Here is a 57,671-nt window from a genome sequence, read left to right as displayed (position 1 = left end):
ATCAGGTCATAAACAGGGTGGTCACGATATCCGCAATAGTGTTCTTCACATTATTGGATACAATCTTGAATTTAGCGATCTTACTGCCGTCGAATCTCTCACTGTCAAGCTTGGACTCAAGTATGATGTAGCCTGTACCCTTCAAGGTATTATTGACAACATCAATATTGAAGTGATCGCTTACATCGCCCTTATAATACTTTGTAGGCCACCAGGCAGGCTTAGGATCTGCTTCGCCAAGACCTGACCAGATATAAACCTCGCGCTTCTTGCCGCTGCCTACGGTTACCATGATCCAAAGATCATTATCTTCATCTGTAGGATCAAATTCAATCTCCTGGCCTGTATACTGAGCACTGGCAACCTTACCGGTATTCTTGTTGATCAGCTGTACCTTGACGTCCTTTCTGCCGGCTGTAACCTTCCTGCTGTTATTACGCTGGATGTCATAGTGAATAGTATCTATTACGGCATTCTTGTAGTTCTTGTTCTTGCTGTTATTCTTAAGTCTTACATATACAGTCTGAACACCTTCCTCGTTAAACTTGTTGCTGATCTTGGTGCTGTTCTTAAGCTTAGCAGTACGCTCAGGGTTGGAATAGTATTCAATTGTATAATCCTTGGTGTTAATAGCTATGTTGTTGTAGGTTACTACAAAGTTCTTGCCTGTTGTCAGCTTATAGGAACCAAAGGTCTTCTTATTTGCACTGAAGATAAAAGGTGTTGATACACTCCATGCCAGTCCGCCATCATCCAGTTCTGCCTGTTTGATCTTGAAGTACTGATATGCCTTGCCGCCCTTCTCAGGACCTGCGCCCTTGAAGTTACCCATGAAGGTGATAGTAGCCTTGCCGTATCCTACCTTCTTATTCTGACTGTAAGTAACCTTGTAATCTCTACCTGCTACAAGGGATACTCCTCTGTGATTGCTGTCGATATCCGCTGTTACATATACAGGAGGTGTTACGCCTGCCTTTGAATATGTAAAGCCAACATCTTCAAGTTTTGCCTTATTGGTAACTGTAAACTGTGCATCCTTGGCAGGTTTGATCTTATAGCTCTTGGTTACCTTGCCCTTATAGAGACCGGAGCCTGTGATAGTAACCTTAACTGTTCCTGCATTTACTGCATTTGAATAGCTGAGCTTGTAATCAGTGCCGACGTGCAATACTTCCTTGGAACCTGCATCTCTTACTATCAGCTGGTCCTCTGTCAGGTAATGCTCTTCAGCATTGTAGGTAAAGTCAATACCGCTTGCCAGTGAAGCTGTAAACTTCTTGTAAGTAGCAGCTACTTCGATATCTACCTCTTTAGTACCTGCAAAGTTACCTTTACCGGTAATGATGATAGGATCGTGAGCTCCGCCAACATAGTATACCTTGTTCAGATTAGCTGTGTAATGAGTGCCCTTCTTAAGTACACTACCCTTATAAGTCAGTATAGGAGCTGCCTTCTTACCATTGGTAACTACGGTGTTGCCTGCCTGTGCATTAGCAATATCCGCTTTGGCAATGATGAAATACAGCACCTTGGTTCCGGTATAGTTGCCCTTGCCCTTGATGATAACAGATGCCAGAGTTACATTCTTGCCCTTCTTCTTGAGGATTGCATTATAGTCTTCATCCTTGTAATCTACAATGTTATCATCGTCATCGTAGACTGCTTCTTCTACGATAGTATAAGGTGCATTGTTTTCAGGATCACGAACCTCATAGATAAGAGCGTTGGCTTTCTTATTATTCTTATAAGAGATAGTGTAATCCACATTCTTGGTCAGTGTCTTTGTTCCGTTTCTAACAATGACTTCAGGTGTAAGGGCTGTTCCGTCATATACCAGACACTTGTATCCATAAGGATTACCATCAGCATCTTCTCCAATGATAGCCGTAGGGATATCATCTATGAATTCAGCATCCATCTCGCCGGACTCTATAGGATCATTTTCTTCCTGACCCTTGATAGAGAAGGTGATATTAACATTTGCAACTTCAAAGTCTTCGTAGAGAACAGGTGTAGCATCTCCATCATCTACAGGTCTAAATTCTGTACCAGATGCAGTAGTTACATTAACTGTGATATTACCTGTTGTACCTCTGGCAGAAAGGGTAACCTTTTCTGCAACAACTTTGCCGGGTGCATTATCAGGATCAGCGCCCATACGGATCTTAGCTGCCAGCGTACTGAGCCTTGCTTCAAGCGATGACCTGCCATCAGCTGAAATCACACTACCCTGAGTAATCTCATAGTTTACTCCCAGTCCTGAATAGTACGTAGGGAAGGTTACCAAATCACCATCATCTACGGCTACACTTCCTTCAGGAGTGAATCTTCCTGAGAACTCATGAGAGTCAACTGCTCTTACCAGATCTACATGATAATCATCGATAATAGGTGCAGGAGCCTTGGCAATATCCACTTCAAGAGGATTCTCATAATCCAGGCCTCTTATAAAAGTAACTGTCAGATCATCATAGTTAACATTGTCACTATTATCAACGTAGTAGTATACATAGTAGTGTCCGGCATGCATTGCCATAGGCGGAGCAGGTGCATCCGTCCAGCCCTCAACAGGGATGTCTATAGGATTGATCTCGGTTTCAGATACATAATACCTGATCTTGCCTTCTACATCATCAGCTTCGTATGTAGGCTTAACAGCGAGGAGATCTTGGTCTTCTCCGTCGTATACCAGATCATGTCTAACATATGTCTGCCAATTATCCTCAACAGGTGCTGTCAGATAATCCTGATTAATATCTCTGGACTTGATCTCACAATTGCCGGCCTCATAGATGATGTAGTAGTCACCCTGCTGGTCATAGTCTACATATTCACTGTGATCTGCGTTGTAGACTCTGTAGGTACTAAACACACGGCTAGGATCATTAGGATCGTAAGATACTGCAGTAATTGCATAATTGCCGTAATCCTCGCCTTCTGCTCTGTCTACCTTTACTTTAAGAGTGTAAGGCTCAACCGCTGTTGCAGCGGTCAGCGTTTCCTTACTCTCTTGATACTTAAAGCCTGTAGCTGTCCAGTATGTGTAGTTAGGGAATTCCACACCTGCAACATCAACGTCCTCGATGCCATGCATCTTTGAAAAGCTTCCGGCAGTAACTGTCAACGGAGCAGGTACAATAGTAATAGTACCCTGATTATAGGTCTGCTTCTGATAGTTCAGGTTATAAAGGAATCTCTCAGAGTCAGGCAATGCAGGAGTATAAGTATATGTTCCTACATGAGTGTTATTCTGCTTACCATAGTCGAGCTTAAGCAGCTCATAGTCATTAGGATTCCAATAATCGTCAGCAAGAGTATACTTGGTAACTGTGGAGTTCAGATAGTTCTCCCAGTTCTCACCATACTCTATGGTAACGTTATTAGCTGTGATAACAATACGTGACTTAGGTATCTCAACTACATAATTGCTAACAGCTGTATCAGAATGGTTAGGATCGCCATCTACGTAATACCATACAATGTAGATCCTTGCCTCAGTTGCTTTAGGTAAATTAGAAGCATAGTAACTAGTGCCATGTGCCAGTGAAATCCAGTCATCTGTATCTTTGGCAGGAGCTGTTCCTGTATAACGGTATCCTCCTGAACCATTGGATACTATTTTTTGATAAGAATCCGGTCTATCATAATAGAGTTCGCCTACTTCAGGTGTAAATACTTCTACCTTGTACTTGAGGGTACCACCGATAGTATAATAACCGTCATAAGGATCCAATGAAATATTACGAGGGCTTACTCCTATCAGCGTCTTCTCGCTTTCATCATATCTGGTATCAAACCCCTTATAAAAGCTTCCTATAAATGAAGATCCAGCAAGAGAAATCGTAACAGGGCCGTAATCCGCGCGGTTTACAACTGTACTATAATTGCCACTAGTCGGAACATATTTGCACCATACATACCATGTACCTGCATCTGCCTTATAATAATTACCTGTTCCAAATGCTGAATCAGCAGGACGTTCACTAGCTGATGGAGATACTGCATAATACCATGTACCGGAATCTAAATCAGATCCCAAAGAACTCATCAGATTATAATTGGTTCCGTCATAAGTCAAGCTAGATGTTGACTGATCAGGCCAATGATCATAACTTGGCGAAGCCTGAGCAATTGTAACCTGAACAGGCCCCAGAGGTCCAAGATCATTATGATTAGAATCGCCTGTTACCTTATACCATACATAATATGTTCCGGCTTCTGTCTGCGAAGCATCAGGATACCAGTTATTATTGCATACCGTAGCTGTACCCAAGCTATACTTTACAGTACCGTCAGAACTTGTAGCATAATTTACCAAAACCTGACTTGAACCATTGTATACTAAACCTGTTTTAGCTGTAGGTGTTGTTACGCTGGGATCTACTCTTGATATAGTTACATTTATAGGTCCTAATGGAGAGGTCGTGGAACCATTATCTGTATAGTTTGATAGACCACTTGTATTAACATAGTAATACACATCATATGTTCCGGCACCAGTTGCTGACGGTAAAGATGTGGACCAAACTCCGCCAGCCCCCAGTCTGTAATAAAGTGTTCCGGCTTCTGCTACTCCGGCTGTTATAAGCGTCTGGGATGCACCTGTATATGACAGCGTATTTGCTGCAGGAGTAGTTGTAACAGCGGCCATCTTTGGCGAAATAGTAACCGTAACTGCCGAAGCAGAAATCGAGCTATCGAGATGATTGCTATCACCTTTTATGTAATACCATACATAATAGGTACCTGCATTAGTCCTTGTCGGGATAGATGTACTAAAACCTGTTGTAGTAGCAGGCTGATCATTTGTATCAGTAGCCTGATAGTACATTGTTCCCTGAGAATTAGATCCGGGATTTACCAGTTCCTTAGCAGAACCATTATAAGTTGTATTAATGGCTGTAGGCGCAGTTGTAGCTGCATCGATAGCAACCTTGCTAATAGTAACAGGAATACAGATAGGCTCAGAATTACTATGGTTCTCATCACCTCTTACATAATACCAAACGTAATATGTGCCCGCATTTGTAGCCTTAGGTCTATTAGAGCCCCATCCTGTAGTATCAGGTGCTGTTGAAGTTCCAAGAGTATACCTTATATTACCATCAGCAGTAAGTCCTAACGTTACAAGGAAGTCTTCATTCCCATTGTAATCCCTGTTATTTGCTACTGGCGGAGTCTGTGCTACTGCCACCTGACCACCTATTTTCAGTATCGTTGAACCAGTAATATCATTATAATAATCTGATACAACTTTATAGAATATAGGGTATTCGCCTACTTCAGCATATGTCAGCGAGCTCTGATCACAATTTTCAGCTGTTGTGCCAAAGTATACAGTATACTTAGCAGGAGCCACCACATTTTGACCACCATCTTTAACTGTCAGTGATATGCCGTGCAAGTCTCCGTCATAAGGTACTGTTACTACTCCTTCAGCTTCGCCATCAGCTGCAGCTGTTGCTGTAGCCTTTGCAATATTTACGTTTGCAGATCCCTCTAAAGGTGTATATCCACTCTTAGTAACCTGCCAATAAACTGTATGATTGCCAATATAGAATCCAGGCTTTTCTGTAAGGTCGTATTCACCTGATTCGCTTGTTCTATACTTAACAGTAGCTCCGTCAGGAACTCCTGTTAAATAAAAGCTTTTTGAATTGCCATCATAGGTCCCTGAAAAATCACTAGAAGTTATACCTTCAAACTGAGCAAGTGTTACAGACAGAGTACCAAATACATACTCTATATTATAGTTAGCAGTTAAATCATGATGTTCGCCATCCTCAATCATAGCAGTGAAAGTATTATCACTGTCTCCAACTGCTGTTTGAGTTCCGGTAATTGTAGGAACAACAGTATGTCCGTCTACCAGAGCAAGATAAGTGTCATCCACAACAAGGGAAACATCAGTAGCTGCATTTTTAGTAAGCGCTGTACCATCATATACCTTGCTATCGCCTGCTGACTGAAGCTTAATGGGTCTCTGTGTTACAGTCAATGTACCATTAACATATGTAGGATCATAATAATCCAAAAATACCTTATCGCCTGTCAAGGTTACGCTACCTATAACATTGTCACAGCTGCCAACATTTGTAATTGTGGAAGCCGCAGTCATAGTTACTTCATTGATAGCATCACCGGATGCAAGGCCTAAACCATCAACAAGGTTTGTTCCATTAGAAGGGTATACTGTATAATCATCTTCTGTAAGCGCGATTCCGTCATAAACCTTGCTAAGGCTTCCAGCCTCAATCTTAATAGGCCTCTTTTCAACAGTAAAGGCATGAGAGGCTGATCCCAACGTATTGCCATATTTAGACTTAAGAGTGGCTGTGATATTGCAGCTACCCGGCTTAACAGTTGTAATAGTACTGCCGTCTGCGGATACTGTAGCCACAGTTTCATCAGAACTCGAGAAATCTATCTCTGCGCCTTCGGGAAAAGAAGCTGCATTAGTAAATAGAGTATTTAACGAATCATCAAAATTATAGGGTACCCCATAATAAATTGTAGAAGCCGAAAGATAAGTTTCATTAAATACAGGGTCAACCAGTTGCGTATAATATGCATAATAATTCCTGGCTTCTGTTATGATGGTATTCTCATCCAGGGGATCAGTTTGAGGCATGCTCCCTGAATTTCCATCTGTAAACCAGCCTTCAAATGCATAGCCCAGTCTGCCTTGTGGTGATACGTTGTCCAGATTATCACCAAAGGCTGTATCCTTCTGTACATAAACAGTAGACCAAAACTCCCAAGACGAAGAACCAGAATAATAGTCATAGAAAGTAACGGCCCACTCGTTTTCATGCTCCTGAGCAGAGAACAGATCATTACCATATCTTACCTCAGACTGTTCAATATCTGACTCGTCCTCACCTGTAAATGCAGGAGCTGCCTGTACCGGCATTCCTGTCCAAACAAGTGATATCACGAGCAAATAAGAACATATCTTTGATAACAGTTTGCTCACTTTCATTTGCTTTCCTCCTGTTCACTAAATAGATGCCATCCTTGATAGTTACTAAATACTTATTCCATTTGTATTCACCAGATCTTTTCTTGCAGAAACACCATTAACTCATCGCGCTCCCTCCTATTTACTTATAAGAACCAAAAGAATCTTGGCTACTTCAACAAGAATATCGGCAATTAATAGAATTTTCATAATATCTTCTATTAAGTTAATTATGCATTTAATATATGATTATATTTCTATTTTTTTAACTATCTAGTCTCTTGTTACAATCTATACAAGCCACATTATCCGCGTTTTTATATTATAATGATATTATTTTAACGCAATATAGTTAGATTATTTTAAACTTTTATTTACTATATACTTCAACTTTTTTATGTTATATTATTTTACTATTTTAATTAAACATTTTTATCTATAATCACAGCAAACATACATATTTACAGCAAAAGAAAAAGACCATAAAAGAGCCATAGCCCTTTTACAGTCTCGTATTCTTGATTATTCAGTTATTATTCATCCCATACAAGCCCATGTGTCCGGGATCTGATATATCTCTTGTTCAGACAAATGCGCCATGTATCACTATCAGTCAAACAAAGGCGTGGAAAAATATCTCTCTGCCGTGTCAGGAAGAACAGCAACAACAATCTTTCCCTTGCCCAGCTTACGTGCCAGTCTTACGGCTGCAGCTACATTGGTACCGCTTGATATGCCGCACATGATGCCTTCCTCTGCAGACAGACGCCTGGACATCTCTAAAGCCTCTTCATCAGAGATCACACATATATCGTCATATATGGACTGATCCAGGATATCCGGTATTATGCCGTCACCTATGCCCATCTGAAGGTGCGTACCTATATTTCCTCCTGCAAGTATAGCCGCATTCTCAGGCTCTGCTGCCCATATCTCTATGGAAGGATAATGCTCCTTTAATGCCTGTCCTATACCTGTGATAGTGCCGCCGGTACCAATACCGGAGCAAAAGCCGTCTATGGGGCCTTCAACATCCTCTAATATCTCCTGGGCTGTATGATCCTTGTGAGCCATGGTATTGGCAGGATTCTCAAACTGCTGAGGTACGAATACTCCCTGATCTTCATCCCTCATCCTCAGAGCTGTTGCCAAACATTCCCGGATGCATGCTCCTATGTCCCCGTCATCATGGATCAACACCACCTCTGCTCCGTAGTGCTCTATGAGCTTCCTTCGCTCTTCGCTGACTGAATCAGGCATGATGATCCTGATCTTATAACCTTTAACAGCCCCTACCAAAGCCAGTCCTATACCTTGATTACCACTGGTAGGCTCTACGATGATAGTATCCTCTTTTATAAGCCCTGCTTTCTCAGCTTCCTGTATCATATTCAGGGCAGTCCTGGTCTTGATAGAACCTCCTATATTCAGTCCCTCGAACTTAACAAGGATCTCGGCTCCATCTGGGTCCGGGATCCTGTTTAACCTGATCATTGGTGTGTGCCCCACCGCTTCCAGCACATTGTTGTAAATCACCCGCTATTGTCCTCCTCTAAATAGCATACATTCTTGGATAAAATATCCAAGAATGTATGCAAATAGGCCATTTGAGAGCGGCTAGGGCCGCCGGGCCTATTTGCCAGATTCATGTTCTCACGAAACACGCAGTAAATGCGTGCTTCTGAAGGTACGTCTAATAACATATACATTCTTGGATAAAATATCCAAGAATGTATGCAAATAGGCCATTTGAGAGCGGCTAGGGCCGCCGGGCCTATTTGCCAGCAACATGTTCTCACGAAACACGCAGTAAATGCGTGTTTCTGAAGGTACGTCTAATAACATATACATTTTCAGAAATTGCTGCCGTTCCAGCCCCAGTCGTCAGAACCAAAATAGCGTATGTACATATTATTAGGTGCAATACCCAGTATATCACCATATATACTTGTAAGCTCTGCAGTCATCTTCTCGTATACTTCACTTGAAGCTCCGCCGTATATCTTCACTTCGATAAAGGCTACAGGCTGAGAATTATCCCCCTTGAAATACATGGGGATATCACCTTCTATAGCCAACATCAGCCAGTTCTCGCTCTTGCCGGGAATGATAGAGATAGCCTGTCCCAGACGCTCCTTAAGCTGAAGCTCCTGCTCCTTTGTTATTATTGCACTAGTCTTAGTTGATATAAATGGCATTTATCTTTCCTCCACTTTTATTATGTTGATCCAGGTGTAAATTTATCTTTTAATAGCATGTGAGTCACTTCTTACATAGGTCATATAAACGGGCGATTCCAAACAAGCTTTGCTCATATACACATTAACGTTAAACTCGCAAACGCTTCGCTTTTTGCTCGTTATAAAATCACTGCTGACGCAGTTCTACGGGTACGGGGCTCCATCATGCCTAAATGCATGCGCGAGGGGCTGCACGAGGAATTGCAAAAGGCGGGTGTCTGCGAGCGTCGTTACTTTATTTGCGGGTCACCGAAGGTGGGCCGCAAATATTAGTAACGTGACGACGAGCAGCCAAGGCGAGAGCCGTCCCGCTGTTGCAATCCTCGTTCAGCCCCCGCCCACCACTTAGATCAAATGGAAGCCCCTGGCGATCAATACTATGAAGGATGCTCCGGGGATGCTCTCCACTTCGTATTCGTCTATGCCTCTCATGATCAGCATAAAGAGGATGTAGAGAAAGCCTCCTATCACCGCACACACCAGTATGGTCAGCACTTCGCCTATGAGCTCCGGCAAAAAGAGATCCAGCCCAAATACGGCAAGACCTGCCACCAGCGAGCACACAAGCGGCACCAGTATCACCCTGACAATGCTGGGCCTTGCACGCAGCATACCCGATATCTCGATGTAGGCCATAAGAGCGATAAGTGCAAAGCAAATCGACTGGCTAAGAGGCGCAAAGGCTATCTCTGCCTTAAGAGGTCCGGATAATACAAAGGCAAATATATAGTGCACCAAGGCCCCTGTAAGGAGATTGATCAGCACTGCCCTGAAGGCACGTAGCCTTAGTAAAATTGAATTAGAAAGGAAAGCCGCCGGTATGGTCACTATAAGAGGCGCGCAATACTTTACTATAGCTACCACATCATCTGAAGGGGTACGGAATATCCCTTTCAGTATGGATGCTGCCAGGATCATGGTGAATATGCTGCAGGGAATAAGGCCTGTCATAAGGAGCCTGGAGCCTCTGAGTATACCGCTTGCCGCCTCCTGCTTGTCCTTGTGTGCTATGCTGGCGCATAGGCTGTAGACACCGGGAAGGCAGATGATGATAGCTATGCCCATGATCATCCATTCAAAGGGCATGACCATTCCGCTGTACATACCCCAATTACTGATGATATCCCCTTTGACATGATTACGAGCAGCCATGGACCTGTAGATGATCTCGTCGCTAAGCTGGAGTATAAAGGGCAGGCCAAAGACAAATCCAAAGTATATTGCCATCCTGGATACGCCCAGCATCTCTCCCCTGGCATCCTGCTCACCGGTACGGGTAAATTCCCTGATCTTGGCAGCCCTTAGACTCTGCAGCACTATAAGACATATGAGCATGCAGGCAGCTCCTGCAAGAAAGCCAAGGCTTCCTCCAAAAGCTCCGTATCCTGCCGCCGGATCATCCCTGAGAAGGAGTCTTCCCACCTTCTCCCCATAAGCGCTCAGAGAGCCGGAAGCTATGAGTGCTACCAATAGGGATACCAGGTCGAATATGATATAAGATAATAGTCCCACAGCCTTAAAGCCCAGCCCCTGCAGATATCCGCTGATGCCGCCTGTGACAGACATAAGCACAATGGCTATGCCTATGGTGCAATAGGACAAAAAGCTAATGGAATAAGTAAACAGAGCATCTCTTAGAAAGAATGATCCCAATATCACAAGGCAGCCGGCGGCAGCCCCGATGATCATCCCCTTCAGGATAAGTCCCTTTGCTGTAGTGACAGCGTCCTTGTACCTGCGCTGGCCTGCCAGTGCTCTGGTTGCACCCGACAGAGCATGCTCAAGTCCAAAGCAGAGAAAAGAAAAAGCTATAAGAAGCAGATCCAAGGGACCTGATATTATACCGCCCCCAAGGGAAGTGGTATTTCTGGTCAATATGATCCTGATAAGCATCAGCACAATCACAGATGCGATCGCTGCCTGAGTAGCAACATGGGCCTTTTGGACCCTTTCACCCGTAAGCTTCATGTCATAGTCCTCCCGCACAAGACATTAGGGGCCGGATACAGCTTAGTCTCTCACGATACCCAGTCCCTCCAGTACAGCCGCCTGCTTTGCTTCCATCACAGCAGCTTCATCCTCTTCCATGTGGTCATAACCGCACAGATGCAGCATGGAATGAGCTGTGAGAAAAGCAAATTCCCTCTTTTGGCTGTGTCCATATTCCTCAGCCTGGGATCTGACCCTGTTCTCATTGATCACAATGTCACCCAGATATATAGCCCGGGCATCGGGGTCATAGATATCTTCCCTCTGATCCCCCGAAAATACACCAAAGTCACCGGGATCTTCATAACTGACATTGGGGAAAGAGAGTACATCCGTCTCTCTATCTATATCCCTGAACTGCCTGTTCATCTCATGGATACCTTCGTCGTCTGTTATGAGCATATTTATCTCTACTTCTTCAGGGCAGCCCTCGCTGTCCAGGACTGCCTTGCATACCGTCCTGGCAACTTCCTCTATGTCAAAATCAAAAGCTGCACCCGTTTCATTATCAACGGAGAAGATCATAGTATTGTTTCTCCTTCTTTAATAGAGTCTTGATAATACCTATCTCTGCCATGGATATTCTGGAATCCTTAAGATTACCATATATCTCTTTCTTTTCTACAAGATCATCGATCAGCCTGTCAGTATCAGGCTTTGCTTTGCTGTTAAGAGAGTATATCTCGGTGATACGTCTTACCAGATCCTCACAGAGGCTGACAAGAGTAGCCTCCTTGGATACGGGACTGTTCTTGCCCCCGTTTCGGTACTCATTTATGAGCTGCCTTGCTTCACGGGGCATCTTTAGAGCCAGGGCTCTGATCTCTTCATCGGCATCTTCTCCTGCAGCGGAATATGCTTTTTTGGCTGTCTCTGCTAATCCTTTTGACGATGCTATTGCAGGTGCTTTGGCAGATGCAGCTGCTGCAATCTCCGGATCAAGCTGCTCATGATAGTATGCACAGCACTTCACGGCTCCTATGTCCAGCTCCAGTCCTTCTGCACATTTCTCAGCCAGATATGCAGTATGCACCGCTCTGTAATAGGAAGCAGGATCTTCCTTCCTAAGTTTTACAAGAATGCCGTACTCAGGATCATTGATCTCCATATAGGCATCGCTCTTACCCCTTACCACATATACCCCGTAGAAATTGAGCATGATAAGTAGGAGCACCAGGCTGATACCCGCATTGATCAGGGGCGCTGCCAGCATATTCATGCCAAAGGTCTGATTCAGAAAGAGAAGATGATAAGCACTGAGCATGACCAGGAGTATCATCAGCGAAGCCATAAGAGGCCATCCAAAGGACAGGCTCTCACTGGCGCCGCATATGAGAAGAGCAGATACCAGTCCTGCCATCAGATACATAAAGAAGACTCCGGAGGATGCATCTGCTGTAAGATGCACACCTGTCATCAACAGCACTGTAGAGCCTATGATACCGGGCAGCCTCTCAGAGCACAGCGATAATATGACAAATACACAGATAAATGGCCATATCATGCTGTTGACCATGGGAAGAAAGAGTCCTGCCAGGGCAAATATTGCAAATAGACCATAGAATCTCAGGGGATGATCCTCATTATCAAAAAAGAGCCTGCCCCTGATCCTGGCATCGTTATATACATAAACAGTGATGACAGTGCCAAATACTGTTACAAGAAGATTCCTCACAGCTACGGCCATGTCCAGGTGATAGTAGATAGCCGCTCCGTATACCAATAGTCCATATATAAGAGCACATAGAAGGGGAGACAACGCTCTTATGAGCCAAGGCCTCTTCCCCCCGGAAACTGCTATATCTTCTTTCATATCCTCAGCCTTCCCTTTTTTCTGTCATTATTTTTATGTCTCTGGCTTCTGGCAGCTTCCTTCTTTTCGTAATCCTCATAGGCCTTTACTATCTTCTGTACAAGAGGATGCCTTACCACGTCTTTGCTGGTCAGGTTGCATACAGCAATATCATCTATACCCCTAAGTACTGCCTGTGCCACATCCAGGCCCGACTGGCTTCCCGGAGCCAGATCCTTTTGGCTGGCATCACCTGTCACGATGACCTTGGAGCCAAAGCCTATACGGGTCAGGAACATCTTCATCTGGGCCGGTGTAGTATTCTGAGCTTCATCCAATATGATATAAGCACTATCCAGAGTACGGCCTCTCATATAGGCAAGAGGAGCCACTTCTATAAGACCCTTCTCCATATTGGCATTGAAGCGCTCAGCGCCCATGATCTGATAGAGGGCGTCATAAAGGGGCCTGAGATATGGATCTACCTTGCTCTGCAAGTCACCGGGCAAAAAGCCAAGCTTCTCTCCTGCTTCAATGGCAGGCCTTGTTAATATGATCCTGGATACTTCCTCTCTCTGGAATGCTGTGATAGCCATAGCCATGGCCAGATAGGTCTTGCCCGTACCTGCAGGTCCCAGGCCAAAGGTGATCATGTGGTCCCTTATGGCATCCACATACTTCTTTTGTCCCAGTGTCTTGGGTGCTATGGGCTTACCTGTGATGGTATGGCATATAAGGTCGCTCTTCATATCTGCCAGGAGGTTACTGTCCGCCGGCTCCTTTGAGCCCTTCTCCTCTTCGCCGATACTGATAGCGTAATCTACTGCCTGTTCTTCCACGTCTTCTCCCTTTTCGGACAGCGCACAGAGCCTTTTTATGATGATACCGGCGCTCTCTGCAGCTTCCTCTTCTCCTCTTATTACTATCTCCCCGTCTCTGACTGTAACTGTCACTCCCAGCTTGTCTTCGATCTTTCTGATATGCTTGTCATTCATGCCGAACACATTTCTCATCTGCTCCGCAGTCAGCACAAGTCTCTTTCTGCCTTCATTTGTCATTTATGATATGGTTCCCCGCTAGTGATCTTATAAGCTCTGTAAATCTGTTCCAATAGTATTACTCTCATCATCTGATGGGGAAAAGTCATATCCGAAAAACTGAGCCTTTTGTCAGAAGCGCGCAGCACCTCTTCCGAAAGCCCCAGTGACCCCCCGATTATAAACTGTATATGACTGATGCCTGACAGACCAGCCTTCTCTATCCCGGCTGCAAGTCCCGGAGAATCCAGCTTCTTGCCGTCTATGGCCAGCGCCACCTTCAGGGCAGCGGGGTCCATCTTGGCCATCAGCCTTGCTCCCTCTTTGGCCTTTATCTGGTTCTCTAGAGCCTCCGGTGCCTTGTCAGGAGTCTTCTCATCTGCGACCTGGCATATCTCCAGCTTGCAATATCTGGAAAGGCGCTTGGAATACTCATCTATGGCATCATTCCAATATTTCTCTTTGATCCTGCCGACACATAATATACTGATCTTAATAGCTCTCAGCTCCCTATCCTGTCGTATATTTCACTGTAATAGCTATCCAGGAAACGGTCCAGGAGATTCTCATCCAGGTTCATGAATTTCTTCATGACTGCTTCCTTCATATAGCTGATACGTACAAAGTAATTTTCCGCGTTGTCTCCCACGGCTCCCGTGGCATTGTTGATCTCGTCAGGTGTAAGATTCTCCAGGCACCAATCATGGAGCTGACTCCTGAGATTATTCTCCAGAGCAGCCTCAGAGCTGAATCTCTTATAATTCCTGAGAGATACCAGGCCTGATACGATAAAGAGTACAAAAAGAGCTCCCATGACCCCGGCGGACATATACCTGTTGAAAAGCTGCATATGCAGTGGATTCTTGGTCAGAATGAATATGACACCGGCAAGTCCCACTATACCGCAGGATAACAGTACTATTGCAGAGGAATGATTATCTTCTGCCTTCTCTTCTTTGCTCATATAACCCATGCAGGCGAATCCTTTCCCAAAAGCGAGCCTTATTCTTTAAACAACAAGAACATTATAGCACAATAAAGCGCCTGCAGACACATGATTAGGCCTGCAGGCGCGCGCAATAATGTTAACTTTTTGTAACTGAATTGTTATCAGTCAAGGCTCTTTAAATATTCATCTATGCCCTGAGCAGCTGCTCTTCCTGCACCCATAGCCAGTATAACTGTAGCTGCACCTGTAACAGCATCTCCGCCTGCGAATACGCCCTTCTTGGAAGTCTGGCCGTTTCCTTCTTCTGCCACGATACACTTCCTTCTGTTGATCTCCAGTCCCTCTGTTGTGGAACTGATAAGAGGATTGGGGCTGGTACCCAGTGACATGATCACGCAGTCACACTCGATATCAAATTCAGATCCGGCCACTTCAACAGGGCTTCTTCTGCCGGATTCATCAGGCTCGCCCAGCTCCATACGGATGCATCTGCAACCCTTTACCCAGCCGTTCTCATCTGCCAGGATCTCTACAGGATTGGTGAGAAGGTCAAAGATGATGCCTTCCTGCTTAGCATGCTCTACTTCCTCTTTACGCGCAGGAAGCTCCTCTTCGGAACGACGGTAAACAACATGTACCTCTGCTCCCAGACGAAGTGCTGTCCTTGCTGCATCCATTGCGACGTTACCGCCGCCTACGATAACAGCCTTCTTGGGATGCATGATAGGTGTAGTGGAATCCTCACGGAAAGCCTTCATAAGGTTGGAACGGGTCAGGAACTCATTTGCTGAGAATACGCCCATTGCCTGCTCACCGGGGATATGCATGAATCTGGGAAGACCTGCGCCTGATCCGATAAATACCGCATCAAAGCCCTCGTCCTTCATCAGTGAATCTATAGTAACGCTTCTGCCTATTACCACGTCTGTCTCAATCTTGACGCCCAGGCTCTTAACGTTTTCGATCTCTTTCTTAACTACAGCATCCTTGGGAAGACGGAATTCAGGAATACCGTATACCAGTACACCGCCTGCCTCATGGAGAGCTTCAAAGATAGTAACATCATAGCCCATCTTTGCCAGGTCTCCTGCAGCTGTGAGGCCTGAAGGGCCGGAACCTATCACTGCGACCTTGTGGTTTCTCTTCTCTGTAGCGCCGTTGGGCTTGATGCCCATCTGTCTTGCAGTATCAGCAACATATCTCTCCAGCTTACCGATAGATACCGGATCTCCCTTGAAGCCTCTGATACACTTGCCTTCACACTGTGATTCCTGAGGACATACACGTCCGCATACTGCAGGAAGTGCTGAAGACTTGGAGATGATCTGATAAGCACCTTCGATATTGCCTACCTTGACCTCCTGTATAAATGCGGGAATATCAATAGCAACAGGGCATCCCTTCTGACACTGGGGATTATTACAATTAAGACATCTGGTAGCCTCTGCTTCGGCTTCTTCCTTATTATAGCCCAGACATACTTCTTCAAAATTGGTAGCTCTTACCTTGGGCTCCTGCTCACGAACAGGAACTCTCTTTAATACATCAACTTCTATAGCCATAAGTCTCCTCGTTTCTATAATGAAATCTGTCCACTACTAGTATTATGAGCAAACGCCGCAGCCGCCGTGGTGAGTCTTGCCCTCTTCCTGAGCGAGCCTGAGTCTGCCCTCTTCTGTAGCATAGAGCTTCATACGATTCATAGCCTGGTCAAAATCTACCAGGTGACCATCGAACTCAGGTCCGTCAACACATGCAAACTTCACCTCATCGCCTACTGTCAGACGGCAGGCACCGCACATACCTGTTCCGTCTACCATGATGGTGTTCATGGATACAACTGTTGGGATACCCAGTTCCTTGGTCAGCTTGCATACGAATTTCATCATGATCATGGGACCTATAGCAATACACAGGTCATACTGATGACCCTCATCTACCAGATCCTGCAGACACTTGGTAACCATACCACTGCGTCCGTAAGAACCATCGTCGGTGGTGATATAGAGATTGCTAACACTCTTAAATCTCTCTTCCAGGATCACCAGGTCCTTATTCTTGGCACCTATGATAACATCAGCTGTTACGCCATGCTCCTTAAGCCATTTAGCCTGGGGATAAACAGGAGCAGTACCTACACCGCCTGCTATGAATACGATCTTCTTTTTCTTTAACTCCTCAAGGTCTTCCTTTACCAGATCGGAAGGATTACCAAGAGGTCCTACTATATCAGCAAAGCAGTCACCGGTCTGCATCTTGGCAATCTGATTGGTCTCTGCACCGATGGACTGAACTACTATCTCTACGGTTCCCTTCTCCCTGTCGTAGTCACAGATAGTAAGAGGGATCCTCTCACCTTCATTATCCACACGTACTATCAGAAACTGTCCCGGAAGACATCCTGCAGCAACGCGGGGAGCTTCAACAACCATCTGATAGATGTTTGCTGCCAGCACGTTTCTCTCCAAAATCTTGAACATAATCCTCTCTCCTTGCCTGATATATTTGGCATTGCCAAGTTAAAGCTCACGTTTTCGCTTTAACGTATTAAAACTATAAAAGACTATAAATCAACTTCATTATTATTGCAAGCCCAAACTGTCAGGTAAGAGGCTTTAAGAAATAATTGCCCTGCTCATCACTGCCCAGTCTGTATACCAGTCCGCTGGTAACATTTACTCCAAAGAGGAGACCTGACTGAGTCTGGGATCCGTCGGGATAGACATGGTTCTCAGTGATCACATAGTAATCAGCACCGTCTATCACCTCGGTCTTTTGTATGATATAGAGATTGTAACCTTCCATTCCCGCTACGGTGCCCATGCCATCCAGGAGGTAGCCCTTGGCTATAAGCTCATTTAAGAGAGCAGATACAGCCTGCTCGTGGCTGAACTGAACAGGATAATGAAAGGAGTACTCCCTCTCCACTATATCTGACATAGCGCCTGTCACGTCATCCACAGCCACAAACTTAAATACGCTCTCTCCATAAGGCATAGCGATAGGTTCAGTGTATCTCACTGCTGTAGCTCCTGGCTCTGTGCCATCAGTGGTATAGAATACCGATGAACCAGCCTGGGCTACAGCCACTATCTGGGTCACCTCAGAATACTCGCCGCTGTCTTCAAGCACGGTAGGCTCAGGAGGTGCTATGAGTTCTTCTTCAGATGATTCCTCAGAGCTATCATCAGACGTTTCCTCATTAGAGGCAGCATCTTCACCAGCCCCATTTTCCTGATCGCCAGTGTCATCAGCTGTAGCTTCATCCAGGGCATCTATATTATCTGTGAGAGACACTTCTTCCTTCATGTCCTTTTCAAAGGACAGAACACCGCTTTTGGTGACGAATTCAAAAGCTCCAAAGCCCAGAGCTATAAGGAGGAGACACATGAAGCATATGGTTAGCACAGGGCTGCCCAGGATATGACCCTCTTCGTTGGCATCAAACTCCCTCTCCGCCTCAATATCGTCTTCATCCATGTCATCAGCAGCTGCGGAAGTCTTACTGTCTACTGTAAGCTTGCCAAAATCCCCTGCCAGTTCTGACAGGGATTCGCTCATGCTGTTCTCAAATTCAGGATCATATTCAGGTACAAATTTAATATCTTCACCACATTCCGGACAAAGAAGAGCTTCTTCCGGAATATCTGCACCACAGCGTGGACATTTCATGGCAGCTACCTCTGTATCAATAATCTAATGACTCAGTTCACTTTCGTTTCATAAGTCATCCATAAAAGCCATCAGAAGAGTCCGATGATATTGCCGTCATCATCTACATCGATGTCAAAGGCTGCAGGACGCTTGGGAAGTCCGGGCATAGTCATGATAGAGCCTGTAAGGGCCACTACAAAGCCTGCACCTGCTGATACATAAGCTTCTCTGACAGTAATATCAAAATCCTCAGGTCTGCCAAGGAGGGCAGGATCATCAGATAAGGAATACTGAGTCTTGGCCATACATACAGGAAGATCTCCAAAGCCCATCTCAGTGATCTTGGATAGCTGTCTTTTGGCAGCTGCAGAATATACGACTCCTTTTGCACCATAGATCTTCTCAGCCACCGCACTGATCTTGTCTTCCAGAGACATCTTGTCAGGATAGATAGGAGCGTAATGACTCTCCTTATTATTCAGAGTATTCATTACCATCCTGGCCAGCTCTTCGCCGCCTTCTCCGCCTCTGGCCCATACTTCACTCAGAGCAAAGTCGCAGTCTCTCTCCTTGCAGAACTCTCTTACATAGCTAATCTCAGCTTCAGTGTCGGTAACAAAGGAATTAAGGGTAACAACAACAGGAACGCCGTACTGCTGCAGATTCTCGATATGCTTCTCAAGGTTGACGATACCCTTCTTCAGCGCATCCAGGTTCTCTGCGGAGAGCTCAGTCTTGGGCACACCGCCATTGTACTTGAGCGCTCTGATAGTAGCTACAAGGACTACTGCATCAGGACGAAGACCTGCCTGTCTGCACTTGATATCCAGGAACTTCTCAGCGCCAAGGTCAGCACCAAAGCCTGCCTCTGTGATAGCTACATCACCAAGAGCCATCGCAGCCTTGGTAGCTCTTACAGAATTGCAGCCGTGAGCAATATTGGCAAAAGGTCCGCCATGTACAATAACAGGTGTATGTTCAATGGTCTGTACCAGATTGGGCTTGATGGCATCCTTTAACAGAGCTGCCATTGAGCCTACCGCATGAAGATCTCCTGCTGTAACAGGCTCGCCCTTAAAGTTGTAAGCTACGATTATGCGGGAGAGTCTCTCTTTGAGATCCTTCATATCCAGAGCCAGACAAAAAGCTGCCATGATCTCTGAAGCAACTGTGATAACAAAATGGTCTTCTCTTACAAAGCCGTCAGCCTTGGCTCCAAGACCTACTACTACATTACGGAGGGTCCTGTCATTAAGATCCACAGCCCTCTTCCATACTATCTGTCTGCTATCTATACCCAGCTCATTGCCCTGCTGGATATGATTATCCAGAAGTGCTGCAAGCAGGTTATTGGCGGAAGTGATCGCATGAAAATCACCTGTAAAATGGAGATTGAGATCTTCCATAGGAACTACCTGGGCATATCCGCCTCCTGCGGCACCACCCTTTATACCAAAGCAAGGTCCCAGTGAAGGCTCACGAAGAGCTGCCACGGTCTTTACACCTATCCTGTTAAGCGCATCTGCAAGGCCTATACTGGTAGTAGTCTTGCCTTCACCTGCCGGTGTGGGATTGATAGCGGTCACCAGTACCAGCTTGCCTTGGGGCTTGCCCTCCAGACCTTTTAAGAAATCCTCGCTGATCTTGGCCTTATACTTGCCATAAGGCTCAATATCATCCCCGGTCATCCCCAGCTTTGAAGCTATCTCTGTGATGGGTAGCTTCACGGCTTCTCTTGCGATCTCAATATCAGTTTTCACACTTCACCTCCTGCCATAAGGCGCACACATATATCAGTCTTACAAAAGGGATTTTAACCCTCTTTGAGCATTTGTTCAAATTCAGACATAGACATCAGTATTTTCCTGGCTTTGGTACCATCCTCCTGACTGACTACGCCGCAGTCTGCCAGCTGATCCATGATCCTGGCAGCCCTGTTAAAGCCTATCTTGAATACTCTCTGGAGCATTCCTATGGAAGCTTTCTCCTTATCTATGATAAATCTTCCTGCATCTTCAAAATATTCATCCTTGTCAGAGCCGGAACCCTTGCCGGATGCATCGCTTGCAGCCGATACAGCTTCCATGCTCTCTACCTGGCGGCTGACCTCCTCATCATACTTGTCATCTCCCGCCCTGGACTTGAGAAAATCAGTAACCTGCTGGATCTCTCCGTCTGATACAAAAGCTCCCTGGAGTCTCACGGGCTTACTCATGCTCTGAGGATAGAACAGCATATCGCCCTTGCCCAGGAGCTTCTCAGCACCTACCATATCCAGTATGGTACGGCTGTCAGTACTACTGGATACCGCAAAAGCTATCCTGCTGGGCATATTGGCCTTGATAAGACCGGTGATGACATCAACAGAGGGACGCTGGGTGGCAATGACCAGATGTATGCCGCAGGCTCTGGCCAGCTGCGCCAGTCTGCAGATAGCTTCTTCTACTTCATTACCTGCTACCATCATAAGATCTGCAAGCTCGTCTACTATGATCACAATCTTGGGTAGTCTAGCCAGATTCTCGTTTTCTGACTTATGAGCTTCTACATATTCATTGTAGCCCACAAGGTCCCTTACTTCCGCATCTGCAAAGAGCTTGTATCTGCGTGACATCTCTGCAACAGCCCAATTAAGTGCTGCAGAAGCCTTCTTGGGATCTGTCACTACAGGGATCAGCAGGTGAGGGATGCCGTTATATACAGACAGCTCTACTACCTTGGGATCTATCATGATCAGCTTTACATCTTCAGGCGAAGACTTATATATCAGGGACAATACAAGAGTATTGATACATACTGATTTACCGGAGCCTGTAGCCCCTGCTATGAGTACGTGAGGCATCTTGGCTATATCTGTGATCACGGTCTTACCCGCGATATCCTTGCCCACTGCAAATGTCAGGTTGGCTGTTGACTGCTTGAATTCCTGGGATTCCAGCAGTTCCCTTAGGGAGACTGTCACATTTTCCTTGTTAGGAACCTCTATGCCTATGGCTGCCTTGCCCGGTATAGGCGCTTCTATACGGATATCTGTAGCAGCCAGATTGAGCTTGATATCATCCTGGAGATTGACAATCTTGGATACCTTTACACCCACCTCAGGCTGTATCTCGTACCTGGTGACTGTAGGTCCCTGGCTGATATCGGTGACAGTCACGTTTACGCCAAAGGTCTTAAGAGTCTTCTCCAGCTTGATAGCCGTCTCTCTCAGCACAGCTGCGGAATCGGCATTCTTGTTTCTCTTGTTCTCCTTAAGGAGCTTGGTAGACGGAAATACATAGGGCTTTGGCTTAGCGGGCTTCTTCACCGGCTGCGAAGCCAAAGCCATAGAGAGATCATTAGCGCCGCCGGTCTGACTCTGAGTAGGCATAGCTCCCCCTTCGCTCCTTCGTCCATCTATAGCCACCTTAGAGTTTGATGCAGATACGTGATCCTGAGCATGAATGGAATAGCCTTCATCAGAGATGCCATTGCCATAATCCTTGCCCCCTGCATGGACAGGGATCTGAGGCAGCTCATCAGAAAGTTCTTCTTCAGACCTGGCCATTCTTGCCACAAGCCTGCCATCTGCTGCATGCTCCTCATCTTCAATGGATGAACCCTTGAATCTTCTCTGACCTCCGGGGCCATCCTCTGTTATCTCATCAAAATCCACGCTGTCTGCATAGGGTTCATCCTCTTCATCTCCGGGATCCCCCATGCCATCACTGTATCCTTCCGGAATCTTTTCAAATCCGCGAGGGGATATCTCATGTATATCGTCATGAATATCATCACGAATATCATTGATGCTATTGATATTAATAGGAGGATGCTCGTTTTCCTCTTCCTTTACTGCGATAGTGCTTTCTAAGGCAGATGCGAGAGCCTCCTCCACATCACCCATTTCATTTCCCTTTTCATTATCTTCATCATAGCGAAGATCGGTATTGAAATTCACACCTCTTACATGGATATCTCTTCTGAGGATCTTGTCATCTTCTGCCTGCTGCCTGGCAATGCGCCTCTCTTCCTCAATCCTGCGCATCCTCTCTTCATGAAGGGCGCGCCTTCTCACAGCAGCTTCCTCATAGCGAAGTCTCTCATCTCTGGCCTTCATCCTGATGCTGCTGCCGCTTTTCTTCATGCCCCTGATAAATGACTTCTGGCTCAGGATCACAAAGCATACAATGGCCAGGACCAGCATGATTATCACCGTGCCCACCATAGATACTGAATGAGTCAGAGCATAAGCAAGGCTCCCTGCTATAACGCCGCCCCTTCCCCTAAGGTCTACAGCTGAATTGTAAATAGCCGGCAGGTAATAGCTGCTCTCAGCAGTGCCGCCTCCTATGATCTCAAATAGCATGCCAAGGTCAAGCACTACACCTGTAGCTGCCAGTATCTTGATAACAGCAGGGCGTGAACCTCTGTTGGAAATATAAAACACTGCTGCAGACGCAGCAAAGACAGGCATGATATAGGCCATGAAGCCAAAGAGTCCAAACATCACATCGCTTAGTGTATTGCCAATAGGCCCGCATATCCTGAAATTGCATAGAAAAAGATAAATAGCCAGCGCAAAGAGACTGATGACAGCTATCTCCGTCCCCAGTCCGTATTCTGCAAGTCCTGATACAGCTGCTGCATCTCTTCTTGCAGAAGCCGCCCCTTTTGAACTGCCGGATCTTCTTGATCCATTTGCTTTATTTGATCGGTTTGATCTATTTTCAGGCGGATTTTTCTTCATAGAACCTGATGATGCTTTAGCCATTCTCCCCCACCTCATATATCTGTAATTTTATAACCCATTTTTGCCTACTAAGTATATCATTTTAAGCGTCGTTATGCTATACTTTATGCGTTGCAGACCAGCCCTGCATATGGGCATGATTGTATAACTATTACGAGGATATATCAGGAGTGATTTAAGATGGAATTTAAGCAGGAACTTGAAACAGGAACCCTTAAGATGATCGGCAATGACAGCTCTGCCTTTAAGATCAGAGACGTAGCCGACAAATGCAGACTCAATCAGACAGATAACGGACTCAAGGTCGAGCTCAATTACACAGGCCCCAATGCCAGTGCATATCTCCAGTATGTGGACAAGCACACCGAGGAGCTTACCGAGTACCTTATGAATCCCGATGTAGCAGATTTCTATGAGTGGATGGAGGTAAGTCATCAGACTCCCATTACTCTCAAGAGACACGAGAAAGAGACTCTGATCATCTACATCAATTTCGATCCCGTCAGCAAGCTAATGGAGGCAGGCATCTCTGATGAGAATATCACCATGAAGCTGGGTGCTCCTCTTGTAAGTGTGAACATCACCGAGCTGGACAGAAATGCCTTCAAGCTCAAGATTTATGACATGCTCCTTCTGGCAGACGAGATCGCGCTGAGCATGGGCAATGATAATCTTCACAAGATGGCCAATATTGAGATGGTCAAGACCTACCTTCGCGAGATCTACGACAAGTACACCAGTAAAGTTGAATATTGATATTGTCTATAAGAAAAGGTGATCGCCTCAATCATAGTTTGAAGCGATCACCTTATTTGTTTTGATATGTCAGTAATAAGATATGTAAGAAAATATGGCCTATCACATATCAGTTCAATCAGTGGAGCTTCTTGCCAACAAAGAGAGTTCCCACTATCTTCTTATCCAATATGTCATAGATCTTGTCCGGATCATTGCCATTGATAACCAGTACATCTATGCCATGTTTTGTAGCCAGCTCTGCGGCATCAAGCTTGGTCATCATGCCGCCGGTACCCCTGTTGCTGCCTGAATCTCCGGCTACGCTCCTAAGCTCTTCATCAATGTTTTCCACCCTGCAGATCAGATTGGCACCCGGATCCGTGCGGGGATTGGAATCATATACTCCGTCTATATCAGATAAGATGATGAGCTTGCACGCGCCGCAGAATACGGATACTACAGCAGAGAGCATGTCATTATCGGAAAAGAGCTTCTTATCAGACTCGATCTCGGTATGGCTGATAGAGTCATTCTCATTGATGATAGGTATGATATGGTTCTCAAGAAGTGCATTAAGAGTACCGGAGAGATTCTCTCTTCTCTCGGGATCCTGCACATCATCATTGCTGAGCAGGATCTGGGCTACCAGTCTGTTATATTCTCCAAAGAATTTATCATATATATGCATCAGTTCCAGCTGACCCACTGCAGCTGCAGCCTGCTTCATACGCAGTTCCTTGGGCTTTTGGGACAGTCTCATCTTGCCTGCTCCCACAGCTATGGCTCCTGATGATACCAGGACCAGATCATAGCCCATATTCTCCACGCCTGCCAGCACTCTGCAGAGCCTGTCCATCTGCCTGATATTGATAAAGCCTTCCTCATTGGTAAGGGTGGAAGTGCCCACCTTTACTACTATTCTCTTCTTAGATAACTCCATATCCCCGGACCACCTTATATTATTCTATCTTTGGCATCATTATCGCCTCAATAACTAACGATTATACGCCAAGACCGGTGGCCATTGCAAGATTTAGGATGACTTTAAGGTCTTAAGTTCCTGCAGCATCTGATCGGAAGTGGTGATCACTCTGCTGTTGGCCTGGAATGCACGCTGAGCGGTGATCATCCTGGTAAATTCATCGGACAGATCCACATTAGAGCCTTCCAAAACGCCCTGGGAGATGGAGCCTCCATCCTCATCCACTGCCATAAGCTGAGCTTCGCCCGAAGCTCTGGTAGCTGAATAGAGATTATCTCCCTCACTGAGAAGTCCCGACATATTGGTAAAGCGGGCTGTGGCAATCTGAGCCACTATCCTGTTCTCACCATTGGTATACTCAGCAGTTATGATACCGCCCTTGGATACGGAATAACCTTTGAGGTTACCTGTGAGCCTTCCGGCTCCCTGGCCCTCTTCATCGCCTCTTGCGATATTCATATTGGTCATGCCGCCGTGATTATAATTTTTCATAGCGGACAGATCAAGAGTCACCGTTCCGCCACCTGCTGCCCCGGGTATAGTGATATTGACCTGGCCGTTTGCATTGCCGCCTGCAGATATCAGATTGCCGTTTCCCTTGTCAAATACCATCCTGTAGGTAGTTTCTGCCATGTCAATTTTCTCACCATCCGATGTACTCATACCGTTTAGCACCAGGTCATAGGTACCTGCATCCTCATCTGCAGCATCAGTCAGTGTGAATCTGAGATTAAACTGCTCTCCCGCAGCATTATAGACAGACGCCAGCATACCTCTGCCCTTTTCCAGCTGTGGATCAGTCTGGTCGATATTGCCCGTAGCATGGAGCCTGGTGGTAGCCACGCCGGGAGAAGTCTCAAGCTGCGGAGTGGCAAGGTCAATGGGACTAAGCTCATTTTCAGTATTAATGGGCGCGCCGTTATTACTTAGCCATCCCATTACGTAATAGCCCTGATTATTTACAAGATTGCCCTCTACATCCAGCTTAAAAGAGCCGTCCCTGGTGTAGTAGGTATTATCATCTCCGTTTACCACAAAGAAATTATAGCCGTTGATCATCATACTGAACTGACCGCCGTCTATCATAGCCGGGCCCTGCACGTTCAGATGCACATCAATAGAGGCGACCATACCGCCCAGACCCACCTGTTTTGGAGATACCGCACCCCTGTTTTCACTAGGGCCTGTACCGCCGGAAGTGGTCTGATATAGAACATCAGAAAAATTCACACTGGAATTCTTATAACCATTGGTATTGACATTGGCAATGTTGTTTCCTATGACATCCATTTCTGTCTGATGGATATTCAGGCCGGAAACCGCTGAATACAAAGACTTAAGCATAAAACCTCTTTTTCCGGTATATATTATCCCCCTTCCATGGAGCAACGACGGGCGTATAATACTAGCGCCTCATGATATATACCTGATACTAACTGCAGCTCACGACATAGAAGTGCATACCTGCACTTCTGAGCATGTCGAAATACATCCTTGTATTTTTTGCCTTGAAAACTGCTCTGCCCCACAGGGAATCATCCCTCTCATGGCGCAGCATAAATCTATCCATAACTTATATCGGAAAAAGAACGTTCTTTAATTATATAATTCACTGTCTATGCTTAATGAGCGCATCTGCAGAACTTATTATTTAAGGAATGCCTTCATAGGATTGACTTCAAGAGCCATCTTCTCGATCGCTAAGGTATTGTTAAGGAGATAAAATCTCAGTCCTTCTAATTCCTTATCACTAAAGCCCTTAGAAGTCCTGATCTCCCCGGAATAAGCTTCGCCTTCAGCAAAGCGACCTTCATCTTCAAAAGTCACATAAATAGCCGGCTTGCCGTTTTTGTCTTTAACCTTACCTGATACTGTCATCCTCATCTCTTCTGACATGGCATCACCCTCTTTGTAAATAAACCCATGCAACCACACTTAACATGATTATAGCAAAGAGTAATTAATGATATCTATATTTATCCGATATAACAGTCAATCATTTATCGCACCTGTTATATGCTATAATATGACGTAAGGGTCAAAAGTCATTTCGATTCGAGCTTGCTCGAAATCGAATATGAATTTATGACCCACAAAACATGAGCAAAGTAGCACGTAGTGCGGATTTGCGAATGTTTTAGGATTGTGAGAGTTTCGAAGAAACGGAACAATCCGTTAGTACCTCATAATATAGCTGTTGCCACGTATAAATGTGGCAACAGCCATAATATTGATTTCAAGGGTTACAGCATAAGCTTAAGCGGGAGGAAAAAATGCTAAAAGACGGTAAAATTCTTATTGCAAAAGACGAAAATGGTGAGGACATATGTCTGCTTCCCGGCAGATCTAACAGGCACGGCCTGATAGCAGGTGCCACAGGAACAGGTAAGACTGTCACTCTCAAGGTCCTGGCAGAGGGCTTTTCTGAAATGGGTGTGCCTGTATTTCTGGCTGATGTCAAAGGCGATCTTGCAGGTATGTGCAGCAAAGGAAGCGGCATGGAATCAAGGCTGGACAAGCTGGGAATAGCTCCTGCGGACTTTGAATACACATCCTATCCTACGGCTTACTGGGATATATACGGCAAGACAGGTATCCCTCTTCGTACCACCATCACAGAGATGGGGCCTCTTCTCCTGTCCAGGATACTGGACCTCAATGAGCTGCAGTCAGACATACTGTCAATCGCTTTCAAGATAGCTGATGACGAGGGTCTGGTACTCACAGATACCAAGGATCTCAAGGCCCTTCTCAATTATATATCAGAGAACAACAAGGACTTTGCCCAGGAATATGGCAAGATGAGCCCTGTATCCATCTCAGCCATACTCAGGAGCGTAGTAGCTATGGAGATGGACGGGGGCGAGACCTTCTTTGCAGAGCCTGCACTGGATATCAGTGATTTTCTCCGTACCAAGGACGGCAAGGGCTATATCAACATCCTGGATTCCTCAAGTCTCATACAAAACGGAACCCTCTACTCCATGTTCCTCCTCTGGATGCTCTCAGAGCTCTTTGAGAATATGCCTGAAGTGGGTGATCCCGAAAAGCCCAAGATGGTCTTCTTCTTTGACGAAGCCCACCTGCTCTTTAAAGATACGCCCAAGGCTCTTCTGGACAAGATCGAACAGGTAGTCAAGCTGATCCGTTCCAAGGGTATAGGGATCTTCTTTATCACACAGAATCCCAGAGATATCCCCGATGGAGTCCTGGCTCAGCTGGGAAACAAGATCGAGCACGCTCTGCATGCGTACACTCCTTCAGATCAAAAGGCTGTAAGGGCTGCTGCAGATTCCTTCCGCGCCAATCCTGCCTTTGATACCTTCGAGGCCATACAGAGCCTGGGCACAGGCGAAGCAGTTATCTCTCTTCTGGACGATGAAGGCGTGCCTACCATTGCCCACAAGTGCATGGTACTGCCGCCCCAGAGTATGCTGGGCAGCGTAGATGAGCGCACACGTGAGTCAGTATATACAGGATTATCTCTCTACAAGAACTACAAGGATATGGTAGATGATTTTTCCGCATATGAATTTCTGACCAGAAGAGGAATGGAAGCTGAGGCTGCAGCTCTTAAGGCCAAGGAAGAAGCTGAAAAGGCAAAGGAAAAAGAAAAGGCTGAAAAAGAAGCTGAAAAAGAAAAAGAGAAAGCAAAAAAAGCTGAAGAAGCCCGCAAAAAAAGAGCTGCCAAGGCCGTTGGCAACTCTGTTGCAGGAACTGTAGGAAGAGAAGTGGGCAAGACCGTAGGTTCCAGCTTTGGTAAGTTTGGCAAGACCCTGGGCGGAAATGTAGGAGCCAGCCTTGGAAGAGGACTATTTGGTACTCTCTTCAAGCTCTGATCAGGCAAAGCTCTCTTCTATCCTATTTAGGCTCTGATCTGCCAGAAGGCAACTGCAGATGCAGCAGCCACATTAAGTGAATCCACGCCATGTGCCATGGGTATCATCACAGTATAATCCGCCATGGCAATAGTATCGTCCATCAGGCCATCACCCTCTGTACCGAGGATGATGGCCTTTTTCTTTTCGCTCATCAGACTCTCGTCATCTATGCTGACTGTATCTTCCTTAAGCGCCATTGCTGCTGTAGCAAAGCCCCTGTCCTTTAGGAGCTTCATGCCATCTGCCGGCCAACTGCTCTCACCCTTTGGCAAATAGGTCCAGGGCAGCTGAAACACTGTCCCCATGCTGACTCTGGCTGCTCTCCTGTAAAGAGGGTCGGTACAGCCCGGTGTCAAGATGACGGCGTCTATGCCAAGAGCTGCAGCAGATCTGAATATAGCTCCCAGATTAGTAGGATTGACCACGTTCTCCAGTACCGCTATACGACTGGCATCCCTTATCACATCTTCCACATCCGGCAGGAGCCTTCTCTTCATAGCACAGAGCACTCCCCTTGTAAGAGCCATTCCCGTTATCTTCTCCAGTAGGGCCTTTGCTCCCACATATACAGGTGCGTCCGGATAGTCATGAATAAATGAGTTGACCTCTCTAAGCTCCTCTCCCTCCTGCAGTAGGAAGGATATGGGCTCATAAGCTGCTGCCAGAGCTCTCATGATCACATTTGGGCTCTCCGCTATAAAGATACCGGGCTCCGGTTCATTTATCCTATAGAGCTGATTTTCTTTTCTATTGGTATATATCTGCAGCTCCGGACTGTCCAGATCAGTTATCCTTGTTATATTCATCTGTTAATCTCTCTTTTATATACATCATAAGAGCCGGCCCCTTCAGGAGGCCGGCCCCGTTAATAGTCTTCTTAATCTTCAGGAGAGAAGTTCTCCTTATCTGCTGAGCAAAGGGGACATACCCAATCTGCCGGCAGATCTTCAAAAGCAGTACCTGCAGCGATTCCGTTATCAGGATCGCCCACTTCGGGATCATAAACATAGCCACACAATTCACATTTGTATTTCTGCATTTTTGACCTCCTGAAATAAGATTTATAATACATAAACTATTTTATCATATTATTGGTGCATTCAGAAGTGATAACAATTCATCCATTATCCCAGCTTTCGAGCAGGCTCCTTATCTTGGTCTGCATCACATCAAGAGCAACATCGTTCATTCCGGAGTTGATAACTATATCTGCATATCCCTTTGTAGGCTCAACATAGAGATAATGCATGGGTTTAACTGTCGTAAGATACTGATCCGCTATATTCTCAATATCCCTTCCGCGCTCTTTAACATCTCTGAGCACTCTTCTCAGGATCCTCTCATCAGCATCAGCTTCTACAAATATCTTGATATCCATCATGTTGCGAAGGCGCTTATCTGACAGAACCAGGATACCTTCCAGGAGGATGATCTTGCTGGGATTAACTGTAACAAACTCTCCTGATCTGTTGTGACGGGTGTAGTCATATACAGGGCACTGGATAGATTCTCCGGCCTTGAGCTTTTTAAGATGCTCCAAAAGGAGACTTGTCTCAAAAGCATCGGGATGGTCATAGTTGATCTTCTTGCGTTCTTCAAAGGGCAGATCATCATGCGCCTTGTAATAATTATCATAATAGAGCACAGTGACCTGATCTCCAAAGATCTTCTTAAGTCTGTTGGTAAAAGTAGATTTACCTGATCCTGTTCCGCCTGCAATACCTACAATATAAGGTGAGTTCACTTCTGATTCCTCCGATTCATTACAATTTATCAACTCACTATATTAGCATAGAAAAAGAGCACTTTAAAGGTGCTCATTGATCAATATTAATGAGGTAGGTGTCGAAAATCAATATGCCGGAGCTTAGACCAAATAGTCAATATGCGCGCCTGCAGTTGAATAGCTGCTTGAAGAACCGTTTCTCTCATAGCCTGTCACTTCGCCGTCAAAAGTTCCTGCGACTGCATTGAACATGGCATCAGTCCTAAGCTTATCGGAAGACTTAAGGGGCACTTTTTTGGAATCGGGATAGGCAACGGGATCTACGGGCAGAACTTTGTCCCCGGCGCCCCCCGATCTCTTTACAGCTTCCATATAAGCAGCAGAAACCACAGACTCATTGCTGAGCCTGTAATTAAGGGGCTGAACTTTATTATAGCTGCCTACTGAGCTGATCGGTGCAAGTGCCATAGACTAATTTCCTTCTTCCGAAACTTCTCCTGACCTGGACTCCACAAGATCCTTGATCGTATTCTTCACCTTGGTATCTACGCCTTTTAGGGCAAAGGGCCCAATGGCTGTAACAGTCTTTGGTATATACGCTTCTGTCCTGGCAGCGGGAAAGCATAGCAGAGTCTTAAGCTCTTTGTCATAAAGGCAGCCGCTGTAAGAAGCATAATTGCCATTACTCTCACTCACAGTAATGGTGGTGAGATTGACCATAGGTGTAAAAGCATTGGAGCTGATAACTTCCACACTGCTCCCTATCCTGATAGAAGTGATCTCATCAGGATTCCTGAAGGTCCTGACAGTGATCATGGTCATGGGCTCTGCTATAACAGAGCTAAGTGGCGAGAAAACCGCAAGAAGCGCTCCCAGCAAAATAGCCGATAATGCGTTTATTGCTCTTCTTTTTTTAATTATACTAGTTCTTTTTGGCTCTGTCATAACTTTTGCTCAATTCCACATGATTAAATTCTTTTAACAATAACAAGCCAGATGATCTGATGTGATTAAATTACAGATCACTTATTTACATTGAATTTGCTCCTTATGTCAGCATAGGAGATTCCCTTGCCTCCGCCGCCTTCAAGAGGGCTCTTGCCTTCTCCTGCAGTTCCGCTCATGGCATCTGCATATCCTTCAACACCGTCCACCACTACTCTGCACCACTGATCGGAGGTGGTGCCAAGATTAGCATGCTCCCAGGTCACACCAAGGTAATCCAGCACCAGCCCCATGGCCCTTGTGGCGCCACCTGAATTGTACTGGCCTGCTACAAATACTCCATATGCACTGTTGGAGAATCTGCCGTTCTCTACCAGGGATCCCCTATCCAGATAAGCTCTTACTACGCCTGCTGCATAGGCTACCTTTTCCACTTCTGATACAGTCACTGACTTCTTCTTTTTGCCGGATGAGGAACCACCACTAGCCTGATAATTATTGATGATAGTAGTGATATTATCTGCAATCTGAGAAGCTATGCTCCTGGCAACCGATTCCTGGGCGGCTGTCATGCCTCCGTTGTCATGCTGGACCACGTTGATAAGTGACACTCCAGTACTTCCTGAAGGTACTACCAATGTAGTAGAATATAGCATCCTGTTGGCGATCCTGCCTTCCCACCTGCCATATACAGCATAATGTCTGACCAGCATAAAGGGATCCACACCAAAGGCCTGCTGCAGATCAGGATAATTCAGATAATAATCAAGGGCATTGTATTCTGAAGAGTAATCCACCCCCTGATAAACCGTAGTCGCATTTGCAAGCGCTGTATACGGATCATTGGACGTAGTAACAGCGACAGCTGTATATCCCTGTCCCAAAAAGAGTGCCGCCGCCAGAGATAAGGCCATTATCGTCTTTGTGATCTTCATCCCAAAACCTCCCATATAAAAAATACATAACTATCTGTATATCTATCGGCTCTTTTGGAATATATCTTAAGAAAAAAAGCCGTTACGGATCATGCAAGTTCCGTAACGGCTTCAGTAAGAAGTGCATGGATGCACTTCTATGTCATGATATACGGATATATCACGACATGTTTAGAACTGCATGGATGCAGTTCTATGTCATATACAGGGATGTATTTTGACATGTTCAGAAGTGCATGGATGCATTTCTATGTCATTCATTCTCATTCCGCGGTATTCATTACCCTCTTTGTCATTTCCAGATCATTGCTGCCATCTCTGTGCATGGAGAACTGATCCATAGGGTAATCTCTCAGATTCTCTATGATCTTACGATCATCAGCCTTGGCAAGGAGGTTATTCCTGGCTTTAGTGATCTCCTGCTCAGTCTTTCTCTTGGAAGGGCCACCTACACAGCCGCCGGGACATACCATACCCTCGATGAAATCATCTGTAAACTTGCCTGCCTTGAGCATGAGAAGCGTCCTTCTGCAATCATCTCCGCCTGCAGCCTTATACAGCTTGATATCATCAGCGTTGCCGCCTCTTTCCCTAATGCACTCCAGAACTGCAGCTGCCACACCGCCGGAAGAAGCAAACTTTTTACCAAAGGCTGAAGCTTCCTGATAGCTATCTTCCACAGGCTCCAGCTTGATATCCTTGGATCTGAAGAAGGCTCCCAGCTCACCGAAGGTAATAACATAATCTGCATTATCCGGAACAGATTTGTCCTGAGCCTCAGACTTCTTTGCAATGCAGGGACCTACAAAGACTGTCACACATCCGGGATGTGTGAGCTTGAGATATCTGGATACAGCGCACATGGGAGATACTGTAGATGACATATTTGCTTCAAACTGTTCAGGGAAGTGCTTTCTGAGCATGTTAATAAAGGCAGGACAGCAGGAAGTAGTCATCTTACGTCCCTCTTCCAGGGCCTCTGACCACTCCAGAGATTCATAAGCGGCTGTCATATCACCGCCCAGACCTACTTCTACCATATCCGCAAAGCCCAGCTTCTTAAAAGCAGCACGCAGTGCAGCCATATCAATATTTTCACCAAACTGACCTTCAATAGCAGGCGCCACCATAGCGATCACTTCTTTGCCTGCCAATATAGCCTCGATGATAGGTACCAGATATGTCTTGGAACCAATAGCACCGAAAGGACATGAATGTATACAGTGTCCGCAGTTGATGCACTTGCTCTCATCAATCTTGCACAGACCATTCTCATCATAGGTGATAGCACCTACAGGACATACCTTTTTGCAAGGTCTCTGGAGATGCACTATAGCACTGTAGGGACATGCCCTGGAGCACATACCACATTCCTTACACTTCTGAGGATCGATATGCATTCTTACTTCGCCGGGGCTTATAGCACCGAATTTGCAGGAATTCAGACAGGCCTTGCCCATACAGAATCTGCAGTTGTCTGTAACAGAATATGCAGAAAGAGGACATTCATCACAGGCCGCACCTATAACCTGTACCACGTTTTTGGAGCCCTCATTATCCGAGGTATTCTGGGCACAAGCCAGACGGATCCTCTCTCTTACTATCTCTCTTTCCTTATATATACAGCATCTGAACATAGGCTTGGGACCGGGAATGGTCTTCATCACCAGTTCATTTTTGCTCTCTTCATTAAGATTGCCTGCCCATGCAAGGCGGCATACCTCTTCCATAATATTGTGTTTAAAACGAACGATTCCCTCATCATTAGTAACCATATGTCGCCTCCTCTTTTAATATTATATTTAAATGCGCATAGACTTGATATGCCAGGGCGCACTCTTACCACTATGATATCGGTAAACTACCACAATCTCTGTACTGCGATCTACTAATTATCAACGGCCGGCCTGCATCCTTACCTTGCGTCCAAAATCAAATTCATCTTCTTCATGGGCCGTGATCAAAAGGGGATTGCTGCCCTTTGCCTCAAGGATATAGCTGATCGCTTTTTGCCTTGCATCAGTATCAAGCCCTCTGAAGGGATCATCCAGCAAAAAAAGGTCTGCAGTATGTACCATAGCTCTAACTATGGCAACCAGCCTTCGCTCTGCAGCTGTAAGCTCTGAAACAGGTATATCCAGCCTGTCCTTGTCAATAAGCCTGGACAATTCCTCTCTGGCATGCCCCTGCGATGCCTTGGCAGCTACAGCAACATTGACCACAGCACTGCGGGATTCTATGAGACGATCCTCCTGAAATACCACTCCTGCGCTTAGCCTGTCATATTTGTAGTCGCCCATAAGGACCACCTTGCCGGACGTGGGCTTCTCAAGGCCCAGGATAATGCGAAGGAGCGTTGTCTTGCCTGCGCCTGATGGTCCGTAGAGGATCAGCGTCTGGTCATTCTCAAGACCTGTACTGAAATGATCTATGACAGTTCGTCCATTATATTCCTGTACGATATCTTCTATAGAAATAGTCATATACATTCTCCAATCAATCTGAGTATCAGGGACATGATGAGATATGCCAGAATTGCCGCAAGGCTCCATGCAATTATCATAGCTGCAGAAGGAGTGGTCATAGCAGCATACAGTCCCGCACCTATGCTGCCCTCTGCCTGACTGATAAATGAAGCTGCAAGCGCGCCCTTAAAGGCGGTAGACAAAGCTGCACCCAGGCACCCACGCAGAGGCGCCTTCATCTCCGGAAGGTAGATATAGCGTATCTTGTCAGCAAGTCCCATCCTGAATACATATGCCATCTCCAGTAATTCATCATCAGATGACTGTACAGCCTTAAGTACACAATCATATACGATGGGCAACGTCATAAATAAACTGATAAGTATCTGAGCAGCATCTCCCGGCATCCATATGAGCAGGAGCACGATCATACATACTCCGGGCAGGGTCTTCATAAATGCCATCAAAGGACTGATGAAGGTCCTGACCAGATCATTTCGCACAGATAAAGCTGCCAGTAAGATGGAGATGATGACCCCTGGGATAAATCCCGCTGCGACCAGCAATATGATAGCCATCATGGCACTTATTAGCTTTCCATCCGAGCATAGCTGTGCCAGACTTTGGAGTGTTTCCACAGGTCCTGCAAAAACAGAACTGTCTCCTATCATAAGCCCTGCCAGCAGCCATAGTATGATCCAGATCAATACTGCAACTGCCAGGCTAATATACTTTTTCATATCCTTATTTCCCCTTTATCCCCTTTGTTTGCTATATTTATCAATCGTATTATTATTCTACAATTGCTTATATGCCCAAGTATTTTATTACCACATAAGCGCCAAAAGATTGTTTATTTTTTATCAATATCAGTTTAACTTACTTGGGAATTTTTGTCAAAGAAAGTGTTTGCTTTTTAGTAATGATTACCCTAAGCAGGGCAAATGGACGATACATTTCATCTAATGGTCGCTGTATGGTATCATGTATAGGTGAAGCAAAATAATATAACAGGGGAGGATCCGACCATGAACAAAGAGGATAAATATGGCATCAATATGAGGAAATTCTGCAGAGACCATGAGATCTACCTTACAAGAGCTGAAGAAAACGGAGATGATCCCGCTGACACACTTAAGTGGCATATGAAAAAGCTCTCTCTCCTCCAGCACGAAAGACTGGTACACCTGCTGGTCCTCATGACCACTATCATCGTCACTCTTTTCTCACTCATTATAATGCTCAGTTTTCCCAGACTCATGCCTGTGAGCGCAGTAGTATTTCTCCTGCTCATCGTTCTTACAGGCTTTTATCTGAGACATTATTTTTTCCTGGAAAACAAGACACAGCACTGGTACAGACTGGCCGTAGAGCTTCACAAGAGGATCATGGACTGATGGTTGCCATCTGTTTGATTACCCATAGCATTTATCTACACAGAGGAAATATATGAGAATACTGATTATCGAAGATGAAGTGATTCTGGCTTCATCCATCTGCGACCTGCTGGAGGATGCAGGCTATGATGCAGAAGCTGTACATAATGGGGCGGAAGGACTGGAGATGGCCAGAAGCCAGATATACGACCTCCTGATCCTGGATGTTATGCTTCCGGGACTCTCAGGTATTGAAGTATCTACCAGACTCAGAGCAGAGAAAATAGGCACTCCTATTCTGATGCTCACAGCCAGAAGTGAGATATCCGACAAAGTAGAAGGTTTAAACGCAGGTGCTGACTATTATCTTACCAAACCCTTTGAATCCGCGGAGCTCCTGGCTTGTATCAACGCTCTTCTTAGAAGGCAAAAGGACAGGGTAAATGAAATGGTCTTTGGCGACCTCTCTCTGGATCTGACTGCTGTTTCTCTAGCCTGCGGCGGCAAGAGCCTGAGGCTTTCTTCCAAGGAATTTGACGTAATGCGGCTCCTCATGCAGACAGGAAGCAGCAATATCCCCAAGAGCAGGATACTGGACTGTGTATGGGGCTATGACTCCGATGCAATAGAGAATAACGTGGAAGTCTATATTGCTTTCCTTAGAAAGAAATTAAAGAGTTTGGAAAGCAAGGTCAGCATTGTATCCGTCAGAAGCGTGGGCTACCACCTTGAATGCGGCGAATAATCACAGGAAGATCAAGGGACCAAGATGATCAATAAGTTCAGGATAAGGTTACAGATTTATATTTTCAGCATATCTGTTATTGTATTTGGAGTTCTATTCTTCTCTATCCCGTTTATAGAATACAAGAGTTCCTTTCACAATGCACAGAGCGCCCTGGAAATGGTACTGCTCACGCCAGGAGGCATGCTGACTTCCGGCAGCAGCGACGATTTCTCCGATTACACTCTTTTTGAAGTGGACCCCATAGGAGCTGTGACCAAGATCTACAGCAAGAAGTACAACAGAAATGATGCAGAGAGGATCTATCGCGAGATACTAAAGGACCAGATTGGCAAGAAAACTATGCGCATAGACAGCTGGGGCGTCTACTATATTGCCCGTTCCATTTCCGGTGGTACCAGGTGTGCCCTGGCAGATGCCAGCTCCGATATAGCTTACTCCGCCAGTCTAAAGAGGACCTGTGCTGCACTGTGGCTGCTCTCTTCAGGCATTTCCTTTTTCCTGGCTCTCTTTGTCTCAGGATGGGCTACCAAACCGGCAGAGATTGCCATCAATGGCCAAAGAGAATTCATAGCAGACGCTTCTCATGAGCTCAAGACTCCCCTCACCGTCATCATGACCAATGCAGAGCTGTTAGACAAAGACAAGGGCAGCCCTGAGCAAAAAAAGCGCTACGTTGAAAACATACTCACGGAATCAAGACAAATGAGGGACCTTATCAGAAACCTTCTGGATCTGACCAAGCTTGATCAGCAGATCTCAAAAGAGGATTTTGAAGTCCTGGACTATTCCAAGCTTGTATCAGACAGCTGTCTGACCATGGAAGCTGAACTCTTTGAGAAAGGTCACGAACTCATAAGCGATATACAAGAGAGGATATGCATGAAGGGCGATCCCTCTATGCTAAGGCAGATAATGGATATTCTACTGGATAATGCAGGTAAATATGCCGATCCCGGTACACCCATCAGGGTGGTCCTTAGACAAAACGATTCTCACAGGATATCCCTCCAGATCAGTAACAGCGCTCCTGACATGTCTCCTGAGACGCTGCAGAATATCTTTCACCGTTTCTACCGCACAGACAAAGCCCGCTCCCGCAATGGCAGTTATGGCCTGGGTCTTGCTATTGCAAGACGCCTCACAGATCTTCATAAAGGGAGTATCTATGCAGAAAGCAGGAATCATATAGTCACCTTCCATGTACGCTTCCAGGGTGCCGGATGCAAATCCTGATATCATCAGGCTCTAGCCTTTTCAGCATAGCTGTAAAATATCTCATGTTACTTTATGGGCAAAAGAACGGCGCAGCTATAAAAACTGCGCCGTTCTTTTATCTGCCCTTTCGGGAATAAGTCGGTTTCATGGATTTCAGATCTTCATAGATCATACAATAATTGGCATATCGAATACGAGATATCTCGCCCTTCTCCAGAGCCTCCTTGACTCCGCAATCAGGCTCTGTGATATGACTGCAGCCTCTAAACCTGCACAGATCCTCATAGGGCTCAAATTCCGGATAGTAATAAGGCAGATCCTGAGTTGTAACATTCTCAAGATAAAGGCTGGTAAAGCCGGGAGTATCAATGATATATGTATCATCTCCAAGTCCCTTGACATGGAAGAGTTCGGAATGCCTGGTGGTATTCCTGCCCCTTGCTATCTTCCTGGACAGCTCTCCTGTCTCCATCTCAGCCTGAGGATGAAGGAGATTGATAAGAGATGACTTGCCAACGCCGCTGGGGCCTGCCATTACTGTGGTCCGTCCCTTAAGCTTAGCCTTGAGATCATCTATACCTGTCTGCTCAGCTACGCTTATAAATACAACATCATAACCGCAGTTCCTGTAGGTATCCTCAAGAAGCTGTTGTTCTTCCGGGCTTGCTATATCCTGCTTATTAAAGCATATGACTACAGGTATCTCCTGCTGCCTCATCTGTATGAGGAATCTGTCCAGCAGATTATAGGACGGCTCCGGATGGACTATGGCAAATACGATCAGCGCCTGGTCGATATTGACCACAGGAGGACGAAGCAGCTTATTGGCGCGGTCCCTGATACTGATGATATTGCCGGTCATATCCGTGTCAGATATGACTTCTATCTCTGCCCAGTCTCCAGCCAGAGGTTTGATGCCCTGCTGCCTGAATATACCCTTGGCTTTACATTCATAGACACCCTTGCCCGGAACATCAATATAGTAAAAGCCTGCAATTCCTTTGATTATTCTTCCCTGCATAGATCTTTTATCCTCAGGATTCAGGGGTGAAATTCAATACTCTGGTCACTGATCTGGTCTCTGTGGTACCCCCTGTGGTCACACCTGTCTCAGGATCGGTAGTCATAGGAGTGGTAATGACAAAGTTCATCTCCAAGGTACCTGTTGATGATGCTATTCCGCTAAGAGGTGATACAGAATAAGGGAAAGATGATGTCGCTGTACTAAGGAGCAATGTACCATCAGAGGCTGTGATAGTGATATTAACAGGAGTACCGGGAGTATACATGGAATCCTCGCCGGGAGCTTCTATAGTTCCTGAGAAGCTATAGGTCTGAGTCCTTGCAGGTCCTATAGACATCTCCAGAGTGATCTGCTCATCCTTAGATACTTCTGTTCCTGATCCGGGAGTCTGATTCAATATACTTCCATTCAGGCCTTCATTGTCATGATTTACTTCAATGATAATGATCTTGTCATTGTCAAAGCCGTTCTCAACAAGTGTCAGTCTGGCAGCAGCTTCATCCATACCGATAACTGAAGGCATCTTGATCTTGCCATCATCCTCTTCTTCCTCTTTGCTATCTTCCGTAGAAGCCACGTCAGAGGCCGTTACGCCTTTGCCTGAGCTGACATTGAGGCTGATGGTCTCACCCGCCTGCAGTCTTGACCCCTTGGCAACTGACTGGCCTGTTACTATATTCAGAGGCTCTTTGCTCTCATCATCAGATATTTTCTCTACCTTAAAGCCCTTCTCTGTTAATACGGACTTGGCTTCTGCATATGAATAGCCCACAACCTCAGGAACAATGATACCTATATTATCCTCAACAGGCACACCGCTGCTGGCAGCAGATGAAGGATTCTCGCTGGCACCCCCTCCTGCCATCTTGGATAAAACGAATACCACAAGGAGGAATACCACCATGACCGCAGCTACGACGCCCATCACAATCATAGTCTTATCAAGACCGTGATCGGGCTCACTATCCCTCCTGGGTCTGGTATTGGACACAGGCCTCTGGACCGGTCTGGGGCCTGGAGCAGGCTTATCATATACGCCTGTATTCACAGGTGCAGGTGTGGGAGCCGGCACAGGCTCTACTGCCTGGGATACCTCATCCTTGAGCCTTAGCTGTTCAGTTCTGGATATTCCTGTATTCTGGTGACGGATAGTCTCCTGCTCACCATCTGTAGCGATCCTCGTGGCACCCACCACATCAGGGTCTACCAGCACAACAAAATCGCTGTCGGGCTCTATCAGGGATCTCTTGAGATCCGCTATCAGCTCCTGAGCACTCTGATAGCGCCTGTCAGGAGATTTTTGACAACATTTGATTATGATCTTCTCTACGCTGATGGGCAGATCAGGTGCATATTCCTTGGGTGCCGGAAAAGGCTCCTGAATATGCTTAATAGCTATAGCAACTGTAGTATCTCCGTTATAGGGTACTCTTCCCGTGACCATCTCAAAGAGGGTCACGCCCAGTGAATAGATATCGCTCTTGGCATCTGAGAAGCCGCCTCTGGCCTGCTCCGGAGATGTATAATGAACGGATCCCATTACATTACTGGTAATAGTATTTGATGATGCAGCCTTGGCAATTCCAAAATCTGTTACCTTGACCTTGCCTTCCTTGCTGATCATGATATTCTGGGGCTTGATATCTCTGTGGATGATACCGTTCTTATGTGCAGCATCCAGTCCCATAGCCACCTGGATACCTATGCTGACAGCCTCTCTTACTGAGAGTCTGGATTTCTTTTCTATATATTTCTTAAGGGTAATACCGTCTACCAGCTCCATAACGAAGTAATGGATGCCTTTATCATTACCTACGTCATACACATTTACTATGTTGGGATGCATAAGGCCTGCAGCAGCCTGGGCCTCGGAGTGAAACTTCTCTACAAAATTCTGGTTCTCCGAAAATTCAGCCTTCAGCACCTTAACAGCAACAGGTCTGTTTAGTTTATGGTCATGCGCCCTATATACATCGGACATACCGCCAGTTCCGATCTTCTCACGAATCTCATAGCGGTCTCCTATGATCATTCCGATTCTTATCATCTATCAAACTCCTTAATCTTCCAAATTCCCGGCCTGCAAATGAGGCTATTCTTTACCCCGGGATCTGGATCAGGATCACAGCTATATTATCTCTGCCACCATTTGAGTTGGCAGTCTCCACCAGTTCCTTGCCTATATCCTCCAGCTCCTTGCCGGAAGATACGATTTTATGTATCTCATCGTCCTCGATCATGTTGGTGAGGCCATCAGAGCACATAAGAATATAATCTCCGGGATGCACTTCCTCCTGGAAGAAGTCCACATCAACCCGCTCAGCGGCTCCTACTGCCCTTGTGATCACATTCTTGTCCAGGTGATGCCTGGCAGTCTCTCTGTCAATACCGCCCATGCGCACCATTTCCTCTACAAGGGAATGATCTCTTGTGATCTGTCTGATATTATCCTTGTCTATGATATAAAGTCGACTGTCGCCTACATTGGCAACCTGAAGAAAACGGCCCATCACAGTACAAGCCACCATGGTAGTACCCATCCCCCGAAGGTTCTCATCCATGGCTGCAGCCTCTCTGATCTTGTCATTGGCCGTCTGGATCGCCCCATCAAGGATCTTGACGGGACTTTGTTCAAAAGATTTCTGGATCTCGCTCTTTACAGTCTTAACTGCAAGACAGGAAGCATAATCACCGGCCTTATGTCCGCCCATGCCGTCGGCAACAATAAAGACATTGGATAAGTTCCCCAGTCTTTCTTCTGAGCTGAAAACATAATCCTGATTCAGTTTGCGGACCTGTCCTATATCAGTTATGGAAAACGATCTGATCAAAACACTCCTCCAAACCGGAGTCTTTCCTCCGGACATAAATAATAGGCAGGTGTATTGTGGATACCTGCTTTTTTATCCTACTAATTGTATTATAGATTCAGAAAACTTGCAAATTTTATGAGGATAGATATATTTCTAAGTCACTGCTTATCAGCATTATCTGCCAAACAATAGCTTCTTCTAAGCTGTCCGCAGGCCCCGTTTATATCTCTTCCCATCTCCCTGCGGATGGTAGCATTTATGCCTTTCTTTTGCAATCTGTGCTGAAAAGCCCTGGAAGACTCTTTGTCAGGAGCTTTAAAGTCTCTTTCTTTGACAGGGTTTACAGGTATCAGATTTACTACGCAGTTAAAGTCCCTAAGGAGCTCTGCCAGCTCTGCAGCATCCTCTTCCTTATCATTAACCCCCTTTACCAGGGAATATTCAAAGGTCAGCTGCCTGCCTGTAGTATCAAAATAATACCTGCAGGCCTCCATCAGCTCGTCCAGGCTGTATCTCCTTGCTATAGGCATAAGGGTCTCCCTGCCTGCCTGATTGGAAGCGTGAAGGCTGATAGCCAGATTGATCTGGAATTTCTGATCTGCCAGCTTCTTCATCTCAGGGACCAGACCGCAGGTGGATACTGTCAGATTTCTCTGAGAGAGGTTCACTCCGTTTTCGTCAGTGAGCATCCTGATAAAGTTCAGCAGATTATCGTAATTATCCAGAGGTTCTCCTGAGCCCATGACTACCACATGAGAGATCCTCTCATTCATATATCTTGAGATAGCATATATCTGGCCCAGCATCTCTCCGGCAGACAGACTCCTGATACAGCCGTCTATGGTAGATGCGCAAAAGCGGCAGCCCATATTGCAGCCCACCTGGGATGAGATGCATACGCTGCTGCCAAACTTGTATTTCATATATACACTTTCTATTACATTTCCGTCTTCCAGGCCAAAGAGAAACTTTCTGGTATCATCAATAGCAGACTCCCTGACCTCAACAGCCCTGATCCGGCCAAAAGAATAATTCTCTCTTAATTTGTTCTTGAGCGAAGAGGGAATATTCTTCATCTCGTCATAATCCATGACCATCTTTTTGTGGATCCACTCATAGAGCTGCCTGGCTCTGAATTTCTTCTCTTCCAGGCCTTCTATCTCATTTATCAGTTCATCCAAAGGTATGGATCTCAGATCTCTCTTCATAATAATCCTCACATCCAGCGATGCCGCTCATAGCTTAGAGGCATCATATATCAGGCTCACTGACTTATCTGACCCTTCTAAGCCTTGCCAAAAAGAAGCCGTCTGTATCATACTCTCCGGGAAGGAGCTTCAGATACCCTTCCTTCAGACTCTTTTCTCCTGCAAAAGCCTTAAAGGCATCCCCTTCTATGGCCACCCTTTCAAATGGATAATTCTCACATATATAATCCAGCATTTTCTCATTCTCTTCAGGATCAAGGGTACAGGTAGAATAGATCATGGTACCGCCCACCTTAAGATAATTCCAGACATTTGCGATTATATCTTTCTGGATAGCTGTCAGTGAGCTGATATTATCCTCACTGACCTGATATCTGATATCAGGCTTTCGGCCCATTATACCCAGTCCTGAGCAGGGCAAATCGCATAAGAGGACATCGCAGCTGTTCTCACAGTCACTGTCATGGACTGTGGCATCATGTACCCTTACAGATGCCATATCCTCCAGTCCCATCCTATAGAGGTTCTCGCTGATGATATCAACCTTCTGCTCACTGATATCATTCATATATACATGTCCCCTGGCTGTTTTGCTATCAGCCAAAACAGCTTCTGCGCCCCAGTCCATAGCCGCCAGCTTGGCTGCCGCATGAAGAGCCTTGCCTCCGGGCGCGCTGCAGACATCTATGACTATGTCACCCCTTTTCAGCATGGCAGCCTCTGCTACCAGCATGGAGCTCACATCCTGTACAATCCAGCTGCCCTCATCGTAGCCGGGTAGAAAGCGTATATTATCTGTATGAAATAGTTCGTATGCATATGAAAGCACAGGATGCCGTCTAATCTGTAAATCCTCTCCGCCTTCAGATCTCATCCTGCCTATGAGATCATCCATCTCTTCCCTGCCAAGCCTCTCATCCAAACGGATTGTTACAGGTCTTGGTTCAAGGAATGCTCCAAATATCTCAGCAGTCTTATCTGTACCATACTCTTTTTCGAATATCCTGCAGACAGCTTCCGGCATGGAATATCTCACCGACAAGGCTCTGATACTGTCCTCCCTGCTCACTCCTCTAAGAGGGGGAAATTCCACGTCCCTTCCTGTCCTTGAAATATTTCTAAGGACTCCGTTCACAAAGCCTCTGAGGCTGGAAAAGCCATGCCCGGAAACAAGTTTAACCCCTTCATTCACTGCAGCGGAATCCGGCACCTGGTCCATGAATAGGATCTGATAGGTACTCATCCGAAGTACAGATCTGATAAGGGGTTTTTGCTTCTCAACAGGAAGTCTGGCATATTTATTGATCACATAATCCAGTGTGATCCTGCGCTCCATAACGCCTTCGGCCAGTCTCTTGATAAAAGCCTTGTCTCTGGGCGGCAGATAATCATATCTGGTGAGCACGTCCCTGATAAGGCCCTTGACCTGACCTTTTTCATCCTGCTGCATTATTATCTTTAATGCTATATCTCTGTTATTATCCATCAATCTCTTCTTCTGTTTCTAAGGATCAAGAGCCTTGCCAGCTGCAATACGGATGCTGCAGCCGCTGCTACATAGGTCAGCGCCGCTGCTCCCAGTACCTTCCTGGAAGCCCTGGTCTCGTCTGAACCCATAAGGCCATAATCTTCCAGCATAGCCAGCGCTCTCCTTGAAGCATCAAGCTCCACAGGAAGGGTCACTATCTGGAAGGCTACCGCTGCGGAAAAGAGCCATATACCCACTGTAGTGATAGGCTCCATGGCAAATGCAAGTCCAGCCACAACTACCCAAATGCCAAACCTGGAACCAAAATTAGCTACAGGTACCAGGGATGATCTGATCTTAAGAGGCAGATACTCTGTCTTGTGCTGAAGAACGTGGCCGCACTCATGAGCAGCTACTCCAAGCGCAGCAACTGAAGTTGAGGAATAGACTGAGTCCGACAGATTGACAATACCTGTCCTGGGATCAAAATGGTCTGTGAGATTACCGGGAACATGACATACCTGAATATCATATATACCGTTTCTCTCCAGTATGGCCTGAGCTACTTCAGCACCTGTCAGCCTTCTGGCAGACATTTGTCTTGAATACTTTTTAAATGTGGCATTTACATTTGCACTTGCAATGATACTGATCAGTGCACCGATCAGTACCAGAATGTAAGTCCAGTCATAATAATATCCGTACATATGCTCCCTCCGTTAACATAGCAGGCTACGATATAACCTTCATCCAATATTGCGCCCACCTGCTATTATCACAGTCACTCCATTCTCTCTCCGACAGCCAGGTGATTACCCCTGATAAAATCTCCTGCGCTCATGCGTTTCTTGCTCTCAGGCTGCAGCTCGGCTACTTCCAAAAGGCCATCTCCGCAAGCAACTACAAAGCTGCTTTTTGAAACATTTATCACAGTACCGGGGATATTGCCATAGGCGCTTTCCTGCTCGGTATTTTCAATAGGACGGGCCTTCCATATCTTGATAGTCTTGCCCTTGTAGGTGCAATACGCACTGGGCCAGGGATCCATGGTACGGATCTGCCTGTCTATGTATGCAGCATCTAAAGTCCAGTCAATGCGGCCCATTTCCTTGGTGAGCTTGCCCACCTTGCTGGCCAGACTCTCATCCTGAGGAGTGGCTGATAGCTTACCCTCTTCAATTAGAGGCATAGCTTCTACTATCATATCGGAGCCAAGCTCCATCAGTTTGTCAAAGAGAGTCCCTGCTGTATCTGTATTTAGTATATCTATAGTCTTTTGCATCAGGATATCACCGGTATCCATGCCCACATCCATCTGCATAAGAGTAACGCCGGTCTGCTCTCTGCCATCCAATAGCGCCTGCTGTATGGGAGATGCTCCCCTGTAGAGAGGAAGGAGTGAAGCGTGGATATTGACACAGCCATACCTTGGTATATCCAGAACTTCTTTACTCAGTATCTGACCAAACGCCGCCACCACAAAAATATCAGCATCCAGCCCCTTAAGGTATTCCACACTATCTGCAGTCCTTATCTTCTCCGGCTGAAATACTTCAATATCCCTGCTGACGGCATATTCCTTGACAGGAGAGAATACCAGCTTACCGCTCCTGCCCTTTGGCCTGTCAGGCTGGGTAACTACACTTACGATCTCATATCCTGCTTCGCAAAGAGCCTTTAAGGGCCCAACTGCAAAATCAGGAGTTCCCATATATACTATTCTCATTAAGCTTCTTCTTCCTCTTCACTGCTTTCTCTGTTGAGCTCACTGTTATCAACAAGACCATTGATGCCGCCGTCTACCTTTTCCACATACATGTGGCCATCAAGGTGATCCAGCTCATGGCAGACTGCCCTTGCCATCAGTTCCTCACATTCAAGGGTAAATTCATCCATGTTCTCATCAAGAGCCTTTACAACCACGTGATTAGGCCTTGTCACAACACCGCTCTTCCCGGGGAGTGAGAGGCATCCTTCATAGCCTGTCTGCTCTCCGTCAGCTTCAACTATTTCAGGATTGATAAAAACAAACGGATCCTCACCTGTACAGTCTATTACTACCAGCCTTTTAAGTATTCCTACCTGAGGAGCTGCAAGGCCTACTCCGTTTGCCTCATACATAGTTTCAAACATATCATCTATCAGCTGTCTGAGACTGTCATTCATCTCTTTAACAGGTTTGCATTTTTTCTCCAGGACGCTGTCTCCCAGTTCACGTATCTGTCTGATGGCCATTTCTATCCTCCATTATCAAAAGGTATTCATAGGATCAAAATCAAATTGTACAGAATAACCTCTGTATTGTCCAGCCGCCTGCATTTCCTTAACAAATTCATCGGCCAGATCCTTTATTGAGGTTAATATAGCATAATTACTGCTTTTTACATATATCACAAATCTGAAAATATCATTAATTTTGGATATAGCAGCAGGCGTGGGGCCGATAAGTACAGAGCCTGTCTTATCCTTTCTATTCCTGTCCAGATGGGCCCTTAGCCTATTGGCAAAGGCTATGCCCTTTTCTTCATCTCCTGAGGAAATGCCTATTGCCATCATATGTCCCACCGGCGGATAGCCCATGAGCCTCCTGTATTCTATCTCTTCATTATAGAAGGACTCGTAGTCATGTCCCGAAGCTGAGACTATAGCATAATTATCAGGCTGATAGGACTGGATGACAACAAGCCCGGGAAGCTGTCCTCTACCTGCTCTTCCTGCGGCCTGAGTCAGCAATTGGAAGGTCCTCTCGGCAGCCCTGTAATCAGCGGCATACAAAGACATATCCGCCGCCAATACGCCTACCAGAGTAACAGACGGAAAATCATGTCCCTTGACTATCATCTGAGTACCTATGAGTATATCGGCTTCCTCGTTAGCAAATGAGGACAGGATCTTCTCATAGCTGTCCTTGGACCTGGTAGTATCTGCATCCATCCTGAGAGTCCTGGCTCCCGGCCAGAATTTGTGGACCTCATTTTCAATCTGCTGGGTACCTGCTCTAAATGAAGATACATATTTGGATCCGCATTTGGGACAGATTTTCCTCACAGGTTCATTGTAGCCGCAGTAATGACATACCAGTTTGCCGCCTCTGTGCTCTGATAAGGATACATCACAATGAGGACATTTAAATACATGTCCGCAGCTTCTGCAGGATACGAAGCCTGCCAGGCCTCGTCTGTTGATAAAGAGCATGACCTGCTCACCCTTGGTCAACCTTTCTTCTATGCCTTCTCTCAGCACTCTGGAGAAGATAGACCTGTTGCCACTTCTGAGTTCTTCCCTCAAATCCACTCTGACAACTTCAGGAAGGGTACCGCCTGTGAGACGCCTGGTGAGGCGAAGGAGTACGTATTCTCCGGTGAGAGCCCTGTAATAGGCATCCAATGAAGGTGTGGCACTTCCCAGGACCACGCTGGCCTTGTCAGGCAGCATACCTGCAAGGGCAACTGCTGTCTCTCTTGCGTGATACCTGGGCATCTGTTCTGATTTATAAGAGCCTTCATGCTCTTCATCCATGACTATCAGTCCCAAACCTGGAAAAGGAGTAAAAAGAGCTGACCTTGGCCCTATCATTACATCTATAAGGCCCTGCCTTGCTCTTTCAAACTGGTCATATTTTTCTCCGGGAGAAAGCGTGGAATTCATGACAGATACCCTGTCTCCAAAATGCCTGTAAAAACGCATAAGAGTCTGATAGGTCAGGGCAATCTCGGGGATCAGTACTATAGCCTGCTTGCCCCTTTTGATGATCTCAGCGATCATCCTGATATAGACCTCAGTCTTGCCGCTTCCTGTGATACCGTGGATAAGGTAGGTACGCCTGATATTCTGGTCGTAATCTGATATGACTCTGCTCACAATAGCCTGCTGCTCATTGGACAAACAGAGATTATCCCCGGTAACCTTCATGTCCCTGACAGGATTCCTGAGATAGTCCTCTTCCTCCACCTTGATCACGCACTTATCCTTAAGCGCCCTGATAACTGCAGAGGATATACCCATCTTGCCTGTGATCAGTTCATAGGGAAGCCTGACCTCCGGATCCTCAAGTATCGCTTCAAGTAGCCTCTCCTGGGCCTTTCTGTGCTTGGTCTTGCACTCATAGTAATACTCTCTGGCCTCCCTAATATCCATTCTCAGGGATATAAAGCGGTGCTTAAGGCCGCTTTGCTTCTTATGAGCAGGAAGTACTGTTTTCAGGGCTGCATACATGGTAGAGCCATAATTTCTCCTCATCCATGCAGCCAGCTTTATAAATACATCCTCTGCAGGAAGGTCCTTAGTTGCTATATCATTTATATATTTTAATTTGTTTACATCATAATCAGACTTATCGGTCAGTTCGACCACATAACCCTTTCTTAGGTGATCTCCCCTGCCAAAAGGCACGATCACGCAGCTGCCCACATCTATCATGCCCCTTAGTCTGTCAGGTATCCTGTAGCCAAAGGCCCTATCTACCTGTTCATGGGAAATATTGATTATTATATTGGCAAAAGGATAATCCTTCTTGTCAGTCATTATGATCCATTTCCTTTACGATATCAGCTACAATGACTCTCTCGTCCATAGGGAATTTCTCGCCTTTTATCTCCTGATAATCTTCATGGCCCTTGCCTGCAAGTACAATGATATCGCCCTGCTGGGCATTCTCAATGGCATACTTTATTGCTTCTCTTCTGTCTGGGATCTCCACGTATTTGCCATCAGTCTTTTTGATGCCGGTCTCTATATCATGAATGATATCCATGGGATCTTCAAATCTGGGATTATCTGAAGTAATGATAGTCAGATCTGAGAGCCTGCCGCTGACTTCACCCATTTCAAATCTTCTAAGCTTGGATCTGTTGCCGCCGCAGCCAAAGAGGCTTACCAGGCGGTTAGGACGATAATCTCTAAGGCTCATGAGAAGGCTCTTAAGCGCCATGGCGTTGTGAGCATAGTCGATCATAAGAGTAAAATCATCAGACACCTTGACCATCTCTATACGACCCTTGACCTTGGCAGCTGCCAGAGCATCTGCGATCTGCTTGTCATCACAGCCAAAATGTCTTGCTACAGCTATAGCACACAGGGCGTTATATACAGAGAACTTACCCGGAGTCTTGACCAGAGCATGCATCTCGTATATTCCTTCGGTATCAAAGAATACGCCCAGTTCACCGGGCTTTCTGATATAGGCAAGATTGATAGCTCTAAGATCTGCCTTTTCACCAAAACCAAAGGTCTCCAATGTGCAGCTGTGACCTTCCAGCACCTTTTCCATATGCTCATCATCGGCATTTGCTATTCCAACCTTGCACTGCTTAAAGAGCAGTCCCTTGCAGTGCATGTATTCTTCAAAATCCTTGTGCTCATTGGGACCTATGTGATCAGGCTCAATATTGGTAAAGATACCTATGTCAAAAGTAAAGCCTCCTACCCTGCTAAGCATCAGCGCCTGGGATGAGACCTCCATGACAAGGCAGTCACATCCAGCGTCTACCATTCTTCTCATATACTGCTGAAGATCATAGGACTCAGGAGTGGTATTAAGAGCAGGAATGTGCTCATCTCCTATTATAACTTCAATAGTACCTATGAGGCCAACCTTATGGCCTGCATTCTCCAGCATGCTCTTGATAAGATATGTAGTAGTAGTCTTACCCTTAGTGCCTGTGATGCCCACAGTCTTAAGGCTCTCTGCAGGATGTCCAAACCACTGGGCTGACACAATGGCCATAGCCTTCCTTGTATCCTCTACCATGACAACAGCAACATTTTCAGGTATATTCTCCAATTTCTTCATCACAAGGAGAGCTGCTGCGCCATTTGCTGCTGCCTCCCCGGCAGCACTGTGACCATCAAAATTGGCACCCTCTATGCATATGAAAAGGCAACCCTCGCCGACCTTCCTGCTGTCATTGATCACAGAACTGATCTCTATAGTAGATATATCTGCCTCTGAGCCTGTAGAACCTGCGTAAACCTTACAATCCAGATTTCTGATAAGATCTGATAATTTCATAATATCCCTCCATTCTTCAGCAATAATCATTCATGATGATCTGAAGACTCTCTCTGCCGTTCCAACTGTTAATATCAGGATAATAGGCGATATTGATCACAATATCACGACACTGAAGTGCATCCCTGCACTTCAAATCGTGTCGGGATACATCCTTGTATTCACGACACTGAAGTGCATCTGTGTATTCCCCTCTCCCCATATTATTATAGATCCTGTCGGGGGCATCAGTGCCATATCGCTTTATGAGGAAATCGTGCCATCTTTGCATATCACCAAAATATACCATCTCAAATCTGTTGCCGTCAGGATCCTGGCAGTTATACTTGCCGCAATTCCTGTTCTTGCCCATGATCCTGCCGGATAGTATCCTGATATTCCTGGCTGCAAAGCAGGGCTTGGCATTGCCATTGCCATAAGGTTCAAGATTCTCCAGTTCTCTGACCAGATCCATGGTCACATAGGAAATGGGAAGCTCCATATCCAGCCTCAGGACCTGTGTAAAATCGTCCTCTGTAAGCACAGAAGCTGCATTTAGCCTTTCAGAGAGGGCCCCTATATTTTCCTTGGGAAGTGAGAGCCCGGCAGCCATCTTGTGTCCGCCAAATTTATCAAAAAGGTCCTTACAGGCTGAGAGCTCTGTAAACATATCATAAGCTTCAATGGATCTGCCGCTGCCCTTTGCTCCATTTTGACCATCTGTGAGGACTATGGTAGGTCTGTTGTATTTCTCCTTGATCTTGCCTGCTACTATTCCGGCAATGGATTCATGGAGATCCTGCAGGTATAGTACCAGGATATCCGGTATCTTATCCATGGAGTCTACCATCTCAGAAGCCTTTGTGACGCCTTCAACGGTCATGGTCTTACGGCTGTCGTTTAATTCCTTGAGATCAACGGCAATAGACGCAGCTTCTGCCATATCACCCCCTGCCAATAGTCTCACTGCTCTGGTAGCGTTATCCAGTCTTCCGGTAGCGTTCATACATGGTCCGATTATGAATCCAAGGCTATAAGCTGTCAGACTCTTGTCAGCAAGTCCCGTGACATCCATCAGACATTTAAGGCCCAGATTGCCCGTATGCTCCATGCGCTTTAAGCCCTCTTTTACAATGATCCTGTTCTCATCTTCAAGAGGCATTACGTCACATACTGTAGCAAGGGCGGCCATTTGAGTAGCTTCATCCATATATGCTGATAGCATAGCCTGGCTGATAGCGCCTCTTCTGGAACACTTTACATCTGTATCTTCTTTAATTATCGCTCCATCATCTGATATAACAGCATCATCTAATATCACTCCATCTGTTTTATAAAGCTCAAAGAGCACCTGGAGAAATTTATAAGCCACAAAGCCGCCGCATATTTCCTTAAAGGGAGCCTGGCAGGAGGATCTCTTTGGATCCACCACAGCTTCTGCAGGAGGCAGGATCTCTTCTCCGCTCTCTTTATCAAGGGGAACTTCATGATGATCCGTTACTACTACAGTCATTCCCAGCTCTGAAGCAAGCCTTATCTGCTCATGAGCAGCAATACCATTATCGCAGGTCATTATAGTATCGATATTGTCATCGGCAGCTTCCCTTACCAGCCTTTCATTGAGACCATAGCCATCAGTTATCCTGTCAGGAAGCCTGTAATCTACATATGTATCCGTTCCACGAGCTGCCAGCTTTAATCCGCTGAATAATATATAAGTGGAGGTGATCCCATCCACATCATAATCTCCTATGATCCTGATCCTGGATCCGGAGTCAATCTTCGATTTCATGATAGAAGCAGCTTTATCTATATCAGGTAATGTATGAGGATCCCTCAGATCAGACAGATCCCCTCTCAGGAATCTCTCTATCTCCTGGTCCCCCTGTACATTTCTATTTCTTATAAGCCTTGCCAGGATCATACTGATATGATGATCGGCGGCAATCTTCTGAAAATCTGCTCCCTTTCGCATAACCATCCATCTGGCCATTAGTAATGCTCCTATATCAAAAAATCCGCGGGATAAACTGCTGTCATAATTGACGCAGGTTAATCCCGCGGTAATTGCTATTGTAGATGTCAGCTGCATTAAGCAGTTATCATAGGTCTTACGGCTCCATAGAACCATAAGATATATTCATCATGCATTTGCTGTCTTCTTGCCATTCTTGTCAGCCTTACCAGCAGCCTTAGCTGATGACATAGACTTCTTCTTCATGATAAACCACAGCTCTGCTGCGATACAGATTGAAGAATATGTACCTGCAATTACACCGATCATAAGAGGCAGTGCAAATGTCCTTATATCTTCAACACCTACGATGAAGAGGCAGAGTACCATGATGAAAGTAGTAATGGATGTGAAGAGTGATCTTGTAAGAGTCTGGTTAACGGACTTATTAACAAGTTCCTTCAGGTCATCCTCTGTACGAACATTATGCTGGTTCTCACGGATACGGTCGAAGGTAACGATGGTATCGTTGATAGAGTAACCGATAATTGTAAGTACAGCTGCGATAAATGTGGAACCTACTTCAATTCTGGTAAATGCATAGCACATGATAACCATAGCAGCATCATGAGCCAGAGCGATGATCGCACTTGCACCAAATCTCAGATCTCTGAATCTCAGCCAGATGTATGCCAGCATCAGGATCAGAGCCAGGATAGTAGCTACGATGGCATCTTTGGTCATCTCGTTACTGATAGTAGCACTGATGGACTCATATGTTACTTCAGATACTGCATAGGACTCTGTTGTCTCAAGAACATCCTCTACAGCTGATCTGGAAGGTTCAGGAAGTGTGATAGTCTTGAATACTACTGTATTCTCACCTTCTACAACCTGATGTGAGATAGAAGTAACATTCAGAGATGCATCTGCATCATTTGCAGCCTTGATGATAGCAGGCTCAATATCATTCTCAAGCTCTTCTGTTGAAGGAAGCTCGTCAAATACTACAGTAGTGGATGTACCACCGGCGAAATCGATAGCCAGGTTAAATGCACCCTTGTTCTGTGCATGGTTTACACCCATAACAGCAAGTCCCAGTACGATGATGGCACATGAGATAGCAAAGAATACATTACGCCTCTTTACGAAATCAATGGAACCTGCAGCCTTAGCCTTGCCGTAATACTTCTCATCCTTGAAACCAAGATTGTAAAGTACTCTGGTAATGATCCTAGTGATAAAGAGTGCTGTGAACATGGAAACGATGATACCAAGAGCAAGTGTGATAGCAAAGCCCTTAACAGTACCTGATCCTCTAAGTCCCAGAACCAGCGCAGCTATAAGTGTGGTGATATTACCATCAAGAATAGCTGAAAGAGCCTTGGAGTAACCTGACTTAACAGCCTTCTGTACTTCAGTTCCGTTTGCAAGCTCTTCACGAATACGTGAGAATACCAGCACGTTGGCATCTACTGCCATACCGATTGACAGGATGATACCTGCAATACCGGGAAGTGTCAGTGTGATATTGAATGCTGACAGCAGTATAACAACCAGGCAGCTGTAGAAGCCCAGTGCCAGGGATGCTGCAACACCCAGCACTCTGTAAATGATGACCATGAATAATACGATAAGTGCAAGACCGATCATGGCAGCGATCTTACTGGTATGTATAGCACTGGATCCCAGCTGAGCACCAACTACATTGGCACGTAGCTCTGTCAGAGATACGTCCAGTCCACCGATACGGATGGTGGAAGCAAGGCTCTGAGCTGATTCATAGGAACTCATGTGTGTGATCTGAGCCACACCGGCTGTAATAGCAGATTCAACAGTGGGAACACTTACGAATTCACCATCGTAGTAGATACCGATGGTATCATGATTTACAACAGCTGCTGTAGTAGCATCTGCAAACTTCTTCTTACCTTCATCAGTAAGAGTCAGTTCAACAACATAATCTGTTCCGTTCTGAGTCATGATACCTGCCTGAGCACCGGCCACATCCTTACCCTCAAGGATGATATCTCCGGACTCCTTAAGTGAGTCAATGGTGACTCCTTCAGCAAGCTCATAGATACCAAGGCTCATGCCGTAGATCTCTGCTGAATTGTCTACATAGTTTGCTTCACCTTCATCATTGAATTCCCTGATGAAGTATAAATTACCGGGAGTGGAAAGTGTTGCGAAGATTTCATCTGTAGCACCGGGAATCTCAACATTGATCCTGTTCTCCCCTTCCCTGTATACAGATGCCTCTGTAGTGCCAAGCTCTGACTCTACACGTCTCTGCAGCTTGTAAATGGTATCATCCATTTCTGCAGTAGTAGGATTCCCCCCGTTTTCACCCTCAACCTGATACGTGATACTAACACCACCTGAGAGATCAAGTCCGAACTGGATGTCGTGCATCGAACCATCCTTGCTGGCTCCTATTCCGAACCATGCCACGAAGAACAAGCCTCCAAGCACAGCCAGTACAAGAACTAGCGCAAGTACCTGCTTAATCTTTTTCATCTTGAAACAACCTCCGTTATTAGTGCGTTATGACGTCAAATTGCGACATTCACACGAATTTAAGTATATCACAGTTTATCTGCATATGTAAAAAGAAATATATACATAAATAATCTGAAAAATTCGTCAATAAAACTATTGTAAAAAGAGGGTGGAAAAAAGCATTAAAATGACCGAGATACTAGCTAGAGTAGCTGCTGACTGTATATCTTGCGGCACATTACGGAGGGTAATATGGCCAACGAATTTGATGCTCTGGTATATACCAATGATAAGTGTGTAGGCTGCAACAAATGCATAAGCGCCTGCAGCTGTATGGGAGCCTGCGTATCAACCGATCCTGATGAAAATGGCGAATCAAAGATAAAGGTTGATGGCATCAAGTGTATAGCCTGCGGAGCCTGCTTTGATGTATGCGAACATGACGCCAGAGAATACAACGATGATACCGAAAGATTCTTTGCAGACCTTAAAAAGGGAGTGAAAATATCCCTTCTCATCGCTCCTGCCTTTCTGGCCGATTATCCAAAAGAATACTCCTCGGTATTGGGCGGACTTAAGAAAATGGGAGTAAACAGACTGATCAGCGTATCCTTTGGAGCTGATATAACTACATGGGCATATATCAATTATATACAAAAGCACCATTTCCTGGGCGGAATATCCCAGCCCTGCCCTGCTGTTGTAGGCTATATTGAGAGATACCTTCCGCAGCTCCTGCCTAAGCTCTTTCCTGTTCAAAGCCCCCTGATGTGTGCGGCTGTCTACGCCAGAAAGGAAATGGGCATAAAGGACAAGCTTGCCTTTATAAGTCCCTGTATTGCAAAGAAAATGGAGATAGATGACCCTGCAAATAAGGGCTATGTAGAATACAATGTCACCTTCTATCATCTGATGAAATATGTCAAAGAGCATAATATCTCAGGAAGTCCAGTAAATGATGAGATCGAATACGGCCTTGGCTCTATCTATCCAATGCCAGGAGGTCTCAAAGATAATGTATACTGGCTCCTGGGAAGTGATGCTTTTATCAGACAGATTGAAGGCGAAAAACATATGTATCACTTCCTGGAGAAAAATGCAGATAGGATAAAGGGCGGTAAAACTCCCTTCCTCTTTATTGATGCACTAAACTGCAGATGCGGTTGTTTATCCGGAACAGGTACAGACCCAAAGATCACATCCGGTGATGACCCCCTCTACAATATCCATGCCATCCAGGAAAGGGTAAAGAAAAGTGATAAGAAGAGCCCATGGTCAAGACCTCTTACTCCCGAAAAGCGAATGGAGGCTCTTAATAAGCAGTTTAAAGGTCTTAAGCTAGAAGATTATCTAAGAAGATATACTGACAGATCAGCAACTTGCAGCCACAAGATACCTTCTGAATCTGAGCTTAATACTATATTTAATTCAATGAATAAGAAAGATGAGGAATCCAGAAGGGTCAACTGCTCCTGCTGCGGATACGCCACCTGTAAAGATATGGCTATTGCTATATATAATGGCTTTAATCATAAATCCAACTGCGTACATTATCTCAAGGATCTGGTGGAAATAGAGAAAAGAGAAGCCCAGGAACTTGTTGAGCACGAAAGAGCAGAGCTTGAAAAGCAAAAACAGAGTATCCTCGATGCGATCAATACCATCAATGAACACTTTGAGTCAGTTAACAGCACAATGCATGAGATCAGCTCGGGTAATAACAGTAATGCTGATGCCAGCAATACTATATCTGAAGACATGACCAATGTTACAGATTTCTGTAATAAGGTCAATGATTCCATGAACAGGATCACTTCCTATCTGGATGAGCTGGAGATCAATAACAGCAAGGTAGTGGAAATTGCAAACCAGACCAATCTGTTGGCATTAAATGCAGCGATCGAAGCAGCAAGAGCCGGTGATGCCGGCAAGGGCTTTGCAGTAGTTGCAGAAGAGATCAATGAACTTGCTGCAGATTCCAAGACTACTGCTCAAAACAGCGGCGAAGCCAATAATAATATCAAGAATGCTCTTGAAGGCATCACTGCAGAAACTTCAGATCTCTTAAATATAGTCAATGAAGTAAATGACAAGATCAGGAATCTGGCAAGCTCAGCTCAGGACATCTCAAGTTCTACAAGGACACTGACTGAGACAATGGAGAAAGTAAGGGATGAAGTAGAAAACCTTGCTTCGAGAGAATGAGATCATAAACTAAAATTAAGAAATAGATAAAAAAAAGCTTGAGGCGACAACCTCAAGCTTTTTAATATTTATTCCTTCAAAACTGAATACTGAATCTAAACTTTTCAAGACTATATTTGGTAAAGTCCTCGACCTATTAGTAC

The 57,671-nt window shown here is 45.6% G+C and carries 44 protein-coding genes; 6 read left to right on the top strand and 38 right to left on the bottom strand.

Annotated elements, in window-relative coordinates; all coding sequences use genetic code 11:
- Position 1: 1 nt before the first annotated feature.
- From G636_RS0110520 to G636_RS0110455, 14 genes are all read right to left on the bottom strand, one after another.
- Positions 2-6,982 (bottom strand): hypothetical protein, encoded by a 6,981-nt coding sequence (locus G636_RS0110520; protein WP_026508026.1) that lies wholly within the window; start codon positions 6,980-6,982, stop codon positions 2-4.
- 588 nt (positions 6,983-7,570) lie between these two features.
- Positions 7,571-8,497 carry a cysteine synthase A gene (gene cysK, locus G636_RS0110515; RefSeq protein WP_026508025.1) on the bottom strand — a complete coding sequence of 309 codons (927 nt, stop codon included), beginning with the start codon at positions 8,495-8,497 and terminating at the stop codon, positions 7,571-7,573.
- 317 nt (positions 8,498-8,814) lie between these two features.
- Positions 8,815-9,159: a phenylpyruvate tautomerase MIF-related protein gene (locus G636_RS0110510; RefSeq protein ID WP_026508024.1), complete on the bottom strand. Its 345-nt coding sequence runs from the start codon at positions 9,157-9,159 to the stop codon at positions 8,815-8,817.
- Between the two features lie 387 nt (positions 9,160-9,546).
- Entirely contained in the window at positions 9,547-11,169 is a 1,623-nt protein-coding gene (locus G636_RS0110505) for a polysaccharide biosynthesis C-terminal domain-containing protein (RefSeq protein WP_026508023.1), read from the bottom strand.
- A gap of 42 nt (positions 11,170-11,211) precedes the next feature.
- On the bottom strand, positions 11,212-11,715 hold the full coding sequence (gene ybeY / locus G636_RS0110500; RefSeq protein WP_026508022.1) for an rRNA maturation RNase YbeY: 504 nt from the start codon (positions 11,713-11,715) through the stop codon (positions 11,212-11,214).
- Positions 11,699-13,003 (bottom strand): hypothetical protein, encoded by a 1,305-nt coding sequence (locus tag G636_RS0110495; protein ID WP_026508021.1) that lies wholly within the window; start codon positions 13,001-13,003, stop codon positions 11,699-11,701. The genes ybeY and G636_RS0110495 overlap by 17 nt, the downstream gene beginning before the upstream one ends.
- The gene (locus tag G636_RS0110490) at positions 13,000-14,040 is read right to left on the bottom strand and encodes a PhoH family protein (RefSeq protein ID WP_026508020.1); all 1,041 of its coding nucleotides are present in this window, start codon (positions 14,038-14,040) and stop codon (positions 13,000-13,002) included. Before G636_RS0110490 ends, G636_RS0110495 begins: the two co-directional genes overlap by 4 nt.
- The gene (gene rlmH, locus G636_RS0110485; RefSeq protein WP_026508019.1) at positions 14,037-14,516 is read right to left on the bottom strand and encodes a 23S rRNA (pseudouridine(1915)-N(3))-methyltransferase RlmH; all 480 of its coding nucleotides are present in this window, start codon (positions 14,514-14,516) and stop codon (positions 14,037-14,039) included. Before rlmH ends, G636_RS0110490 begins: the two co-directional genes overlap by 4 nt.
- Before the next feature lie 5 nt (positions 14,517-14,521).
- Entirely contained in the window at positions 14,522-14,983 is a 462-nt protein-coding gene (locus G636_RS0110480) for a hypothetical protein (RefSeq protein ID WP_155832378.1), read from the bottom strand.
- 146 nt (positions 14,984-15,129) lie between these two features.
- A complete protein-coding gene (gltA, locus tag G636_RS0110475) occupies positions 15,130-16,530 on the bottom strand; it encodes an NADPH-dependent glutamate synthase (RefSeq protein WP_035779503.1) in 1,401 nt (466 codons plus the stop codon).
- 42 nt (positions 16,531-16,572) lie between these two features.
- Positions 16,573-17,448 (bottom strand): sulfide/dihydroorotate dehydrogenase-like FAD/NAD-binding protein, encoded by an 876-nt coding sequence (locus G636_RS0110470; protein ID WP_026508016.1) that lies wholly within the window; start codon positions 17,446-17,448, stop codon positions 16,573-16,575.
- A gap of 121 nt (positions 17,449-17,569) precedes the next feature.
- Entirely contained in the window at positions 17,570-18,640 is a 1,071-nt protein-coding gene (locus G636_RS0110465) for a chitobiase/beta-hexosaminidase C-terminal domain-containing protein (protein WP_026508015.1), read from the bottom strand.
- 71 nt (positions 18,641-18,711) lie between these two features.
- Positions 18,712-20,382 carry a formate--tetrahydrofolate ligase gene (locus G636_RS0110460; protein ID WP_026508014.1) on the bottom strand — a complete coding sequence of 557 codons (1,671 nt, stop codon included), beginning with the start codon at positions 20,380-20,382 and terminating at the stop codon, positions 18,712-18,714.
- Positions 20,383-20,435: 53 nt separating this feature from the next.
- Positions 20,436-23,375 carry an FtsK/SpoIIIE family DNA translocase gene (locus tag G636_RS0110455; RefSeq protein ID WP_035779500.1) on the bottom strand — a complete coding sequence of 980 codons (2,940 nt, stop codon included), beginning with the start codon at positions 23,373-23,375 and terminating at the stop codon, positions 20,436-20,438.
- Between the two features lie 159 nt (positions 23,376-23,534).
- Between G636_RS0110455 and G636_RS0110450 the strand changes: the two genes are divergently transcribed.
- On the top strand, positions 23,535-24,110 hold the full coding sequence (locus G636_RS0110450; RefSeq protein WP_026508012.1) for a hypothetical protein: 576 nt from the start codon (positions 23,535-23,537) through the stop codon (positions 24,108-24,110).
- A gap of 118 nt (positions 24,111-24,228) precedes the next feature.
- Here the strand turns inward: G636_RS0110450 and proB are convergent, their stop codons facing one another.
- The 3 genes from proB to G636_RS0110430 all read right to left on the bottom strand — a co-directional run bounded on the left by proB (position 24,229) and on the right by G636_RS0110430 (position 26,970).
- A complete protein-coding gene (gene proB / locus G636_RS0110445) occupies positions 24,229-25,032 on the bottom strand; it encodes a glutamate 5-kinase (RefSeq protein WP_026508011.1) in 804 nt (267 codons plus the stop codon).
- Between the two features lie 93 nt (positions 25,033-25,125).
- Positions 25,126-26,418, bottom strand: coding sequence for a flagellar hook protein FlgE (locus tag G636_RS0110440; protein ID WP_026508010.1), 1,293 nt, complete (start codon positions 26,416-26,418; stop codon positions 25,126-25,128).
- A gap of 303 nt (positions 26,419-26,721) precedes the next feature.
- Entirely contained in the window at positions 26,722-26,970 is a 249-nt protein-coding gene (locus G636_RS0110430; RefSeq protein WP_026508009.1) for a hypothetical protein, read from the bottom strand.
- 377 nt (positions 26,971-27,347) lie between these two features.
- Between G636_RS0110430 and G636_RS0110425 the strand changes: the two genes are divergently transcribed.
- Positions 27,348-28,913, top strand: a complete 1,566-nt coding sequence (locus G636_RS0110425; RefSeq protein ID WP_026508008.1) for a helicase HerA-like domain-containing protein — start codon at positions 27,348-27,350, stop codon at positions 28,911-28,913.
- Between the two features lie 26 nt (positions 28,914-28,939).
- Here the strand turns inward: G636_RS0110425 and G636_RS0110420 are convergent, their stop codons facing one another.
- The 9 genes from G636_RS0110420 to G636_RS0110375 form a co-directional block, all read right to left on the bottom strand.
- Positions 28,940-29,761 carry a TrmH family RNA methyltransferase gene (locus tag G636_RS0110420; protein WP_026508007.1) on the bottom strand — a complete coding sequence of 274 codons (822 nt, stop codon included), beginning with the start codon at positions 29,759-29,761 and terminating at the stop codon, positions 28,940-28,942.
- 71 nt (positions 29,762-29,832) lie between these two features.
- Positions 29,833-29,994 carry a rubredoxin gene (rd, locus tag G636_RS19980; protein ID WP_026508006.1) on the bottom strand — a complete coding sequence of 54 codons (162 nt, stop codon included), beginning with the start codon at positions 29,992-29,994 and terminating at the stop codon, positions 29,833-29,835.
- Between the two features lie 78 nt (positions 29,995-30,072).
- Positions 30,073-30,699, bottom strand: a complete 627-nt coding sequence (udk, locus tag G636_RS0110410) for a uridine kinase (protein WP_026508005.1) — start codon at positions 30,697-30,699, stop codon at positions 30,073-30,075.
- Between the two features lie 123 nt (positions 30,700-30,822).
- Positions 30,823-31,149, bottom strand: coding sequence for a hypothetical protein (locus G636_RS0110405; RefSeq protein ID WP_026508004.1), 327 nt, complete (start codon positions 31,147-31,149; stop codon positions 30,823-30,825).
- A gap of 3 nt (positions 31,150-31,152) precedes the next feature.
- The gene (locus tag G636_RS0110400) at positions 31,153-31,626 is read right to left on the bottom strand and encodes a leucine-rich repeat protein (RefSeq protein WP_155832377.1); all 474 of its coding nucleotides are present in this window, start codon (positions 31,624-31,626) and stop codon (positions 31,153-31,155) included.
- Positions 31,627-31,703: 77 nt separating this feature from the next.
- The gene (locus G636_RS19600; RefSeq protein ID WP_026508002.1) at positions 31,704-32,561 is read right to left on the bottom strand and encodes a hypothetical protein; all 858 of its coding nucleotides are present in this window, start codon (positions 32,559-32,561) and stop codon (positions 31,704-31,706) included.
- A 263-nt stretch (positions 32,562-32,824) separates the two neighbouring features.
- Positions 32,825-34,336 (bottom strand): 4Fe-4S dicluster domain-containing protein, encoded by a 1,512-nt coding sequence (locus tag G636_RS18185; RefSeq protein ID WP_035779496.1) that lies wholly within the window; start codon positions 34,334-34,336, stop codon positions 32,825-32,827.
- A gap of 120 nt (positions 34,337-34,456) precedes the next feature.
- A complete protein-coding gene (locus tag G636_RS0110380; RefSeq protein ID WP_026508001.1) occupies positions 34,457-35,044 on the bottom strand; it encodes an ABC transporter ATP-binding protein in 588 nt (195 codons plus the stop codon).
- Positions 35,041-35,766: an ABC transporter permease gene (locus tag G636_RS0110375; protein WP_026508000.1), complete on the bottom strand. Its 726-nt coding sequence runs from the start codon at positions 35,764-35,766 to the stop codon at positions 35,041-35,043. The genes G636_RS0110380 and G636_RS0110375 overlap by 4 nt, the downstream gene beginning before the upstream one ends.
- Positions 35,767-36,054: 288 nt before the next feature.
- Here G636_RS0110375 and G636_RS19595 point away from each other — a divergent pair, with 288 nt between their 5' ends.
- Genes G636_RS19595 through G636_RS18175 form a run of 3 tightly spaced genes read left to right on the top strand, consistent with a single transcriptional unit; the run spans position 36,055 to position 38,383 of the window.
- A complete protein-coding gene (locus G636_RS19595; RefSeq protein WP_051226882.1) occupies positions 36,055-36,423 on the top strand; it encodes a hypothetical protein in 369 nt (122 codons plus the stop codon).
- A 52-nt stretch (positions 36,424-36,475) separates the two neighbouring features.
- Complete coding sequence (locus tag G636_RS0110365) at positions 36,476-37,147, top strand: response regulator transcription factor (RefSeq protein ID WP_026507999.1); 672 nt, start codon at positions 36,476-36,478, stop codon at positions 37,145-37,147.
- 24 nt (positions 37,148-37,171) lie between these two features.
- Positions 37,172-38,383 (top strand): sensor histidine kinase, encoded by a 1,212-nt coding sequence (locus G636_RS18175; protein ID WP_051226880.1) that lies wholly within the window; start codon positions 37,172-37,174, stop codon positions 38,381-38,383.
- 97 nt (positions 38,384-38,480) lie between these two features.
- Here the strand turns inward: G636_RS18175 and rsgA are convergent, their stop codons facing one another.
- From rsgA to G636_RS18170, 12 genes are all read right to left on the bottom strand, one after another.
- Positions 38,481-39,386, bottom strand: coding sequence for a ribosome small subunit-dependent GTPase A (gene rsgA, locus G636_RS0110355; protein ID WP_026507998.1), 906 nt, complete (start codon positions 39,384-39,386; stop codon positions 38,481-38,483).
- Between the two features lie 13 nt (positions 39,387-39,399).
- On the bottom strand, positions 39,400-41,436 hold the full coding sequence (pknB, locus tag G636_RS0110350) for a Stk1 family PASTA domain-containing Ser/Thr kinase (protein ID WP_026507997.1): 2,037 nt from the start codon (positions 41,434-41,436) through the stop codon (positions 39,400-39,402).
- Positions 41,437-41,488: 52 nt separating this feature from the next.
- Positions 41,489-42,220, bottom strand: coding sequence for a Stp1/IreP family PP2C-type Ser/Thr phosphatase (locus G636_RS0110345; RefSeq protein ID WP_330363955.1), 732 nt, complete (start codon positions 42,218-42,220; stop codon positions 41,489-41,491).
- A gap of 140 nt (positions 42,221-42,360) precedes the next feature.
- On the bottom strand, positions 42,361-43,410 hold the full coding sequence (gene rlmN / locus G636_RS0110340; RefSeq protein ID WP_035779493.1) for a 23S rRNA (adenine(2503)-C(2))-methyltransferase RlmN: 1,050 nt from the start codon (positions 43,408-43,410) through the stop codon (positions 42,361-42,363).
- A gap of 64 nt (positions 43,411-43,474) precedes the next feature.
- On the bottom strand, positions 43,475-44,896 hold the full coding sequence (rsmB, locus tag G636_RS0110335; RefSeq protein ID WP_026507994.1) for a 16S rRNA (cytosine(967)-C(5))-methyltransferase RsmB: 1,422 nt from the start codon (positions 44,894-44,896) through the stop codon (positions 43,475-43,477).
- Positions 44,896-45,585 (bottom strand): zinc metallopeptidase, encoded by a 690-nt coding sequence (locus tag G636_RS0110330; RefSeq protein ID WP_026507993.1) that lies wholly within the window; start codon positions 45,583-45,585, stop codon positions 44,896-44,898. The genes rsmB and G636_RS0110330 overlap by 1 nt, the downstream gene beginning before the upstream one ends.
- A 74-nt stretch (positions 45,586-45,659) precedes the next feature.
- Complete coding sequence (gene fmt / locus G636_RS0110325) at positions 45,660-46,604, bottom strand: methionyl-tRNA formyltransferase (RefSeq protein WP_026507992.1); 945 nt, start codon at positions 46,602-46,604, stop codon at positions 45,660-45,662.
- A complete protein-coding gene (def, locus tag G636_RS0110320) occupies positions 46,604-47,113 on the bottom strand; it encodes a peptide deformylase (RefSeq protein WP_026507991.1) in 510 nt (169 codons plus the stop codon). The genes fmt and def overlap by 1 nt, the downstream gene beginning before the upstream one ends.
- A 15-nt stretch (positions 47,114-47,128) precedes the next feature.
- Positions 47,129-49,402: a replication restart helicase PriA gene (gene priA / locus G636_RS0110315; RefSeq protein ID WP_026507990.1), complete on the bottom strand. Its 2,274-nt coding sequence runs from the start codon at positions 49,400-49,402 to the stop codon at positions 47,129-47,131.
- A complete protein-coding gene (locus G636_RS0110310) occupies positions 49,395-50,888 on the bottom strand; it encodes a UDP-N-acetylmuramoyl-L-alanyl-D-glutamate--2,6-diaminopimelate ligase (RefSeq protein WP_026507989.1) in 1,494 nt (497 codons plus the stop codon). Before G636_RS0110310 ends, priA begins: the two co-directional genes overlap by 8 nt.
- A 16-nt stretch (positions 50,889-50,904) precedes the next feature.
- Positions 50,905-52,860, bottom strand: coding sequence for a single-stranded-DNA-specific exonuclease RecJ (gene recJ / locus G636_RS0110305; protein ID WP_026507988.1), 1,956 nt, complete (start codon positions 52,858-52,860; stop codon positions 50,905-50,907).
- 150 nt (positions 52,861-53,010) lie between these two features.
- The gene (locus tag G636_RS18170) at positions 53,011-55,341 is read right to left on the bottom strand and encodes a protein translocase subunit SecDF (protein WP_051226878.1); all 2,331 of its coding nucleotides are present in this window, start codon (positions 55,339-55,341) and stop codon (positions 53,011-53,013) included.
- Between the two features lie 234 nt (positions 55,342-55,575).
- On the opposite strand from G636_RS18170, the gene G636_RS0110295 reads away from it, so the two are divergent.
- The gene (locus tag G636_RS0110295; protein WP_026507987.1) at positions 55,576-57,528 is read left to right on the top strand and encodes a [Fe-Fe] hydrogenase large subunit C-terminal domain-containing protein; all 1,953 of its coding nucleotides are present in this window, start codon (positions 55,576-55,578) and stop codon (positions 57,526-57,528) included.
- Positions 57,529-57,671 lie beyond the last annotated feature (143 nt).

Origin of the sequence: Butyrivibrio sp. MC2013, assembly GCF_000424585.1 — a bacterium.
In the GTDB taxonomy this organism is placed as follows: Bacteria; Bacillota; Clostridia; order Lachnospirales; family Lachnospiraceae; genus Butyrivibrio.
This window is presented reverse-complemented; position numbering and strand designations above follow the sequence as displayed.

What these genes read in the sequence shown, in the direction of transcription:
- G636_RS0110455 (WP_035779500.1), bottom strand. Translation starts at nt 23,375, where the DNA reads ATGGCTAAAGCATCATCAGGTTCTATGAAGAAAAATCCGCCTGAAAAT.
- rsgA (WP_026507998.1), bottom strand. Translation starts at nt 39,386, where the DNA reads ATGCAGGGAAGAATAATCAAAGGAATTGCAGGCTTTTACTATATTGAT.
- G636_RS0110480 (WP_155832378.1), bottom strand. Translation starts at nt 14,983, where the DNA reads ATGAGCAAAGAAGAGAAGGCAGAAGATAATCATTCCTCTGCAATAGTA.
- gltA (WP_035779503.1), bottom strand. Translation starts at nt 16,530, where the DNA reads ATGGCTATAGAAGTTGATGTATTAAAGAGAGTTCCTGTTCGTGAGCAG.
- G636_RS0110520 (WP_026508026.1), bottom strand. Translation starts at nt 6,982, where the DNA reads ATGAAAGTGAGCAAACTGTTATCAAAGATATGTTCTTATTTGCTCGTG.
- priA (WP_026507990.1), bottom strand. Translation starts at nt 49,402, where the DNA reads ATGACTGACAAGAAGGATTATCCTTTTGCCAATATAATAATCAATATT.
- G636_RS0110470 (WP_026508016.1), bottom strand. Translation starts at nt 17,448, where the DNA reads ATGTTCAAGATTTTGGAGAGAAACGTGCTGGCAGCAAACATCTATCAG.
- G636_RS0110405 (WP_026508004.1), bottom strand. Translation starts at nt 31,149, where the DNA reads ATGGCACTTGCACCGATCAGCTCAGTAGGCAGCTATAATAAAGTTCAG.
- rsmB (WP_026507994.1), bottom strand. Translation starts at nt 44,896, where the DNA reads ATGGATAATAACAGAGATATAGCATTAAAGATAATAATGCAGCAGGAT.
- ybeY (WP_026508022.1), bottom strand. Translation starts at nt 11,715, where the DNA reads ATGATCTTCTCCGTTGATAATGAAACGGGTGCAGCTTTTGATTTTGAC.
- G636_RS0110420 (WP_026508007.1), bottom strand. Translation starts at nt 29,761, where the DNA reads ATGAATATAACAAGGATAACTGATCTGGACAGTCCGGAGCTGCAGATA.
- G636_RS0110330 (WP_026507993.1), bottom strand. Translation starts at nt 45,585, where the DNA reads ATGTACGGATATTATTATGACTGGACTTACATTCTGGTACTGATCGGT.
- rlmN (WP_035779493.1), bottom strand. Translation starts at nt 43,410, where the DNA reads ATGAAGAGAGATCTGAGATCCATACCTTTGGATGAACTGATAAATGAG.
- G636_RS0110310 (WP_026507989.1), bottom strand. Translation starts at nt 50,888, where the DNA reads ATGAAATTATCAGATCTTATCAGAAATCTGGATTGTAAGGTTTACGCA.
- fmt (WP_026507992.1), bottom strand. Translation starts at nt 46,604, where the DNA reads ATGAGAATAGTATATATGGGAACTCCTGATTTTGCAGTTGGGCCCTTA.
- G636_RS0110295 (WP_026507987.1), top strand. Translation starts at nt 55,576, where the DNA reads ATGGCCAACGAATTTGATGCTCTGGTATATACCAATGATAAGTGTGTA.
- G636_RS0110450 (WP_026508012.1), top strand. Translation starts at nt 23,535, where the DNA reads ATGGAATTTAAGCAGGAACTTGAAACAGGAACCCTTAAGATGATCGGC.
- G636_RS0110490 (WP_026508020.1), bottom strand. Translation starts at nt 14,040, where the DNA reads ATGACAAATGAAGGCAGAAAGAGACTTGTGCTGACTGCGGAGCAGATG.
- proB (WP_026508011.1), bottom strand. Translation starts at nt 25,032, where the DNA reads ATGGAGTTATCTAAGAAGAGAATAGTAGTAAAGGTGGGCACTTCCACC.
- pknB (WP_026507997.1), bottom strand. Translation starts at nt 41,436, where the DNA reads ATGATAAGAATCGGAATGATCATAGGAGACCGCTATGAGATTCGTGAG.
- G636_RS0110375 (WP_026508000.1), bottom strand. Translation starts at nt 35,766, where the DNA reads ATGAAAAAGTATATTAGCCTGGCAGTTGCAGTATTGATCTGGATCATA.
- G636_RS0110440 (WP_026508010.1), bottom strand. Translation starts at nt 26,418, where the DNA reads ATGCTTAAGTCTTTGTATTCAGCGGTTTCCGGCCTGAATATCCATCAG.
- G636_RS0110425 (WP_026508008.1), top strand. Translation starts at nt 27,348, where the DNA reads ATGCTAAAAGACGGTAAAATTCTTATTGCAAAAGACGAAAATGGTGAG.
- G636_RS0110400 (WP_155832377.1), bottom strand. Translation starts at nt 31,626, where the DNA reads ATGACAGAGCCAAAAAGAACTAGTATAATTAAAAAAAGAAGAGCAATA.
- def (WP_026507991.1), bottom strand. Translation starts at nt 47,113, where the DNA reads ATGGCCATCAGACAGATACGTGAACTGGGAGACAGCGTCCTGGAGAAA.
- rd (WP_026508006.1), bottom strand. Translation starts at nt 29,994, where the DNA reads ATGCAGAAATACAAATGTGAATTGTGTGGCTATGTTTATGATCCCGAA.
- G636_RS18185 (WP_035779496.1), bottom strand. Translation starts at nt 34,336, where the DNA reads ATGGTTACTAATGATGAGGGAATCGTTCGTTTTAAACACAATATTATG.
- G636_RS0110510 (WP_026508024.1), bottom strand. Translation starts at nt 9,159, where the DNA reads ATGCCATTTATATCAACTAAGACTAGTGCAATAATAACAAAGGAGCAG.
- G636_RS0110380 (WP_026508001.1), bottom strand. Translation starts at nt 35,044, where the DNA reads ATGACTATTTCTATAGAAGATATCGTACAGGAATATAATGGACGAACT.
- G636_RS19595 (WP_051226882.1), top strand. Translation starts at nt 36,055, where the DNA reads ATGAACAAAGAGGATAAATATGGCATCAATATGAGGAAATTCTGCAGA.
- G636_RS0110365 (WP_026507999.1), top strand. Translation starts at nt 36,476, where the DNA reads ATGAGAATACTGATTATCGAAGATGAAGTGATTCTGGCTTCATCCATC.
- G636_RS18170 (WP_051226878.1), bottom strand. Translation starts at nt 55,341, where the DNA reads ATGAAAAAGATTAAGCAGGTACTTGCGCTAGTTCTTGTACTGGCTGTG.
- G636_RS0110465 (WP_026508015.1), bottom strand. Translation starts at nt 18,640, where the DNA reads ATGAAATGTCCACGCTGTGGTGCAGATATTCCGGAAGAAGCTCTTCTT.
- G636_RS19600 (WP_026508002.1), bottom strand. Translation starts at nt 32,561, where the DNA reads ATGAAGATCACAAAGACGATAATGGCCTTATCTCTGGCGGCGGCACTC.
- G636_RS0110430 (WP_026508009.1), bottom strand. Translation starts at nt 26,970, where the DNA reads ATGTCAGAAGAGATGAGGATGACAGTATCAGGTAAGGTTAAAGACAAA.
- recJ (WP_026507988.1), bottom strand. Translation starts at nt 52,860, where the DNA reads ATGGCCAGATGGATGGTTATGCGAAAGGGAGCAGATTTTCAGAAGATT.
- G636_RS0110495 (WP_026508021.1), bottom strand. Translation starts at nt 13,003, where the DNA reads ATGAAAGAAGATATAGCAGTTTCCGGGGGGAAGAGGCCTTGGCTCATA.
- G636_RS0110505 (WP_026508023.1), bottom strand. Translation starts at nt 11,169, where the DNA reads ATGAAGCTTACGGGTGAAAGGGTCCAAAAGGCCCATGTTGCTACTCAG.
- G636_RS18175 (WP_051226880.1), top strand. Translation starts at nt 37,172, where the DNA reads ATGATCAATAAGTTCAGGATAAGGTTACAGATTTATATTTTCAGCATA.